We start from the raw sequence: 55,996 nt of genomic DNA on the forward strand, positions 1-55,996 counted from the left end.
TGGTGCCGGCTCTCCGAGGCCCGGCGCACCTTCCGCCTCGACCGGGTCGCCGAGATCCGCCTGCTCGACGAGGCCTCCGCGCCGCCCGAGCTGGAGCTGCGCGACCTGTCCGAGGGGCTCGTCCAGCCGTCCGCCGAGGACCCCGAGGTCGTCGTCGAGGTCGGTCCCGGCGGCCGCTGGGTCGCCGAGTACTACCCGCACGACAGCGCCGAGGAGCTCCCCGACGGCGGCCTGCGGATCACGCTGCGCACGCCCGACCCCGCGTCGCTGCGGCGCCTGGCGCTGCGCCTCGGCCAGGACGGCCGGATCGTCTCGCCGGACGACCTCGCCGAGAGCGCCCGGCGCGCGGCCCGAGAGGCGCTCGCCGGCTACGAGGAACCGCCCGCGCTCGACCACCAGAGCTGAGGAGAATTGCGGAACATGTCGGTATTGCCCGGTATTTCCCGTCCTATGATCCCGGTCCTCTTCAAGGCGGCCTGCCCGGAGTGCCGCGCCCGCTTCGAACTCGGCGCGGCCGCGCTCCGCCTGGCCATCGGCGCCAGCCGCCGCACCACCTTCTACTCCTTCACCTGCCCCGAGTGCGGCTCGGCCGTCCGCAAGCCGGCCGGGGAGCGCATCATCGAACTCCTCACCGGCGGCGGTGTCCGCACTCTCCGCCTCCACTCCACCGTCTAGGGTCCGCATCCATGTTCTGGCCGATGACCGCCATCGCCCTCGGTTTCCTCGGGATCGCCGTGCTCGGCGTCCTCGCGATCAAGGTGTTCGTCGAGGCGCAGCGGCTCGGCCGCCAAGTGGCCGACACCACAAGGAAGATCAACCGTGCCGCCGAGGACCTGGAGCGCGCCGCCGTCGACCTCGCGGGCGCCGGGGAAACGCTGAGGTGACCGGTGCGCTCTGATGTCGCCCGTTTCGGGGCGGTACGCTGCACAACGCGGTCCAGGTAGCGAGGCCCGGTCCGCAAACGGGCGTACGCACGGGGATTGCCCAGCGTTTACCCCTGCGCGTTACGATCGCTGCACGTAAGGCGGTCGGACACCAGTCCGGCTGCCCCCAGCAGCCCCCTATCCTGCAGCCTCGGTGAGAAGGTAAACGCTTATGTTCGGAAGGCTCGGCGCCCCCGAGATCATTCTCATCCTCATCGTCGTCGTCCTGCTGTTCGGCGCGAAGAAGCTCCCGGACATGGCGCGGTCGCTCGGCAAGTCGGCCCGCATCCTCAAGAGCGAGGCCAAGGCCATGAAGTCCGAGGGGCAGCAGCCCGCCCCGGCCGACCCGCCGGCCGAGCAGCCGCCGGCCCAGCGCACGATCCAGTCCGCGCCCGGCGACGTGAGCAGCGCCCGTCCGGTGACCGAGCCGACGGACACGACGCAGCGCTGACACCGGGCCGAAGCAGGCGCTGTTCACCTCTGTGACCAAAGTGACCTGCCGCACGAGATGAGGACGTGGGTTGCTCAAGTCTGCCCGCAAACAACAGAGGGACCCCGAGGGCCGGATGCCGCTCTCGGACCACCTTCGCGAGCTGCGCAACCGGCTCGCGAAGTCGGTGTTGGCGATCCTGGTCTGCGCCATAGTGGCGGCGTTCTACTACAAGGACATCGCCGAGCTGATCACGCGGCCGATCAAGGAGGCCGTGGACTGCACGGTGCCGTTCACCGAGCTCACCAAGAAGGACGGTGGCGCGGAGGTCTGCGGCAACATCACCATGTCCGGCCTCATGGGGCCGTTCACGCTGATGATCAAGGTGTCGATGGTGGCGGGCGTCGTCGCGGCCAGCCCGGTCTGGCTCTACCAGCTGTGGGCGTTCGTCTCGCCCGGCCTGCACAAGCACGAGAAGCGGTACTCGCTGAGCTTCGTGGCGGCGGGCTTCCCGCTCTTCGTCGCGGGCGGCTGGTTCTCGTACAACGTTCTGCCCGCGGCTGCCCGGGTGCTCCTGGACTTCACCCCTGGAGGGGTGGCCAACCTCCTGCCGCTGAACGAGCTCATCGACCTCGTCACCCGCATGATCATCGTCTTCGGCCTCTCCTTCGAGCTGCCGCTGTTCCTCGTCATGCTCAACTTCAGCGGCATTCTCACCGGCCGCCGGATGCTGGGCTGGTGGCGCGGAATGATCATGGGTGTCACGATCTTCGCGGCCTTCGCGACGCCGACCGTCGACCCGGTCTCGATGCTCTCGCTCGCCGCTCCGATCGTCGGTCTCTATTTCATCGCCGTCGGCATTTCGCTGATGAACGACAAGCGCCGCAAGCAGCGCGCCGAGGCCGGACCTGCGGACGACGAGGCCTCCGAACTGGACCTCACCCCCGAGGACGTCGGCACGGTCGAACCCGTGAGCGCGGCCCCGGCCGTGCCCGAGCAGGCCGACGGCGGCCGCTCCAGCAAGCTCAACGGGTACGACGACATCACCTGACCTTGACGTGATCGCCGGACCTTGTATGGTCCGGCGGGTGACCAGCGAGATCACCCTCTTCGTCAATCCCGCCGCGGGACGCGGCCGGGGCGCGCACGCCGCGCAGCCGGCCGCTTCGGCGTTGCGGGCCGCCGGATTCTCCGTACGCACCGTGCTCGGCGAGGACGCCGACGACGCGCTGCGCCGGGCCCGCGAGGCCGTCCAGGGCGGCACCGGGGCGCTCATCACCGTCGGTGGCGACGGCATGGTCAACCTCGCCCTCCAGGCCCTCGCAGGGACCAGGACCCCGCTCGGCGTCGTCGCCGCGGGCACCGGCAACGACTTCGCCCGCGCGCTCGGCCTGCCGATACGCGACCCGGCCCGCGCCGGAGAACTCGCGGCTCAGGCCCTCAAGGGCGCGCACATCAGGGACATCGACCTCGGCCGCGTCGGCGACCGCTGGTTCGCCACCGTCCTCGCCTCCGGCTTCGACTCCAAGGTCAACGACCGCGGCAACCGCATGCGCTGGCCTGGCGGCCGCTTCAAGTACGACCTCGCGATGCTCGCCGAACTGGCCGCCTTCAGGCCGATCCCGTACAAGATCATGCTCGACGACGGCGAGACCCGTGAGATCGAGGCGACCCTGATCGCCGTCGGAAACACGTCCTCCTACGGAGGCGGCATGCGCATCTGCGCCGACGCCGATCCGGCCGACGGGCTCTTCGACGTCACCGTCGTCGGCGACTGCTCACGGGCGACCCTGCTCAAGGTCTTCCCGCAGGTCTACAAGGGCACCCATCTCGGCCACCCCAAGGTCACCACCCACCGCGTCGCCTCGATCACGCTCGTCGCGGACGGCATCACCGGGTACGCCGACGGGGAACGCCTCGGTCCGCTCCCGCTCACCGCGGAGTGTGTACGCGCCGCCGTACGGGTATTGGCACCGGTACCGGCGCCCGGCCGGAAGGCCGTCGGTAGCGGCCTCCAATAAAGATCGCGACCTCTGTCAGAGGCGGCGGGTAGGCTCGAAGACAAGATGACAGAGGACCTCTCACCAGCCGAAGCGTACGCAGCTGCCCGACTCCGCGCCGTCGAGCAGGCCACCGCGCTCGCACCCTTCCGCGACCTGTACGACTTCGATCTGGACCCCTTCCAGATCGAGGCCTGCCAGGCCCTCGAAGCCGGGAAGGGCGTGCTCGTCGCGGCGCCCACCGGCTCCGGCAAGACCATCGTCGGCGAGTTCGCCGTGCACCTGGCCCTGGAGCAGGGCCGCAAATGCTTCTACACCACGCCCATCAAGGCGCTGTCCAACCAGAAGTACGCCGACCTCGTGCGCCGCTACGGCGCCGACAAGGTGGGCCTGCTGACCGGCGACAACAGCGTCAACGCCGATGCGCCGGTGATCGTCATGACCACCGAGGTGCTCCGCAACATGCTGTACGCGGGCTCCCAGGCGCTGCTCGGCCTCGGATACGTGGTGATGGACGAGGTGCACTACCTCTCCGACCGCTTCCGCGGCGCCGTATGGGAAGAGGTGATCATCCACCTCCCGGAGTCCGTCACCCTGGTCTCGCTGTCGGCGACCGTCTCCAACGCCGAGGAGTTCGGCGACTGGCTGGACACCGTCCGCGGCGACACCGAAGTGATCGTCTCCGAGCACCGCCCCGTGCCGCTGTGGCAGCACGTCATGGCCGGCCGGCGGATGTACGACCTCTTCGAGGAGGAGTCCGACCACGGCGGGCGCGGTGTCGCCAGGCGCGAGGTCAACCCCGACCTGCTGCGCATGGCGCGGATGGAGAACCAGAAGACGTACAACCCGCGCGACCGGCGCCGCGGCAAGATGGTCCGCGAGGCCGACCGCGAGCGGGAGCGCCGCTCGCGGTCGCGGATCTGGACGCCCGGCCGCCCCGAAGTCATCGAACGGCTCGACGCCGAAGGCCTGTTGCCGGCCATCACCTTCATCTTCAGCCGCGCCGCCTGCGAGGCGGCCGTCCAGCAGTGCATGTACGCGGGCCTCAGGCTCAACGACGAGGAAGCGCGCCAGAAGGTCCGCGAGATCGTCGAGGAGCGCACCGCCTCCATCCCCGGCGAGGACCTGAACGTCCTCGGCTACTACGAGTGGCTCGAAGGCCTGGAGCGCGGCATCGCCGCCCACCACGCGGGCATGCTGCCCACCTTCAAGGAGGTCGTGGAGGAGCTGTTCGTACGGGGTCTGGTGAAGGCCGTCTTCGCCACTGAGACCCTCGCCCTCGGCATCAACATGCCGGCGCGCTCAGTGGTGTTGGAGAAGCTCGTCAAGTGGAACGGCGAACAGCACGCCGACATCACGCCCGGCGAGTACACCCAGCTCACCGGCCGGGCCGGGCGGCGCGGCATCGACGTCGAGGGCCACGCCGTGGTCCTGTGGCAGCGCGGCATGGACCCGGGCGCGCTCGCGGGCCTGGCGGGCACGCGCACCTACCCGCTGCGCTCCAGCTTCAAGCCCTCGTACAACATGGCCGTCAACCTGGTCCAGCAGTTCGGCAGGCACCGCTCGCGCGAGCTGCTCGAAACCTCCTTCGCGCAGTTCCAGGCCGACAAGTCCGTCGTCGGCATCTCGCGCCAGGTCCAGCGCAACGAGGAGGGCCTGGAGGGCTACCGGGAGGGCATGCACTGCCACCTCGGGGACTTCGAGGAGTACGCGCGGATGCGGCGCGACCTCAAGGACCGCGAGACCGAGCTCGCCAAGCACGGCGCGGCCCAGCGCCGGGCGGCCGCCGCGGCGTCCCTGGAGAAGCTCAAGCCGGGTGACGTCATCCACGTACCGACCGGCAAGTTCGCCGGCCTCGCGCTCGTCCTCGACCCCGGGATCCCCGCCGGGCGCACCAACGGCCACCGAGGCTTCGAGCAGCACGACGGGCCCCGCCCGCTCGTGCTGACCGCCGAACGGCAGGTCAAGCGGCTCGCCTCGATCGACTTCCCGGTGCCCGTGGAGGCCCTGGAGCGGATGCGGGTCCCGAAGTCGTTCAACGCGCGCTCGCCCCAGTCCCGCCGGGACCTGGCGTCCGCGCTGCGCACCAAGGCCGGGCACATCGTCCCCGAGCGGCACCGCAAGGCCCGCTCGGAGGCGGCCGACGACCGCGAGATCACCCGGCTGCGGGCCGCCCTGCGCGCCCACCCCTGCCACGGCTGCGACGAGCGCGAGGACCACGCCCGCTGGGCCGAGCGCTACCACCGCCTCCAGCGCGACACCCGGCAGCTGGAGAAGCGCATCGAGGGGCGCACCAACACCATTGCGCGCACCTTCGACCGCATCGTGGCGCTGCTCACCGAGCTCGACTACCTGCGCGACGACGAGGTCACCGAGCACGGCAAGCGCCTGGCCCGCCTGTACGGCGAGCTCGACCTGCTGGCCAGCGAATGCCTGCGCGCGGGCGTCTGGGAAGGCCTGAGTCCGGCCGAACTCGCCGCCTGCGTATCGGCGTTGGTGTACGAGGCGCGGCAGTCCGACGACGCCGTGGCGCCCAAGACGCCTTCCGGCAAGGCCAAGGCCGCGCTCGGCGAGATGGTGCGGATCTGGGGCCGGCTCGACGCCCTCGAAGAGGACCACAAGATCAACCAGGCGGAGGGTGTGGGCCAGCGCGAGCCCGACCTCGGCTTCGCCTGGGCCGCCTACCAGTGGGCCTCCGACAAGGGCCTGGACGAGGTGCTCCGCGAGGCCGACATGCCCGCAGGCGACTTCGTCCGCTGGTGCAAGCAGGTCATCGACGTCCTCGGCCAGATCGCGGCCGCGGCGCCGCGCGAGAACAGCACGGTGGCGAAGAACGCCCGCAAGGCGGTCGACGCGCTGCTACGGGGAGTCGTGGCGTACAGCTCGGTGGGGTGAGCGCTCGGGCGGTACGGGGCTCCGTGCCGCGGGTTGGAGTGGCCCCCGCCGGGGTTGTGGGCGGGGGCTGCTTCGTGTCCGCTTCCGTTGGGTTTGGCCACCCCGTGCCTCGCAAGTCGGGTCGTACGCCGCGACCGTGGGCGGGGGTGGCGGGCCGCTTCCGGAGCGGCCTGGAAACGTCGCCCCCGACCCCCCCTCGGCCGCGTGTGCGACGATCGGGTTCATGAGTGCCACGACGGGGCGAAGGGTCGGGCGGCCGCGGGCAGTGCAGCGGCCGGACAGCGGTCTTGCCGCGCGCGATGAACTGCTGTGCGCGGCCGCCGAGTTGTTCACGCTGCACGGATACGCGGCGACCACGACCCGGGCGGTGGCGGATCGGGTGGGGCTTCGGCAGGCCACGATGTACCACTACTTCTCCGGCAAGGAGGACCTGCTCGCCGAGTTGCTCGAGTCGACGGTCACCCCCTCCCTGGAGCTCGCGCGGCGGCTCCTCGAAGATGCCTCGCGCAGCGCCGAGGACCGGCTGCGCGAGCTGTGCCGCTCGGACGTGAAGCTGCTGTGCGGCGGTCCGTACAACCTGGGGGCGCTCTATCTGCTCCCCGAGGTACGCGCCGAGCGCTTCGCCGTGTTCCACCGCAACCGCGCCGAACTGAAGGCCGCGTACGGGGAACTGCTCGCCGCGACCGAGGCCTGTGCCGATCTGGACGGGGACGCGCTGGCGCTGCGCACGGACCTGGTCTTCGGCCTGATCGAAGGCGTCATCCTGATCCACCGCTCGGCACCGGGCCGCGATGTCGCGGTCTTCGCCGCGGCTACGGCTGATGCCGCGCTGCGGATTGCGGGTGCGGGCTGATCCCGGGCTGATCTCTGCGTGCGGACCGGGCCGGCTCCCGGCCGTCGGTCGCCGCACCCGCCCCCAACTCCCGTGCCAGAACGCTCAGTTCAGCTGCCCCCAGAACCCGGTCGCCGAACCCCGGCAGGGGGACGTGCAGTGGGGTCGTCCAGCGGGCCGGGATGGAGGGGAGTCCGTAACAGGCACCCGCCAGGCCGCCGGTCACCGCCGCGACCGTGTCCGTGTCTCCGCCCAGGTCGATCGCCGTGCCGAGCGCTCGCTCGAACGAGTCGGTGGTGCGCAGGGCCCAGAGGGCGGAGCCGAGGCAGGGCCAGACCGCGCCGTTGAACTCCGTCGCGTCGTCGGGGTGCCAGTCGGGCGCCAGGACCGTCGACCAGCGGACGCGGTGGTCGGGGTGGACGGCGGCCAGCGCGTCCGGCACGGCCGACAGCGGATCGGTGCCGGTCAGCGCTGCCCGTATCAGGTCGTGATAGATCGCCGTACCCTCCCAGGCGGCCCGGTCTCCGTGGGTGAGCGCGGCGATGCGGCGGGCCGCGGCCATCGTCGCCTCGCGCCCCGCGTCCGCGAAGTACACGGCGGCCGTGGTGGCTCGCATCAGCGAACCATTGCCCGCCGCACGCCGGTTGCCCTGGAAGTGGAGTGCGGCCGCGCGGTGCCAGGGCTCGCCGTTCGTCAGGACGTCCTCGGTCTGGAGCCCGATGTCCTTGGGGCCGGAGACCGCCCAGCGCTGGAACCGCCGGAAGATGTCGGCCGGTTCGAGGCCGCCGCATTCCAGCAGCGAGTCGGCGACCAGCACGGCCATCTGCGTGTCGTCGGTGGCTTCGCCCGGATCCCAGCCACCGCCGCCGCACATCGTGCCGACGCCGTCGGGGAACCGCCCCGAGTACACCCCGGGCGGCCCGAACTCGAAGGGCGCCCCCAGCGCATCGCCCACCGCAGATCCGACCACGGCCCCCGCCACTCGGTCCGCCCGGCGCGTGGTCCGGCCCCCGCCGAAGCGGGCCAGGTTCTGGCGATCTTCGATACCCATGCCGGCCACGCTAACGGGCTTGCGCACGGCGTTGCGAACGCAGCTGGTTTTCCTGGATCCCTCGGATGGAAATTCGCGATACATCGCGCTTGACGCAACCCCTCAGTCGCGATATGTTCGGCCACGAGTATTCGGGAACGAGGTGATGGTCATGGCGGCAGGGCGGCGCAAGCTCCGTAATCCCTTGGCGCTGGCCGTTCTGGTGTTGCTCGCCGAGCGGGCTTCGATGCATCCGTACGAGATCGCGTCGACTCTGCGCCAGCGTGGCAAGGAGTACAGCATCAAGATCAATTACGGGTCGCTGTACACCGTCGTCCAGAACCTTCAGAAGCACGGGTTCGTCGAGGTCGCCGATGTTCAGCGGCAGGGCAATCGCCCCGAGCGGACGCTCTATGCCCTCACGGCCGCCGGGCGCGAGGAGATGCTCGACTGGATGGCGGACATCGTCTCGGTGCCCGTGCACGAGTTCCCGATTTTCGAGACCGCGCTCTCCCTCATGGGTGTACTCCCGCCCGACGAGGTCGCCGTGCTGCTCGAACAGCGGGTCAATACGCTGGAAGTGCGGGCCGCGGGGCTGCGAGGAGCGCTGCGGAAGCTGTGCGAGACGCTGCCCCGGGTCTTCCTTGTGGAGAGCGAGTACCAACTCCACATGATCGACGCCGAGGTGGAGTGGGTGCGCGGCTTCCTCAAGGAGATGGCCGACGGCACGCTCAGTGGCGTCGATGCCTGGCGCACCTGGCACTCCACGGGTGAAGTGCCCGAGGAATGGCGGGAGTTGGAGGATCAGGATCTCTCGCGCGGCCGGCCCGGGGAGACCCCCTAGGCCTGCCCACACAGCAAAAAAAGAACCCCGGTACGGGCTGTTGCAGCAGCCCACACCGGGGTTGCGACCCCGGACCCGACCCGCGCGCGGCAGGCCAGGCGATCGAAGGTGCGGCACACCAAGGATAGCCCGGCGCTTCTCACGCGGAACGGTCCGTCATACCGACCACCCCGCTCACCACAGGAGAGCCCCGTCATGAGCACCCGGGCGCCCGCAGTAGAGGCGCGCAATCTGATCAAGACGTACCCCGGTGATGTCACCGCCCTCAACGGCATGGCCGTCACCGTCGAAACCGGCAAGGTCTTCGGACTGCTCGGCCCCAACGGCGCCGGCAAGTCCACCACCGTCAAGATCCTCACCACCCTCGCCCGCCCCGACAGCGGCACCGCGACCGTCGCCGGGCACGATGTGCTGCGCCACCCCGACCGGGTCCGCCGCACGATCGGCGTCGTGGCACAGAAGTCCGGCGCCGACCCCGTCGCCACCGGCCGCGAGAACCTCCAGCTCCAGGGGCGCCTGTACGGGCTCACGGGCGCGGCCCTGGGCCGCCGCGTCGACGAGCTGCTCGAACGGTTCGACCTCGGCCACGCGGCCAAGCGCATCGTCAAGGGCTACTCGGGCGGCATGCAGCGCCGCCTCGACGTCGCGCTCGGCCTGGTGCACCGGCCGGAGGTGCTGTTCCTCGACGAGCCGACCACCGGGCTGGACCCCGAGGCCCGCACCGCGATGTGGGACGAGATCTCCCGCCTCGCCGGCGACGAGGGGCTCACCATCGTGCTCACCACCCACTACCTCGAAGAGGCCGACCGGCTCTGCGAGCGGATCGCGATCGTGGACCGCGGCCGGGTCGTCGTCGAGGGAACCCCGGACGAGCTGAAGGGCGAGCTCCGCGGCGATGCCGTCCATGTGGAGCTGCGCGAGACCGTCACCGAACGCTCCCTGCTGCGCGACGCGCTCTCCGGTCTGCCCGGCGTGCACGAGGTGCTGCTCGACGGCCGCCGGGTCAGCGCCCGCGCCGACGACGGCGCGGCCGCCGTGCCCGTCCTGCTCGCCGCCCTGGAGCGGGCCGGAGCCTTGGTCGCCGCCGCGACCGTGGCCCGTCCCTCCCTCGACGACGTCTACCTCCGCTATGCCGGACGCCGTTACTCCGAGGCCGAGGCGGCAGCCGAAGCCCCCGCCCTCGCCACCGCGGGAGACTCCCGATGAGTATCCAGTCCGTCACTGGTGCGCCCCTGCGCTCCAACGCCCTCGCCCAGACCTGGTACATGACGCAGCGTCAGCTGATGGCGATCTTCCGGCAGCCCGCCTATCTCCTGATCACCCTCGTCCAGCCGGTGATCTGGCTCTTCCTCTTCGGCAACCTGTTCAAGAAGGTCGTCGAGCTCGGCGGCTTCGGCACCACCTCCTACCTGGACTACCTCGTCCCGGGCATCGTGGTGATGAGCGCACTCGGCTCCAGCATGTGGGCCGGCATGGGCACCCTGGAGGAGATCGAGCGCGGCACGCTCAACCGCTTCCTCACCACACCGGTCAGCCGCGGCGCCCTGATGAACGCCAACGTCGTGCAGAACGGCATCAGCATCGCCGTCCAGACGGTGATCATCCTGCTGCTCGGCAAGCTCGGCGGCGCCCACTACCCGGGTGGCTTCGGCGGTCTGGTCATCCTCGCCGTCGCCGCGATCCTGCTCGGCACGGTCTTCGGCGCCTTCTCCAACGCGCTCGGCATGCTGGTCCGCCAGCGCGAGTCGATCATCGGCATCAACACCTTCCTGCTGCTGCCGCTGACCTTCCTGTCCTCGGCCTTCATGGCGCCGTCCCAGATGCCCTCCTGGATGCGCCACATCGCCGACTTCAACCCGCTCAACTGGGCCATGGTGGCCGGCCGTTCGGCCGTGTCGGCCGACCCCGACTGGGGCATCGTCCTCGGCCGCGGCGGCGCGCTCCTCGCCCTCGCGGTCATCGCGGTCTGGCTGTCGACCCGCACGTTCCGCTCGTACCAGAAGTCGGTCTAGCGATACATCCCTGAAGACAGGGAGCCGCCCGGCCCTCCGCAGTCCCGGAGGGCCGGGCTTTCCGTGTGTTTTCCGGTGCCGGTCACGCCACGGGCTGCTTCGGCCTCTCGGGTGTACGGCCATCGGACCGCCCAACCGGCAGGCGCAGGGCGGCAGTTGTGCCCAGTGTGGCCCCGGCCGCGATCAGGCCCGCGGCGGCCAGCATCGCCCCGTCGGGGTGGATCAGGGGCTGGCCGCGCAGGGCCTGCCAGGTCAGCAGGGCGAGCACCGCCGCGTACACCGCACCCATGACCGCGACCAGACGGGCCCGGATCCGCTCGTCGCGGAGCCGGGGAATCCGGACGCCCAGCGCGACGAGGCCCATCAGGGCCAGCGGGATCAGCTGGAGGGCGTGCATGCCCACGAAGTGCGGGATGCGCAGGTCGCCGCCGGTCGTGGACCAGCCGGTCAGCGGCATCGAGGGGCCGCCGTCGGGCACCCCCACGCTGTGCGCGCCGACGATGCCCGACGGGTGGGCCGCCTGCTCGGGCGTCTGCCGCGTCATCAGGAAGCCGACCCCGGCGCCGGCCAGGCCGAGGACCGCGCCGATCCGGATCGCCCGGGCGCCCGCGCGGTCCGCGATCGTGCTGCGGAACAGGAGCACCGCGACGACCAGCGTGCCCAGCCACAGGACGGCGACGGTGAGGCCCATCACGTTGAAGAGCGCCGCGTCGAACGGCGTCTGGTGGTTGAAGTGGCTGCGCTTGCCGCGCATCACCTGGCCGGTGATGATCACCATCTCGATCACCCCGGTCGCCGCGACCACGGTCCCGGCCCACCAGCCCAACTTCCGCCTGCGGGTGAGGAATTGGAGCATCCAGGCGAGCGTCAGGCAGTACGCCACGAACGAGACCGCGAACTTCAGCGGCTTCGCCCAGATCGGCGCGCCGACCAGAACCCGGTCGTCCACGATCAGCCCCACGACCGACACGACGGCTAAGACGGCCATCGCCCCGGAGAACAGCACCAGTGGCCGGTGCCACGAGCGGAGCGGGGTGGGAGGGGAGGAGAAGGACATGGGAGTACCCCCGAGAGAATGGACAGCGGCACTATCCGCTATCCGATAGTGCGACTATCTATGATGGGGCGTTGGGTTGGCAAGGCCGGATGAGGTGAACACGCGATGCGCATCGGTGAGTTGAGCCGCAGGACGGGGGTCGCGATCCCCACGATCAAGTACTACGTCCGGGAGGGGCTGCTCCCGCCCGGCGAGCTGACCAGCCCGAACCAGGCGAGCTACGACGACTCCCACGAGCGCAGGCTGCGCCTGGTGCGCGCGCTGATCGATGTGGGCGGGCTCTCGGTGCAGGCGGTCGGCGAGGTGCTCGGCGCCGTCGACGATCCGGACCGGCCCGTGCATGCGGTGCTCGGCGCCGCGGCCAAGCGCATCGTGCCCCGGTACGGCGATGGTGCCGACCCGGAACTGGAGGCCGCGCGCGAGGAAGTGGCGGCGCTGATCGAGCGCCGGGGCTGGCGCGTCCGCCCCGGGAGTCCGGCCGCGGAAGCCCTGGCGGGCGCGCTCGCGGCGATGGAACGGGTCGGCCACGGCGACTTCGCCGCCGAGGTCCTCGACGAGTACGCGCAGGCGGCCGAGGGGGTGGCCGCGGCCGATCTCGGCTATGTCGGCCGCCAGGCGAGCCGTGAGGATCTGGTCGAGACCGTGGTCATCGGGACCGTCCTCGGCGAGGCGGTCTTCTCCGCCGCCCGCCGCATGGCCCACCAGGACGCGTCGGCCCGCATGTACGGCAAGGAGGGCGACGGGGGCCGTCTGCAGGGGGTGGAGGAGCCCTGAGTGATGCCGAAACCCCCGGCAGGGCGGGTGCCGGGGGTTTCGAGGCTGGAGGGGGAGGAGGTCAGGCCGCCGGGGCCTCCTGCTCGCGCTCCACCTGCTCGTTCCAGTCGCGCTTCATCGCGCGCCAGCCGTCGTCGTCCTGGCCCAGGCGCCAGTAGCCCGAGATGGAAAGCCGCTCGCGCGGTACGTTCCGCTCGACCCGGAGCAGTCGGCGCAGCTCCTTCACGAAGCCCGCCTCGCCGTGCACAAAGGCGTGCACATCGCCGGCCGGGAACTCCAAGTCCCTCACCGCGCCGAGCAGTTCGGATCCCACCGCGGCCTCGCCCCGGTGCAGCCAGGTCACCGAGACGCCGTCCGGAGTGCTGATCTTCTGCTCCTCCTCGGGGTCGGTCACCTCGACGAACGCGCGCACCACGGCGCCGGCCGGCATGCGCTCCATGGCCGCCGCGATCGCGGGCAGCGCGCTCTCGTCGCCGACGAGCAGGTGCCAGTCGGCCGCCGCGTCCGGGGCGTACCCGCCGCCCGGGCCCAGGAAGCGCACCGTCTCGCCCACCTGGACGCGGGCGGCCCACGGGCCCGCGAGGCCCTCGTCGCCGTGCACCACGAAGTCGACGGTCAGCTCGCCGGCCGCCGCGTCCCAGTTGCGCACCGTGTAGGCGCGGGTGCTCGGCCACTGCTCGCGCGGGAACTCGGCGCGGATCCGCTCCATGTCGAAGGGCTCCGGGTAGCTCACGCCCTCGACCGGGAACAGGATCTTGACGTAGTGGTCGGTGTGCTCGCCGGTGCCGAACCCGGCCAGCGACTCACCGCCGAGCACGAGGCGCACCATGTGCGGGGTGAGCCGCTCGGTGCGCACCACCTGGGCCTCATTGATCTTCGGTGCCTTGCGGGACGGGCGTTCTGCCACAGTGTGCTCCCCTGATCCAGCCTGATCCACTGTTGGTTAGGATTACCTAAGTTAGCACCTTGGGGACGAAAAGTGGCGCCTCATTGAGCGGCGCCTCGCCGGTGAGGCGAGTGGCACCTCACCGGCGAAGGGTGGTCAGCAGCCGGCCCGTCGCCCCGGCCAGGCCCCACTGGGCCACCAGCTCCTCCAGGGTGGCCGGGTCGAGCGGCTCCGAGGGCAGCGTGGGGTCGAACTCCGGCAGTTCCACGTCCATCGCGACCCGCACCACCTTCGGCGCGACGTCCAGATAGTCCGCCGCCTCCAGGATTCCCCGGCGCTTGGCCGGGGTCAGCCGGGAGAAGCGGTCGGCGGCGGCCGCGCGCACGCCCGCCAGGTCGCCGTACTCGTTGATCAGCTGGGCCGCCGTCTTCTCGCCGATGCCCTTCACTCCGGGCAGCCCGTCGCTGGTGTCGCCGCGCAGCGCCGCGAAGTCCGCGTACTGATCGGGCCGCACCCCGTACTTCGTGCGGATCAGCTCGTCGTCGACCAGGTCGCAGTCGCCCACGCCCTTGCGCGGGTACAGAACCCGCACCCCGCGCTTGTCGTCGACCAGCTGGAACAGGTCGCGGTCGCCGGTGACGATGTCGACCGGCCCTGCCGAGAGGCCGGACAGGGTGCCGATCACGTCGTCCGCCTCGTACCCCGCGACGCTGACTCGGGCGATGCCCAGCGCGTCCAGGACGTCGTCGATCACCGGAACCTGGGGGGCCAGCGTGTCCGGCGTCTCCTCCTCGTCGGGCTGCCCGGCCGGGGTCTCCTCGGCCACCCGGTGCGCCTTGTAGGAGGGGATCAGATCGACCCGCCACTGCGGCCGCCAGTCCGCGTCCATGCAGGCCACGAGGTCGTCCGGGCGGTGGTCGTGGACGAGGCGGGAGATGAAGTCGAGCAGGCCGCGCACGGCGTTGACCGGCGTGCCGTCCGGCGCCCTGACCGTGTCGGGCACCCCGAAGTAGGCGCGGTAGTAGAGGGACGAGGTGTCGAGGAGCATCAGGCGTCGCGTCACACCCCGATGATGCCGCACCCCACTGACACCCACCTCGCCGCCGCTAGTGAATGCGTGAACTGGGTCACTGTTGTGTTTGCTCCGGGCAAAGGGGGGCAGGCGCGACGCCGGAGCGGACCCAGGTATGGATTTCAACCATTTCTCGGGCTGCGGACCGAATCCGCGCCGCTCCACGGCCCGCCCGCGGGGGAGTCGGGCCGTTTTTGAGTTCTACCCGTGAGGTGTATGTGTCCAGGCTGCAAGCCGAGCAGCTCTACAAGGTGTTCGGCAGACGACCCGACGAAGCCGTCCGCAAGCTCGAAGGCGGCGCCGACCGCGACGAGCTGCGGGCGGACGGGACGACCGCGGCGGTGATCGACGCCTCGTTCACGGTGGACCCCGGCCAGATCTTCGTTGTCATGGGTCTCTCCGGATCCGGCAAATCGACCCTGCTGCGCATGCTCAACGGGCTCCTGGAGCCCACCGCGGGCCGCGTGCTCTTCGACGGCCAGGACCTGACCAGCCTGTCCGCGCGTGAGATGCGTACGGTTCGCTCCAGCAAGATCAGCATGGTCTTCCAGCACTTCGCGCTGTTCCCGCACCGCAGCGTGCTCGAGAACGCCGCGTACGGCCTCGAAGTCCAGGGCGTCCCCCGTGCCGAGCGCGAGAAGCGCGCCGCCGAGGCCCTGGAGCTGACCGGCCTCGCGGGCTGGGGCGACTCCTGGCCCGACGAGCTCTCCGGCGGCATGCAGCAGCGCGTGGGCCTGGCCCGCGCCCTGGCCACCGACGCCGACCTGCTCCTGATGGACGAGTCGTTCAGTGCCCTCGACCCGCTGATCCGGCGCGACATGCAGGACCAGCTCCTCGAACTGCAGAAGCGCCTCAAGAAGACGATCGTCTTCATCACGCACGACCTCAACGAGGCCATGCGGCTCGGCGACAAGATCGCCGTGATGCGCGACGGGCGGATCGTCCAGCTCGGCACCGCCGAGGACATCCTGCTCACCCCGGCCAACGACTACGTCGCCTCCTTCATCCAGGACGTCGACCGCTCCCGGGTGCTCACCGCGCTGTCCGTGATGACGACCCCGCACCGCCCCGACGCCGGGGACTGCGCATGCGAATCCGTCCTGCCCGGCACGCCCGTCGCCGACGTGTGCACCGTGGCCGCCCGGGTCCCGCACCCGGTCGCGGTGAAGGACATCGACGGTTCGCTGCTCGGCGTCGTGCCGCAGGAGCGGCTCATCGCCTTCCTCGGGGACGACAAGCAGGGCCCGGTCGTCTGCTCGATGAAGGAGGTGGCCACGCATGCCTAGGCTCCACCTCGGCGACTGGGTCGACAGCGCGGTCGACTTCCTCCAGCGCCACCTCTCCTGGCTGTTCGACGCCATCACGCAGGTCGTCAACGGCATGTACGACGGCATCAACACGGTGCTCGACGCACCGCAGCCGCTGCTGTTCGCGGGCATCCTCGCCGTCGTCGCCTGGTGGCTGCGCGGCCTGTCCGCGGGTGTTCTGACCTTCGCCGGTTTCGCGCTGATCGACTCGATCCAGCTGTGGGACGACACCATGTCGACGCTCTCGCTGGTGCTCGTCGCGGCGATCGTCACGCTGGTCGTCGCGATCCCGCTCGGCATCTGGGCCGCGCGCTCCAAGACGGTCAGCGCCGTCCTGCGGCCGGTCCTCGACTTCATGCAGACCATGCCGGCGATGGTCTACCTGATCCCCGGCATCATCTTCTTCGGCGTCGGCGTCGTCCCCGGCATCATCGCCACCATCGTCTTCTCGCTGCCCCCGGGCGTCCGCATGACGGAGCTCGGCATCCGCCAGGTCGACGGTGAACTCGTCGAGGCGGCCGAGGCGTTCGGCACCACGCCGCGCAGCACCCTGGTGCGCGTGCAGCTCCCGCTCGCCCTGCCGACGATCATGGCGGGCATCAACCAGGTGATCATGCTCAGCCTGTCCATGGTGGTCATCGCGGGCATGGCGGGCGGCGGCGGCCTCGGCGGCGCCGTCTACCGCGCGATCGGCAATGTCGACATCGGCCTCGGCTTCGAGGCCGGCATCTCCATCGTCGTCCTGGCCATGTACCTGGACCGGATGACCGGGGCGCTGAGCCGCCAGGTCTCGCCGCTCGGCCGGCGCGCGCTCGCCAAGGCGAAGGCCGCCACCGGCGGTCTCAGGATCTGGAACTACCGTCCGCAGCCCGCCGTCGCGGTCGTCGGCGTGGTCGTCCTCGCGCTCGTCGCGGGCGGCATGAACATGTTCGGCTCCTCGGACGAGGCCACCGCCAGTGGCGCCAAGGACGTCGGCAAGGGCAAGAAGATCTCGCTCGGCTACATTCCGTGGGACGAGGGCGTCGCCTCCACCTTCCTGTGGAAGGAGCTCCTGGAGCGCCGCGGTTTCACCGTGGACGCCCGCCAGTACGAGGCCGGCGCGCTCTACACCGGCATGGCCGGCGGCCAGATCGACTTCGAGACCGACTCCTGGCTGCCCACCACGCACGCCCAGTACTGGGCGAAGTACCAGAACAAGCTGGAGGACATGGGCTCCTGGTACGGGCCCACCTCCCTGGAGCTCTCGGTGCCGTCCTACGTCAAGGACGTCAACTCCCTCGAAGACCTCAAGGGCAAGGGCGCCGAGTTCCAGAACCGCATCGTCGGCATCGAGCCGAGCGCCGGTGAGACCGGGATCCTGAAGGACAAGATCCTCAAGGAGTACGGCCTGGACGGCGAGTACAAGGTCGTCGACGGCTCCACCCCCGGCATGCTGGCCGAGCTGAAGCGGGCGTACGCCAAGAAGGAGCCCATCGTGGTTCCGCTCTGGTCGCCGCACTGGGCGTACAACACCTACGACCTGAAGAAGCTCAAGGACCCCAAGGGTGTCTGGGGCAAGGGCGACGGTGTGCACACCCTGGCCCGCAAGGGCTTCGCCTCCGACAACGCCGAGGTCGGCAAGTGGCTCAAGAACTTCAAGATGGACGAGAAGCAGCTCACCAGCCTTGAAGCCAAGATCCAGTCCACCGGCAAGGGCAAGGAGCAGGACGCCGTGCGCGCCTGGCTCAAGGAGAACCCGGGTCTGGCCGACAAGTGGACTCCGGTCTCGTCGTAGCCGCCCGGCGAGGGGAACCCCCTCCTGCCTCCCGTTTCCGCAGCCGCGGCCGGTCCTCCGGCCGCGGCTGCGGAACGTCGGGATCCGGCCTGATCTCCTACGGAACCCTTGGCGATCTTGGCGGGACGGTCCCCTCGGGGCCCGAAGCTGCGTAGGGTGACGTGAACGCAGCCGGTGCGAACGCGGACCGAGTGACAGGGAGGGAGCCCGGGAGATGGACGACAAGGAAACTCTTCGGGTGGGCGTGGCGGTACGGCGGCTGCGCCGCAGTCTCGGTCTCACCCTGGCCGTGGTCGCCGAGCGCAGCGGCCTTTCGGTGCCGTTCCTCAGCCAGGTCGAGAACGAGCGTGCCCGCCCCAGCGCCCGCTCCCTCCAGCGCGTGGCGGACGCCCTGAACACCACGGTCGGCGAGCTGTACGACGCCGCCGACTGCACCCGCACCGTCGACGTCGTGCGGGCAGAGCCCGAGGGCGAAGAAGGATCCGGCGTGCGCGCCCTGCTGCGCGGGCACCACCAGCTGCACGCGATGGAGTTCACCGGCGAGCAGGACACCGGGCGCGAATTCCAGCACCGCAACGACGAGTTGATGTACGTGGCCGAAGGGGCCGCGGAGGTCGAGGCCGAGGGCCGCGCCTATCGCCTGGAGCGCGGCGACACGCTGTGCCTGTCCGGCGGGGTGCGCCACCGCTGGCGGGCGGCGCTGCCCGGCACCCGCATCCTGGTCGTGGCGGTCGCCGACCACATCGAGGCCATCGAGGAGACCCGCCACTGAGGAGGGTGGTCTCCCTCGTCCCGTCCCTGACGGAGGCGGTCGCGGTCAGCGCCCCCGGGCTCCTGGTGGGCGTGACCGACTGGTGCAGCCACCCGGCCGGGCTCGACGCCGTGCGCATCGGAGGCACCAAGAATCCGGACGTGGCGCGGATCATCGCGCTCGCCCCGGATCTGGTCGTCGCCAACGAGGAGGAGAACCGGGCCGCCGATCTCGCGGCCCTCACCGCCGCCGGGCTCGACGTCCTGGTCACCGAGGTCCGCTCGCTCCCGCAGGCGTTCACCGAGCTGGAGCGGGTCCTGGTCGACGGCTGCGGTCTCTCGCGGCCGGGCTGGCTGGACGCGGCCGAGCGGGCGTGGGCCGGGGTGCGTCCCGGCCCGAAACGGATGGCGGTCGTGCCGATCTGGCGGCGCCCCTGGATGGTGCTGGGCCACGACACCTTCGCGGGCGACCTGCTGGCCCGGTTCGGCGTGCACAACGTCTACGCCACTCACGCCGAGCGCTACCCCCGCATCGGCATCGACGAGCTGAACGCGGCGGGGGCCGACCTGGTGGTCCTGCCCGACGAGCCGTACCGCTTCACGCCCGACGACGGCCCCGAGGCGTTCCCGGCGTGGCCCGCCGCCCTGGTCGACGGCCGCCGGCTCACCTGGTACGGCCCGTCATTGGCCGAAGCGCCGGCCGTACTCGGCGCGGCGCTTCGGGGCAATCGTTGACGCGGGCTACTTCTTCACGGGCGCCGCGAGCAGCTTGCCGTTGACGAGGCCTCGTACGGTGTGGAATCCGGCCACCAGCCAGGCCGTCACGAGCAGCGCGTACAGGGCGACCGACAGCCAGTCGAAGGCGTGCAGGCCGGTGTGGCGGGCGAGGCCCTCGGCGCCGGTGACACAGGTGCCGACGGGGAAGGTGAAGGCCCACCAGGTCATCGCGAAGCCCATCCCGCGCCGGGCCGCCCGGACCGCCATGGCCACCGCGAGCGCCAGCCACATCAGGGCGAAGCCCATCACGGGCACCCCGTACAGGACGGCGAAGGCGCCCATCCCGTTCGCGTAGGTGGCGTCGATCGCACCGGGGGCCACGTCGGCGAGCTTGTTCACGGCGGTGGTGGACTGGCCGAGGGGGCCGAGCACCAGGAACAGGGTGGGAGTCAGGAACAGGGGCAGCGCGCCCCGGTGGATCAGGCGCGAGAACACCACGGGCAGGATGACCAGGGTGGCCAGCAGGCTCATGCCGAACATCGCGTACGAGCCGAGCAGCAGCGCCTCGCGGGCCTGCCCGGCGGGCAGGTGGGGGACGAGCAGCGGGCCGAGGGTCGCCGAGACCATGGGCGCGACCACGGGGAGCAGCCAGACGGGAGAGGCGCTGCCGGGCGCGACGTCGTGCCGGGCGACCATCAGGTACGGCACGGCCACCGCGGCCACCAGGCCGATCAGCGTGCCCACGCCGTAGAGCACCCACGCCAGGGGGACGGCCGCGGCCTCGCCGATCAGGTCGGTGCCCACTGACAGGGAGCCGATGCCGACGGCCAGGAACGCCATCGACAGGCAGCCGTAGAAGGGCGCCACGGTGGGGTCGAGGAGGTGTGCGCGGGCCTGGTCGCGGTGGTGCAGCCAGTGCCCGGCGCGGGCCACCAGCAGCACCACGAGCATGGCAAGCGCCAGCGCCCAGACCACCTGGAGGCCGGGGATGTGGAACGGCAGTCCCGCGCCCGCGTTGGCGATGATGGCGGTGCCCATGACCGCGGCGTACCAGTTCGGGCCGAGGTGGCGCAGGGCCGGACGGCGCCGGACGGCGGCGACGGGGGGTTGGGTGCGGGGGCGCGGTTGTGCGATGGTGGCCATGAATCCAGCTTCGTACCGGTCACGGGCCCCCGCCACGCCTGCTGGGGCTATGAGCCCATAAGCTGGGTTTATGAGCATGAACGGTCCTGAGGACACCGCCCCCCTCGCCCACCGGGTGCCCGACCTGGGCGCGATGGAGTTGCTGATCGCCGTCGCCCGGCACGGCAGCCTCGGGCGGGCCGCCCGCGATCTCGGCATCACCCAGCCCGCCGCGAGCAGCCGCGTCCGCTCGATGGAACGCCTCCTCGGCGTGGCCCTCGTCGACCGGTCCCCGCGCGGCTCCCGGCTCACCGCCGAGGGCGTTCTGGTGACGGACTGGGCGCGGCGGGTCGTGGAGGCGGCCGAGGCGTTCGACGCGGGAGCGCAGGCGCTGCGCGGCCGCCGGGACTCGCGCCTGCGGGTCGCCGCGAGCATGACGATCGCCGAGTATCTGCTGCCGGGCTGGCTGATCGCGCTGCGCGCCGAGCGACCCGGCACCGCGGTCTCGCTCAGCGCCGGGAACTCGGCCGTGGTCGCCGAGCGGCTGCTCTCGGACGAGGCCGACCTCGGCTTCGTCGAAGGGCTCGGCGTGCCCGCGGGCCTGGACTCGGCGGTCATCGGCCACGACCGGCTCGTCGTGGTCGCGGCCCCCTCGCACCCGTGGGCCCGCCGGCGCCACCCGCTGCTGCCCGGGGAACTGGCCGCGACCCCGCTCATCCTGCGCGAACAGGGCTCGGGCACCCGCCAGGTCCTGGACGCGGCGCTCGCCGCGCACGGCGGCCTCGCCGAGCCGCTCATCGAGCTCTCCTCCACCACCGCGGTGAAGGCCTCCGTCGTCAGCGGGGCCGGGCCCTCCGTGCTCAGCGAGCTCGCGCTCGGCGAGGAACTGGCGGCCCGGCGCCTGGTGCAGATCCCGGTCGAGGGCGTACGGCTGCGGCGCGATCTGCGCGCGGTGTGGCGCCAGGGCCCGCTGCCCGCGGGGCCTGCCCGAGACCTGCTCTCGCTGACCCGCCCCACCTGACGAACCGTCAGGCAGGCACCAGGCGGCTTCTGTTGGCGTCCTTGCGGGCTCGGGCCAGGCGCTGCTCGATGGTGTGCCGCACCATGGGCCACTCCTCGTCGAGGACCGAGTAGAACGCCGTGCCCCGTACGAGTCCGTCCAAGCCCCGCGTGTGCACCCGGCGCACCCCCTCGCACACCGCGCCGAGCCGCTCGATCGCGGCCCGGGAGCGGGCGTTGCGGGCGTCGGCGCGCAGCGAGATGCGGCGAAGGCGCCAGGTGTCGAAGGCGTGCTGGAACATCAGGAGCTTGGCCTCGGTGTTGATGCCGGTGCCCTGGGCGTGCGCGGAGAGCCAGGTGGCGCCGATCTCGGCCGCGTCCGGGACCGCGTCGGCGCCGCCGGTCAGCGGCCCGCGCGGCGCGGGCGGCCACACCACGGGCCCGTCCCAGTAGTCGAGTTCGCAGAACCGGGTCGACCCCACGACCAGCCCGTCGGCGGTCCGTACGGTCGCGAACGCCAGGCTCCGCCCGGCCTGCTGGTCGGCCAGCGCGCTCTGGATGTAGGCGTGCGCCGCGTCGAGGCCGTGCGGCACGGGCGTGAAGGCGTACGAGGTCCGGTCGGCGGCCGCCGCGGCGGCCAGGGCCGGGGCGTGGGAGACGGTGAGCGGTTCGAGCCGTACGGAACGGCCCGACAGGATGACGGGTGCGGGCACGGGGCCTTCGGTCCTTCGGAGCGCGGCGGAGCTTCCCCGCCGGTGGGCGGGGAGAGCGGGGACACGGAGGAACACACTGTCAGGATGTGTCCGTGAAATGGCCAGGGAAGGAACGAGTACGCGAAGAGGAACGAGCGGCCAGGTGAAGGCGAGGAGTCTCGGGGAATCCGCCCTGCGAGGGGCGGCGAGAGGAAGATACCCGGATGATCGCCCAATCGTCACCCCCTCGGAAGAGTGAGGGTTGCCGGGCGTGTCGTCCGGCCCCGGACCGCACCGGGTCCGGGGCCGTCGCGACGGGCCTGAGCTGGGGCTTCAGCGCGTGGATGCGGCCCGTACCAGGCCCTCCATGACGCGGGTGTCCCGGCCCATCTCGGGATGCCACTGGACGCCCAGGACCCAGCCGGGGCCGGGCAGTTCCGCCGCCTCGACGGTGCCGTCCTCCGCGTGGGCCGAGGCGATGAGGCCCGAGCCGAGCCGGTCCACGCACTGGTGGTGGTAGGTCGGCACGTCCGCGGCATCGGGGACCAGCCCTGCGTAGAGAGTGCCCGGCACCGGCTTGACGGTGTGCTCGCCGAACACGCCCCGCCCGCCGGTGTGCCCCTCCAGGTGCTGGACCAGGGTGCCGCCGAGCGCGACGTTGAGGAGCTGGAGACCCCGGCAGATGCCGAGCAGGGGAGTGCCCGAGGCCAGCGCCGCGTCGATCAGGGCGAGTTCCCAGGCGTCCCGCTCGCGGGCGGGGGGTCCGGTACGGGGCGACGGCTCGGCCCCGTACCGGACCGGCTCCACGTCCGCCCCGCCCGCGACGACCAGGCCGTCAAGCCGTGCCACGACCTCGGCCGCGGCGGCCGGGCCGTCGTCGGGCGGCAGCATCGCGGCGAGCCCGCCGGCCGCGCGGACCAGCCGGGGATATCCGGCGGGCAGCAGGGCGGCGGGCAGGTCCCACACGCCCCACTTGGCGGGCTCCAGGTACGTACTGATGCCGATGAGCGGCTTGGACACGGTGGCGGTCTCCGTTCGTCGAGCGGGTCAGTCCCGGGCGAGCTCGGCCTCGGCCGCGGCCAGGGCGGCGAACTCCTCCTCGGGCGCGTGGGCGACCAGACGGTGGCGACTGTAGAAGGCGAAATAGGCCAGTGCGATCGCATAGACGCCGAGCGCGATGAAGGCCGCGTCCTTGTCGACCAGGAACGTCGCCACGAGCGCGAACAGGGCGAGCACGAACGCGACGGACGAGGTCAGGACGCCGCCGGGGGTGCGGTAGGGGCGATCGAGGCCCGGTTCGCGGCGGCGGAGCACCAGATGCGAGAGCGCCATCAGGGCATAGGAGATGGTGGCGCCGAACACCGCGACGTTCAGCATCCGGCCGCCGTTGCCGCTCCAGGCCGCCAGGGCGAAACCGATCGCGCCCGGGATGAGGAGGCCCAGGTAGGGGGACTTGCGGCGGCTGGTCAGGGACAGGAAGCGGGGCAGGTAGCCGGCCCTGGAGAGGGCGAAGAGCTGGCGCGAGCCCGCGAAGATCAGCGAGAAGAACGACGCGACCAGGCCCGCCAGGCCCGCGTAGTTGACGAAGCGGCTGAGAGCCGTGGGGCCGTCGTCGCCCTGGAGCGCCACGACCAGCGGGTTGCCCGCGTCCTTGATGGCGGCCGAGCCGTGCGCCCCGGTCGCGGCGAAGAAGGTCACCACGGCGAGCAGCACCAGGATCGACAGGGAGATGGCGAGCGCGCGCGGCATGGACCGCACCGGGTCCTTGGCCTCCTCGGCGGCGAGGGGCACCCCCTCGACGCCTAGGAAGAACCACATGCCGAACGGGAACGCGGCCCAGATGCCGAGCACGCCGAACGGCAGCCACGAGTTTGAGCCGAGAGCCGACGCGTCGACCGGAATGTCGTTGAGGCGGGACGCGTCGAAGTCCGTGAAGGCGCCGATGGCGAAGACCAACAGGGCGGCGACCGCGATCGCGGTGACCACGAGGCTGAAGCGCAGCGCCTCGCCGACGCCCCACAGATGGATCCCGATGAAGATCGCGAAGCAGGCGAGGTAGACCGGCCAGCCGGAGGTCAGGCCGAACAGGCCGAGCGATTCGACGTAGTCGCCGATGAACAGCGAGATCGCGGCGGGCGCCAGGATGTACTCGATGAGGATCGCGGTGCCGGTCAGGAAGCCGCCCCAGGTGCCGAGCGCCCGGCGCGCGAAGCCGTAACCGCCGCCCGCGGTGGGCAGGATGGCGGAGAGCTCGGCCAGCGAGAACACGAGACAGGCGTACATGATGCCCATCAGGACGGTGGCCGCGGCGAGGCCGCCGAAGCCGCCCTTGGAGAGGCCGATGTTCCAGCCGGAGAAGTCGCCCGAGACCACATAGGCGACGCCGAGCCCGGTGAGCAGCAGCCAGCCGGCGCTGCCGCGGCGCAGGGTGCGCCGGTGCAGGTAGTCGTCCTGGGTGGACGTGGACGGTGCGGTGCGCAGATCGGTGTCGGTGCCCTCGGCCATGAGCCGCTCCAGGTGATCGTCAAGGGAGATCAGGTCAATGGTTCGGCTGCATACCTTTGCTGGAGGGCAGGGTGGAGCGCAAGAGGTGTACGTAAAACCGCGGTTACGGAAATCGCCGGGGCCGGGCGGGCCGGTCGGGCAGGGCGGGCTCAAGCCGGCTTCGGCGGGCCCGGGTCGGCCCGGGCCGGGGACCCCTCAGGTCAGGAAGCCGCGCAGCAGCGCCGCCGTGCCCCCGCAGTGCTCCCGCATCACTTCGCGCGCCCCGTCCGCGTCGCCGTCGAGCACCGCCTCGACCAGCGCGGTGTGCTGGTGCTGCGAGTGCTCCAGGTTGCGGACCAGGAGCGGGATGCAGTCCAGGAGGTCGTTCACGGTGGCCCGGACCGCCGCGTACTGGGCGGTGAGCGTGGGTGATCCGGAGAGCTCGGCGAGCGTGAGGTGGAGCAGGGTGTCCTGGCGGCGGTAGTCGGTGAGCTCGGCGTCGTGGGTCGCGGCGAGCGCGGCCCGCAGCCGCTCGGCGCCCTCCTCGGTCAGCCCGTGCGCCGCGCAAAGGCCGGCCGCGCCGACCTCCAGGACCTCCCGGAAGCGCAGGATGTCCTCGACGTCGACCGACGCGATCCGGCGGCGCAGCTCGTCCTCGCCGCCCTCGGCCGCCCGGGGCAGCACGAACGTGCCGCCGTAGCGGCCGCGCCGGCTCTCCACCAGGCCCTGGTCCTGGAGCACCTTGAGGACTTCGCGCAGGGTGACCCGGCTGATCCCCATCCGCTCGGCCAACTCCCGCTCGGAGGGCAGCCGTTCACCGGGCGGTACGAGGCCCAGGCGCAGGAGCTGGAGAATCTGCTCCAGTGCTTCCTCGAAGCCGTTCCCGGCCCGTACGGTCCGCAGTACGGGGACGAGCGTGTCCGGCGTCCGGCCGTCCGTGCGGTCCGCCGAGTCGATCTTCTTCGCCACGTCGCGGATTCCCCTTCCCAATCAATGGTCTTACCCCATACCTTATGGCTCTCGGCTGACCCAAGGAGGAGCTTCCCGTGGCAGACCGCACACCCCCGCTCTCGATCGAGGAGCTGCGCGCCCTCGTCGCGAGCGGTGAGATCGACACTGTCGTCCTCGCCTTCCCCGATATGCAAGGGCGACTGCAGGGCAAGCGCTTCGCGGCCGGATTCTTCCTCGACGAGGTCCTGGCGCACGGCACCGAAGGCTGCAACTACCTGCTCGCCGTCGACACCGAGATGAACACCGTCGAGGGCTACGCGATGTCCTCCTGGGAGCGCGGCTACGGCGACTTCGCCATGCACGCGGACCCGGCGACGCTGCGCCGCGTCCCGTGGAACGAGGGCACCGCGCTGCTCATCGCGGACCTCGGCTGGAACGACGGCTCGCCGGTCGTCGCCGCCCCCCGCCAGATCCTGCGCCGCCAGCTGGAGCGGCTCGCCGAGCTCGGCTACACCGCCCAGGTCGGCACCGAACTCGAATTCATCGTGTTCAGGGACAGCTACGAGCAGGCCTGGGACGCCGGATACCAGGGCCTCACCCCGGCGAACCAGTACAACATCGACTACTCGGTGCTCGGCACCGGCCGCATCGAGCCGCTGCTTCGCCGCATCCGCAACGAGATGCAGGCCGCCGGCCTGACCGTCGAGTCGGCCAAGGGCGAGTGCAACCCCGGCCAGCACGAGATCGTCTTCCGCTACGACGAGGCCCTGGTCACCTGCGACCAGCACGCCATCTACAAGACGGGCGCCAAGGAGATCGCGGCCCAGGAGGGCGTCTCGCTCACCTTCATGGCCAAGTACGACCAGCGCGAGGGCAACTCCTGTCACATCCACCTCTCGCTCACCGACGAGGACGGCCGCAACGTGATGGCGGGCGACGGGCCCGACGGGATGTCGCCCGTGATGCGCCACTTCCTGGCCGGACAGCTCGCCGCGCTGCGCGACTTCTCCCTCCTGTACGCGCCGAACATCAACTCCTACAAGCGCTTCCAGCCGGGCTCCTTCGCGCCCACCGCGGTCGCCTGGGGCCACGACAACCGGACCTGCGCGCTGCGCGTCGTCGGCCACGGCGCCGGCACCCGCTTCGAGAACCGGCTCCCGGGCGGCGACGTCAACCCGCACCTCGCCGTCGCCGGACTCGTCGCGGCCGGCCTCTACGGCATCGAGAACCAGCTGGAACTGCCCGAGGCCTGCACCTCGAACGCCTACGTCGGCGACTACGCCCATGTCCCCACCACCCTGCGCGAGGCCGCCGAGCTGTGGGAGAACAGTCCCATCGCCAAGGCCGCCTTCGGGGACGAAGTCGTCGCGCACTACCGCAACATGGCGCGGGTCGAGCTCGACGCGTTCGACGCCGCGGTGACCGACTGGGAGCTCCGCCGCTCCTTCGAACGCCTGTGAGGAACGACTTGTCCACTGCGTACGAACTTCAGGTGCTCAACCCGGCCACCGAGGAAGTGATCGCGACCGTCCGGGGTGCCACCGCCGCCGATGTGGACGCGGCGGTCGTACGGGCCCGCTCCGCCCAGCACGGCTGGGCGGCCGCGGCCCCCGCCGACCGGGCCCGCCTCCTTCGCCGTTTCGCCGCCGTCGTCGACGAACACATCGAGGAACTGGCCCAGTTGGAGGTCGCCGAGGCCGGGCACACCGTCGGCAATGCCCGCTGGGAGGCGGGCAACGTCCGCGATCTGCTCGACTTCTCGGCCGGGGGAGTGGAGCGCCTGAGTGGGCGTCAGATCCCGGTCGCGGGCGGTCTCGACATCACCCTGCTCGAACCGCTCGGCGTGATCGGCGTCATCGCCCCCTGGAACTTCCCCATGCCGATCGCCGCCTGGGGCACCGCCCCCGCGCTCGCGGCCGGCAACGCGGTGATCCTCAAGCCCGCCGAGACGACCCCGCTCACGGCGCTGCGCCTGGCCGAACTCGCCCTGGAGGCAGGGCTTCCCGAAGGCCTCTTCCAGGTGCTCCCGGGTGCGGGCGCGGTCGCGGGTGATGCGCTCGTCGAGCACCCCGGCGTCGCGAAGATCGTCTTCACCGGGTCGACCCGGGTCGGCAAGCAGATTATGGCCAAGTGCGCCGACCGGGTGAAGCGGGTCACCCTCGAACTCGGCGGCAAGAGCCCCAACATCGTGTTCGCGGACGCGGACATCGAGGCAGCGGCCCTCGCCACCCCGATGTCGTTCCTCGACAACTCCGGCCAGGACTGCTGCGCCCGCACCCGCGTCCTGGTCCAGCGCAGCGCGTACGACCGCTTCATGGAACTGCTGGCCCCCGCGATCGAGGGGGTCGTGGTCGGCGACCCGGCCGACGAGAAGACCCAGATGGGCCCGCTGATCTCGCGCGTACAGTTGGACCGCGTCCGCTCCTACGTCGCCGACGACGCACCCGGCCTGCGCGGCAGCGCGCCCGACGGGCCCGGATTCTGGTTCCCGCCCACCGTCCTGACCGGACTGGACGAGGACGCGCCCGCCGCCGTCGAGGAGGTCTTCGGGCCCGTCGCCGTCGTCCTGCCCTTCGAGGACGAAGCGGACGCGGTACGGCTCGCCAACGCCACCGAGTACGGGCTGTCCGGGTCGATCTGGACCCGGGACGTGGGCCGCGCGCTGCGCGTCTCGCGGGCCGTCGCGGCGGGCAACCTCTCGGTCAACTCCCATTCCAGCGTGCGCTATTCGACCCCGTTCGGCGGCTACAAGCAGTCCGGCCTCGGCCGCGAGCTCGGCCCCGACGCCCTCACCGCTTTCACCGAGACCAAGAACGTCTTCATCAGCACGGAGGCCTGAGCACACATGACCGACGACATCATTTGCCGCCGCCTGGTCGGCCGCACCGCCGTCATCACCGGGGCCGGCAGCGGCATCGGCCTCGCCACCGCCAGGCGGCTCGCCGCCGAGGGTGCCAATGTGGTGTGCGGCGACATCGACGAGAGCGCCGGAAAGGCCGCCGCCGAAGCGGTCGGCGGCACCTTCGTCAAGGTCGACGTGACCGACCAGGAGCAGGTCGAGGCGCTCTTCAAGGCGGCCTTCGACACCTACGGCAGCGTCGACATCGCGTTCAACAACGCGGGCATCTCGCCGCCCGACGACGACTCCATCCTCACCACCGGACTCGACGCCTGGCGCCGCGTCCAGGAGGTCAACCTCACCTCCGTCTACCTGTGCTGCAAGGCCGCGCTGCCCTACATGCAGCGCCAGGGCCGGGGCTCCATCATCAACACCGCCTCGTTCGTGGCCATCATGGGCGCCGCGACCTCGCAGATCTCGTACACCGCGTCCAAGGGCGGCGTGCTCGCCATGTCGCGCGAGCTCGGCGTGCAGTTCGCCCGCGAGGGCATCCGCGTCAACGCGCTCTGCCCGGGGCCGGTCAACACCCCGCTCCTGCAAGAGCTGTTCGCCAAGGACCCGGAGCGGGCCGCGCGCCGCCTGGTGCACATTCCGGCGGGCCGGTTCGCCGAGGCCGACGAGATCGCCGCCGCGGTCGCCTTCCTCGCCAGCGACGACTCGTCCTTCATCAACGCCACCGACTTCCTGGTAGACGGCGGCATCTCGGGGGCGTACGTCACCCCCCTCTAAATCCCGCCAACCCCCGTTGTTCACCCGGGGGCCACGCATACGGCAGCCGGGCGTCGCACGACGCCCGGCTGTGCTGTCTAACGTCCACGACGATCTTCCCGACGACAGGAGTCCCCCAGCGTGTCCAAGTTCCCCGCCGCCCGCCGGCTGCCGGTCCTCGCCGCGGCGCTCTCCATAGCCGCCGGCGGCCTCGTCGCCGCCCAGCCCGCCGAGGCGCGGACGCCGCACTGCCCCCGACTGACCGTCTCCGACGGGTGGTACGGGGACAACCAGGCCCGGATCCAGGACCTGATCGACACGTACGGAAGGTGCGGAGCGGGCGCGGGCCACGGCAAGAAGCCGGTCGCCGTCTTCGACTGGGACAACACCGTCGTCAAGAACGACGTCGGCGACGCCACGATGTACTGGCTGCTTCGCAACTCCAGGATCCAGCGCCCGGCGCGCGGCGACTGGCACACCACCAGCCGCTATCTGACCGACGACGCCGCGAAGTCCCTCGCCGCGGCCTGCCCGGCCGGCCCCTCCAAGACCCTCCCGACCGGCACCGACGCCAAGTGCACCGACGAGATCCTCGCGGTCTACGGTGACGGCAGGACCGGCAAGGGCGCCCCCGCCTTCGCCGGATACGACCGCCGCACCATCGAGCCCTCGTACGCCTGGCTCGCCCAGCTCCTGCACGGCTGGACCCCGGCCCAGGTCAAGTCCTTCGCGAGCGCGGCCCGCACCGAGAACCTGAACGCGCCGGCCGACGCCGTCCAGACCGTCGGCAGCAACACCAAGGCGACGGCCTGGGTGCGCTACTACGACCAGCAGCGCGACCTGATCCGTACGCTGAAGAAGGCGGGCTTCGACGTCTGGATCACCTCGGCCTCGCCCGAGCCCGTCGTGGACGTGTGGGCGCGCGGCGCGGGCGTCGACCCCGACCACGCCATCGGCATCCGCTCCACCACCGAGCACGGCCGCATCACCTCGCACCTCCAGGGCTGCGGCTCGGCCAAGGACGGGGACGACTCGGTGATCACGTACATCGACGGCAAGCGCTGCTGGATCAACCAGGAGATCTTCGGCGTGCGGGGCGCGGCGGCCGAGAAGGTCCAGCCCGCGGCCAGGCGCCAGGTGTTCGCGGCCGGTGACTCCGACACCGACGTGTCCTTCCTGCGGGACGCCACCGGCCTGCGGCTCGTCCTGAACCGCAACAAGAACGAGCTGATGTGCCGGGCGTACGACGACAGCGACGGCCGCTGGATCGTGAACCCGATGTTCATCGAGCCGAAGGGCCAGAAGACGGCGCCCTACCCCTGCGCGACCACCGGCTACACCGACCACGACGGCACCCCGGCTCCCGTGCGGCGCGCGGACGGGTCGGTCGTCCCGGATCAGCGGGACTCGGTGTACGGGGGCTGAACCCGGGTTCTAGGGTGTGCGCATGAGCATGACGACCCCGCCCGGCTGGTACCCGGATCCGGGCGTGCCCGGCACCGAGCGCTGGTGGGACGGCACCGCGTGGACCGGCCACACCAGAGCGCCGGGCGGGCAGGCGTTCGGCCTGCCCGAGCCCGTCACCGCGGTGGCCGCGCCCGTCGTCCGGCGGCGCGGCCCGCTGCTCGCCATCGGCGCGACCGCCGTGGTCCTGGTGGCCGCGATCGCCGTCGGGGTCGCGGTCCTGGGCAAGGGCGACGACACTCCGCACATGACGAGCGCGAGCAAGAGCGCCACGGCGCCGGTGGTCGTCAACTCCCCGTCCCCGAAGCAGAGTTCGGGCCCGTCCGACGATCCGCACACCCTCGTCGACCAGCTCAACGGCATCACGCTGCCGATCCCGGACGGCTGGGAGAAGACCGACGACGCGGTGACGGGCCTGGTCACCATGGCGACCAAGGACACCTACAACTGCCCCGGCGACTCCGGGTTCTGCCACCACGGCAAGGTCACCACGTCGACGGCCACCATGACCGACCTCAAGACCGCCGAGGCGATCGCCAAGAACGACATCGCCGACGCCGCCAACGACGCCTACGACCACGACCCGGTCGGCGCCCGCCTCTACAACGGCATCACCTCGCACCGCGAGGTGAAATCCGGCTCCGTGGTGGTCGACGGGCGCACCGGATACCTGGTGCGCTGGGAGGTCAGGACCGGTGCGGGGCCCGGCGGCTACGTCGAGTCGCTCGCCTTCCCCTCGACGCTGGGCAGCGAAGCGATGGTCATCGCACGGTTCGCCTTCGACGCGGGCAAGGACGGCCCGCCGCTCGCCCTCATGGACACCGTCACCCAGGGCATCGCCCCCATCAGCGGCAACCAGAACGGCGGGGTGGGCAGCAGCCTGCCCCCGCCGTCGCTGTGAGCAGTGCGAGCGGGCTGTGAGCTACAGGAACGTGCGGCCCTCGCCCCGGTACGTCGGCACGGTCGCCGTCACCCGGTCGCCCTCGACGAGCTGCAACTCCTCGAAGCGCTCGCACAGTTCGCCCGCCTTGGCGTGCCGGAACCACACCTTGTCGCCGATCAGGAGATCGTCCGCGGCGGAGCCGAGCAGCGGCGTCTGCACCTCGCCCGCACCCTCCTGCGGGTCGTAGCGCAGTCCCTCCGGCAGATACGGCGCCGGCAGCCGGTCCGCGCCGGGCGCGCCCGAGGCCGGGTATCCGCCGCCGAGCACCGTCACCACGCCGACGCCAGGGCGGCGCACCACCGGCTGGGCGAACAGCGCCGCCGGACGCCCGCTGAACGACGTGTAGTTGTCGAAGAGCCGCGGCACATAGAGCCCCGACCCCGCCGCGATCTCGGTCACCGCCGCCTCGGCCGCCGTGTGCTGCACACTGCCGGTGCCGCCGCCGTTGACGAACTCCAGGTCCGGCACGACCGCCCGCACCGTGCGCACCACCTCGGCCCGCCGCGCGGCCAGCTCCCGGCGGGCCGCGGCCTGCATCAGCCGGATCGCGCGCGAGCGCAGCGGACTGCCCGCCACCGCGTCGCCGACCCCGGCCACATGACCCTCGTACGCCATGAGCCCGACGAGGCGGAACCCGGGCCGCCGGGCCACCGACCGGGCCAGTTCCGCGAGTTGGGCGGGGGAGCGCAGCGGGGAGCGGCGGGCGCCGACGCGGACCCGGCCGCCGAACAGCTGGAGCGAGGTGTCCAGTTCCAGACAGACCCGTACCTCCAGGCCGTCGCGTTCGCGCGCCCGGTCCACGAGGTCGAGCTGCGCCGGGTCGTCGACCATCACGGTGATCGCCCCGGCCAGCTTGGGATCGGAGGTCAGCTCGGCGAACCCCGCCCGGTCCGCGGACGGATAAGCCAGCAGGACGTCCTCGAACCCGGCCCGCGCGAGCCACACCGACTCGGCGAGCGTGAACGACATCAGGCCGGCGAACCCGGGGCGGGCGAGCACCCGGTCGAGCAGCGCGCGGCACCGCACCGACTTGCTGGCGACCCGGATCGGCTTCCCGGCCGCTCGGCGGACCAGATCGTCCGCATTGGCGTCGAACGCCTCCAGATCGACGATCGCGACGGGCGCATCGAGATGAGCGGTCGCCCGGTCGTACCGGGCGCGGTCAGCGGCGCGGGGAGTCATGGCGGAAGCCTGCCAGAACCGGTTACCACAAGGTAGGGGAGGACCGGCGCGGATGTGGAGGCCGGACGGCCGGTCTGCGCCCGCACAGGATCAGCCCGTAGAGTGACGCCCGAGCGGCAACGGGCTGAGCTGGACGGCAAGAGGGGCAAGAGGGGGGCGGATGACCACCGACGCACGACCCCCGGGCACCCCTCAACTGCCGCCGCCCGCACCGGAGTCCGAGCCTTGTGAGGCTCCCGCGCCGACCCCGCCGCCCGCGCCCGAGGCGCCCGCGAGCCGGCTCCGCTCGGCCCTCGACCTGATGGATCCGGGACCGGTCCTCCCGAACACCCCCATACCGCCCAGATCTTCGACCCCGCCGCCCCCCGAGATACCCCCGCTGCCAGTCGCCCCGATACCCCCGCTGCCGGTCGCCCCGCCGAAGCCGCTGCTCCCCCCGGAACCGCTGTCCGACGAGCCGGGCCCGCTGCGGCCGGTGCCGGCCCGCAGGCCCGGGCGCGTGGCAGCCGCCGCCGTCTGCGTGGTCCTCGGCGCCGGACTGCTCGGCGGAGCGGCCGCGGGCACCTGGCTCGACGCCGACTCCGACGGGCCCGCGGCCCGCAGCAACTACACCGCCGCCCGCGACCTGTGGCACAGCGTGCCCGTCGACACCCTCTTCCCGCGCACCATCCGGGGCACCGGTGCCGGCCCGGGCGGCGCCGACCGCGAATGGACCCGTATCGGGGTCGCCCCGGACGGCGACTGCGCGGACGCGCTCGATCCCCTGCTCCTCAAGGTCCTCGAACCGGTCGGCTGCGCCCGCATGGTGCGCGCCACCTATACGGACGCGACCGCCACCAGCGTGACCACCGTCGGCCTGGTCTTCACCCAGGCCGAGCCCGCCGCGATGATCGCCCTGGCGAACCGGTTCGCCAACGAGAAACTGGGCGACCGGCCGGATCTGATGCCGCGCACCTACCCCGTCAAGGGCGGCGTGGCCGCCGCGTTCGGCGACAAGCAGCGCGCGAGCTGGACCGTGCGGGTCCTCACCGATGCCCCCGTGGTCGTCACCGCCGTCTCCGGCTTCGCCGACGGCCGCGCGATGACGACCCCCCAGTCCGCCGAACAGGCCACGGCCGACGGCGCGAGCGGCCCCGTGGCCGAGGCGGGCCTGGGCCACGACGCCAAGGGCATCGCCGACAACGTCGAACGCGGCCTGCGCAAGAAGGCCGCCGCAAGCCCGGAGCCCGCCCCGTGACCCAGCCGCCCGAGCCCCTGCCGTCCCGTCGGCTGCGCCGCACCGGCGCCCTCGCCACGGCCGCCGCCCTCACCCTGCTGCTCTCCGCCGCCCCGGCCCACGCCGACGGCATCCGCGACCGCCAGTGGGAACTCACCGCCATGCACACGCAGCAGGCGTGGCGTACGAGCAAGGGCAAGGGCATCACGGTCGCGGTCCTGGACACCGGCGTCGACGGCAGCCACCCCGACCTCGCCGGACAGGTCCTGCCGGGCAACGACCTCGTCGGCTTCGGGGCCGGACAGGGCAGCCGCGACTGGGCCCGGCACGGCACCGCCATGGCCGGCATCATCGCGGGCCACGGGCACGGCGCCGGAAACGAGTCCGGGGTGCTCGGCATCGCCCCCGAAGCCAGGATCCTGCCGGTCCGGGTCATCCTGGAATCCACCGACCCGGCCCGCAAACAGGCCCGCGAGACCAAGGGCGGCGCGCTCGCCGACGGCATCCGCTGGGCCGCCGACAACGGCGCGGGCGTCATCAACCTCTCGCTCGGCGACGACAGCGCCTCCGCCCACCCCGAACCCGCCGAGGACGCCGCGATCCAGTACGCGCTCGGCAAGGGCGCGGTGGTGGTGGCCTCCGCGGGCAACGGCGGCGACCAGGGCGACCACATCTCCTACCCGGCGGCCTACCCCGGTGTCATAGCGGTGGCCGCCGTCGACAAGAACGGCACCCACGCCTCCTTCTCCACCCGCCGCTGGTACGCCACCGTCAGCGCCCCCGGCGTGGACGTCGTCATAGCCGACCCGGACCGCAAGTACTACGAGGGCTGGGGCACCAGCGCCGCCTCCGCGTTCGTCTCCGGCGCCGTCGCCCTCATACGCTCCGTGAACCCCGGCCTCAGCCCGGCCCAGATCAAGAAGCTCCTTGAGGACACCGCCCGCAACGCCCCCGAGGGCGGCCGCGACGACGCCCGGGGCCACGGCATGATCGACCCGGCCGCGGCCCTCGCCGCCGCCGCCAAGCTGAAGCCCGCCGGACTGCGCTCCGAGTCCGCCGCGTACGGCACGACGTACTTCGGCGGCGGCCCCGACGCACCCGTCGCCTCCGACGACCCGGTGAACTGGCTGGCCCCGGTCTCCGCGGGCGGCGGCCTCCTGCTGCTCGCGACCGGCGCGGTGCTCTGGCGCTCGACCCGGGTCAGGACCCCGCCCGAGTGGCTGTGAGGGCGGGCACGAAGGCCGCGGCGGGCCCGGCTAGGCTCGTGACGTGGCGCTCAAGAACATCCCGGATTCCGGCTTCTCCGACGACGACGGCACTGCCGCCCCCGAACTGACCGAGGCGCTGGCCGCCTGGGCCAAGGACAGAGCGGCCGAACCGCGGGTGCTGGCCGCGCTGCGCACGGCACGGCTGCTCGTCCCCGTCGTCGCGATGCTCGGCGAGAGCGAGATCGACGAAAACGGCCTCAAGCGCGAGAAGACCAGCGACATGGCCGTCCCCACCCTGAAGGCCGGCGACCGCACGGCGCTGCCCGCGTTCACCTCCATCGAGGCGCTGGCCCTGTGGGACCCCGAGGCCCGGCCGGTGGCCGTGCCGCTGCACCAGGCGCTTGCGGCCGCCGTGCACGAGAAGGCCGACACCGTGGTCATCGACCTCGCGGGCCCGGTCGCGTACGAGCTGAAGGGTGCGGCCCTGCTCGCCCTGGCGGAGGGCCGCACCAGCGCGGACCCGCTCCAGGACCCGTCCGTGATCGAAGCGGTGCGCACGGCGGTGGCCGCCGTTCCCACGGTCCTTCGCGCTCACCTCGGCCCCGGCGGCGCGGACGGCACGCTCGCCCTGGTCCTCGCCGACGGCGCGGCGCCCGCCGACGCGGCTCGCCGGGTGGCCGAGCTGATCGCCGCGGACGAGACCCTGCGGGCCCGCCTCGTACGCGGCCTCGACCTCGCGCTGCTGCCGACGGGGGCCCCACAGCCGAACGAGCCGCTCTTCACCCGCTGAGGGGTGAGGAGCGGCTCGGCTCTGTACGTGAACGTCGTAAAGAAGGGGCTCAGCCGAAGACGGCGCCCGTGTACTTCTCGCCCGGGCCCTGGCCCGGCTCGTCCGGCACGATCGACGCCTCGCGGAACGCGAGCTGGAGCGACTTGAGGCCGTCGCGCAGCGGGGCGGCGTGGAACGACGAGATCTCGGTGGCCCCCGCGTCAAGGAGACCGGCCAGGGCGTGCACCAGCTTGCGGGCCTCGTCGAGGTCCTTGTGCTGGTCGCCCTCCTCGGTCAGACCGAGCTTCACGGCGGCGGCGCTCATCAGGTTCACGGCGACCGTCACGATCACCTCGACCGCCGGAACCTCCGCGATGTCGCGGGCCATGGTGTCGAAGTCTGCGGGCTCATGGGGGGGCGTCTCACTCATGCCCACACGATATGCGGTGCGCGCCGCTCCTCATTCCCGCGCACTCGATTAGCCCCTCTGTCCGGTTCCTGCTAACCTTGTGTAACGACCGGCCAGGCACGTGTGCCCGGCCCACAAGTGGAGGCTCCGATCTCCCACCCGACCACCCTCACGGGCGGCGGGTCATCCGGTCAGGTGGCCACCATCGTTCCGTACGGACGATGGAGCCGCCCGATGTGCGCCCCGCGGTAGACCGCGGCGGTGTTCCGGTTTTCTTGGAGCCCCGCCTGTGTCCGTCCGGGGCATTTTTTGTGCCTCGCGGCGGTTGGTCACGTCAATACAGACGTACGCGGCTGTCTGCCAGACAGTCGTGTGGTGCTACCGAGGAGGATCCATCAGCGCCGAGCCCCGCATCAACGACCGGATTCGCGTTCCCGAGGTGCGACTTGTCGGCCCCAGCGGCGAGCAGGTCGGAATTGTTCCGCTTGCCAAGGCCCTGGAGCTCGCCCAGGAGTATGACCTCGACCTGGTCGAGGTCGCGGCGACCGCCCGTCCGCCCGTGTGCAAGCTCATGGACTACGGGAAGTTCAAGTACGAGTCGGCCATGAAGGCCCGTGAGGCGCGCAAGAACCAGGCGCACACGGTCATCAAGGAGATGAAGCTCCGGCCGAAGATCGACCCGCACGACTACGACACCAAAAAGGGTCACGTCGTCCGGTTCCTCAAGCAGGGCGACAAGGTCAAGATCACGATCATGTTCCGTGGTCGTGAGCAGTCCCGGCCGGAACTCGGCTACCGACTGCTCCAGCGCCTCGCTTCGGACGTGGAGGAGCTCGGCTTCGTCGAGTCCAGCCCGAAGCAGGACGGCCGAAACATGATCATGGTTCTCGGTCCGCACAAGAAGAAGACCGAGGCGATGGCCGAAGCCCGCGAGGCCCAGGCGGCCCGTAAGGCGGAGCGCCAGGGTCAGTCGGCCCAGACGGAGGAGTCCGCCGAGGACGAGACCGTCGCAGAGGCGCCCGTCGCCGAAGCCGTGGCCGAGGAGCACCCCGCCGAGGCCTGATTCCGGGACAGCCCGTTCCGGATATCAACCGATACATATGACGCTCCCGAGCGCCGGTCCCCGGACCGGCTGGGAGCGCCACTGACGAGGAGATAACGGCGCTATGCCGAAGAACAAGTCGCACAGCGGTGCCAGCAAGCGCTTCAAGATCACCGGCTCCGGCAAGGTGCTCCGTGAGCGCGCCGGCAAGCGCCACCTGCTCGAGCACAAGTCGTCCAAGAAGACCCGCTCGCTGACGGGCACGGTCGTCCTGGCTCCGGCCGACGCCAAGAAGGTCAAGAAGCTTCTCGGCAAGTGACGTTCCTCCGCCTCCGGTCTCCGGAGGCGGAACGTCGAGACCGGGACCTATTCGATTTCGGGTCGTGTGAGTCCAACCACGGCCCCGCTACAAGGAGTTAACAAGTGGCACGCGTCAAGCGGGCAGTAAACGCCCACAAGAAGCGCCGGGCAATCCTCGAGGCGGCCTCCGGCTACCGCGGTCAGCGTTCGCGCCTGTACCGCAAGGCCAAGGAGCAGGTCACCCACTCGCTGGTCTACAACTACAACGACCGCAAGAAGCGCAAGGGCGACTTCCGTCAGCTGTGGATCCAGCGCATCAACGCCGCTGCCCGCCAGAACGGCATGACGTACAACCGCCTCATCCAGGGTCTGAAGGCCGCCAACATCGAGGTGGACCGCAAGATCCTGGCCGAGCTCGCGGTCAACGACGCCAACGCGTTCGCCGCGCTCGTCGAGGTGGCCCAGAAGGCCCTCCCGAGCGACGTCAACGCCCCGAAGGCCGCGTAAGCGCCTGACGGCTTGTTGAGCCGGACCGGACCCGCAGGCCGATGGCCTGCGGGTCCGTGCGTTCCGGAGACCCCTGGCGGGGCTGCCCCCGCCCCCTCGTAGAGAGACCGCGAGTACATGCCCACCCCCGAGCTGATCTCCCCGCGCTCCCCCCGTGTCGCCGCCGCCCGGCGGCTCGCCCGGCGCAACTTCCGGGGCAAGGAACGCCGGTTCATCGCCGAGGGGCCGCAGGCCGTGCGCGAGGCCGTCGAGCACCGCAGCGACGGCGAGCCCACCCTCGTCGAGCTGTTCACCACCGTCGAGGCCGCCGAGCGGTACGCCGACATCGTGGCCGCCGCCCTGCACGCGGGCGCCCGCGTGCACTACGCCGACGACGAGGTGCTCGCCGAGGTCTCCCAGACCGTCACCCCGCAGGGCCTGGTCGGCGTCTGCCGGTTCCTGGACTCCCCGTTCGAGGAGATCCTCAAGGCCGAGCCGAAGCTGGTCGCCGTGCTCGCGCACGTCCGCGACCCCGGGAACGCCGGCACCGTACTGCGCTGCGCCGACGCGGCCGGCGCCGACGCGGTCGTCCTCACCGACGCCTCCGTCGACCTCTACAACCCCAAGTCCGTGCGCGCGTCGGTCGGTTCGCTCTTCCACCTGCCGGTCGCCGTGGGTGTCCCCGTCGAGCAGGCCGTCCAGGGCCTGCTTGACGCGGGCGTACGCATCCTCGCGGCCGACGGCGCCGGCGAGGAAGACCTCGACGCGGAGCTCGACGCCGGGACCATGGGCGGGCCCACCGCGTGGATCTTCGGCAACGAGGCCTGGGGCCTGCCCGAGGAGACCCGCGCACTCGCGGACGCCGTGGTGCGCGTGCCCATCCACGGCAAGGCCGAAAGCCTCAACCTCGCCACCGCCGCCGCCGTGTGCCTCTACGCCTCCGCTCGTGCGCAGCGTGCTGCCGGAGGGTGCCGCTCCGTCACCTCGTACTAGTAGTGTTGCGGGCTCGGGGGCCCACTCAGCGCTTCGGAGAGGTGGGATAGGGGGATGGCTGTCGGCATGAGCAGCATCGGCAACAGCACCGCGCTGTGCCCGTCCGGCCGTCCTGACGTCCTCGGCTTCGACCCCGACGACCTGCCCGACGGCATCGTCGTCGCCGACGACAAGGGGCAGGTGATCTGCTTCAACGCCGCCGCCGTCAGGATCACGGCGGTCGCGAAGCACGAGGCGCTCGGCTTCCCGCTGGAGCACGCGCTGCCCCTGGAGGACCTCAAGGGCCGCCGCTGGTGGCAGCTCACCGATCCGTACGGCGGCCTCGCCATCCGGGTCGGCCAGCCCGAACGCAATCTGCTGCTGCCCGGCGGCCGCGAAGTGCTGGTCTCCGCACGCTACGTGCGCGAGCACCCGACCGGGCCCGTGCGCCGGGTCGTGGTCAGCCTGCGCTCCACCGAGGCCCGGCGGCGCACCGAACGCTCGCACGCCGAGCTGATCGCCACCGTCGCCCACGAGCTGCGCTCGCCGCTGACCTCCGTGAAGGGCTTCACCGCGACGCTGCTCGCCAAGTGGGAGCGGTTCACGGACGACCAGAAGCGGCTCATGCTGGAGACCGTCGACGCCGACGCCAACCGCGTCACCCGGCTCATCGCCGAACTCCTCGACATCTCGCGCATCGACTCGGGCCGCCTGGAGGTGCGCCGCCAGCCGGTCGACATCCCGGCCGCCGTCGGCCGCCACCTCCAGGCCCATGTCGCCTCCGGACAGTCCCCGGACCGCTTCCTGGTCCGCATCCAGCGGCCGCTGCCCGATCTGTGGGCGGATCCGGACAAGATCGACCAGGTGCTCGGCAATCTGCTGGAAAACGCGGTGCGCCACGGCGAGGGAACCGTCACCATTGAGGTGGCACCAGCGCCCGTCCGTATCGACGAGCACGACGAGAAGGGAACGGCCGTCACCGTGAGCGACGAAGGCCCCGGCATCCCCGAGGAGTCGATGGGCCGTGTCTTCACCCGCTTCTGGCGGGGGAGCAAGCGTGGCGGGACCGGGCTCGGCCTGTACATCGTCAAGGGCATCGTCGAGGCGCACGGCGGCACCATCACGGTGGGCCGCGGCCCCGGCGGCGGCGCTCAGTTCCGATTTATCCTGCCCGTCGCGGCTCCGGCGTATCTCCAGTAGACCGCCCCCGAGCCGCCCACGGGCGCAACCGCATTCCACCACCCCGTTAGACTCGACCTTTGGCGCGTTTGTGTCCGCGCGCTATCGCGGTATCGCTGTCGCGGTCGCGGGGACCCCCGGCCTGGGGGCACCTCCCAGCGTTAGCTGGGGGCCAATCGGAAGCACGGGAAGAGATGTCGGCACCCAATAAGTCGTACGACCCTGTTGAGGTCGAGGCACTGAAACCGGAAGAGATCGAGCGCATGCGGGACGAGGCGCTCGCCGCCTTCGCGGCCGCCGGCGACCTCGACGCGCTCGCCCAGGCGAAGACCGCGCACACCGGTGGTACCTCGCCCCTCTCGCTCGCCAACCGCGAGATCGGCGCGCTGCCGCCGCAGGCCAAGGCCGCGGCCGGCAAGCTCGTGGGCATGGCCCGCGGCGCCGTGAACAAGGCCCTGGCCGCGCGCCAGGCCGAGCTGGAGGACGAGCGGGACGCCCGGGTCCTGGTCGAGGAGGCCGTGGACGTCACGCTGCCCCACGACCGCGTACCGGCCGGCGCCCGCCACCCGCTGACGACGCTCTCCGAGCGCATCGAGGACGTCTTCGTGGCCATGGGCTACGAGGTCGCCGAGGGCCCGCAGGCCGAGGCCGAGTGGTTCACCTTCGACGCGCTCAACATCGGCCCGGACCACCCGGCCCGCACCGAGCACGACACGTTCTTCGTGCAGGGCCCGGACGGATCCGCCAACTCCGGTGTCGTGCTGCGCACCCACACCTCGCCCGTGCAGATCCGCTCGATGCTCGACCGCGAGCCTCCGGTGTACGTGATCTGCCCCGGCCGGGTGTACCGCACCGACGAGCTGGACGCCACGCACAGCCCGGTCTTCCACCAGGTCGAGCTGCTCGCCGTGGACGAGGGCCTCACCATGGCCGACCTCAAGGGCACCCTCGACCACATGGTCAAGGCACTGTTCGGCGAGGACATGAAGACGCGCCTTCGGCCGAACTTCTTCCCCTTCACCGAGCCGTCCGCCGAGATGGACATGGTCTGCTACGTCTGCCGCGGCGAGTCCGTCGGCAACCCGGACCGGCCCTGCCGCACCTGCTCCAGCGAGGGCTGGATCGAGCTCGGCGGCTGCGGCATGGTCAACCCGAAGGTGCTCGCCGCCTGCGGTGTGGACCCCGAGAAGTACAGCGGATTCGCCTTCGGCTTCGGCATCGAACGAATGCTGATGTTCCGCCACAACGTCGAAGACATGCGAGACATGGTCGAGGGTGACGTCCGGTTCACCCGGCCGTTCGGGATGGAGATCTGATGCGGGTCCCGCTTTCCTGGCTGCGGGAGTACGTCGACCTCCCCGCCACCGAGACCGGCCGCGATGTGCAGGCCAAGCTCGTCGACGGCGGCCTTGAGGTCGAGACCGTCGAGCAGCTCGGCGCAGGGCTCAAGGGCCCGCTCGTCGTCGGCAAGGTCCTCACCATCGAGGAGCTGGAGGGCTTCAAGAAGCCCATCCGCTTCTGCACCGTCGACGTCGGCCAGGCCAACGGCACCGGTGAGCCCCAGGAGATCGTCTGCGGCGCCCGCAACTTCGCGGTCGGCGACAAGGTCGTCGTGGTGCTGCCCGGCGCCGTGCTGCCCGGCGACTTCGCGATCGCCGCGCGCAAGACGTACGGCAGGACCTCGCACGGCATGATCTGCTCCAGTGACGAGCTCGGCATGGGCCCGGACACCACCGGCGGCATCATCGTGCTGCCGCCGGAGCACGAGGTCGGCACCGACGCCATCGCGCTGCTCGAACTCGTCGACGAGGTCCTCGACATCGCGGTCACCGCCAACCGCGGCGACTGCCTGTCGATGCGCGGCGTCGCCCGCGAGACCGCCATCGCCTACGGCCTGCCGCTGCGCGACCCGGCGCTCCTCGACGTGCCCGCGCCCAACTCGTACGGCTACCCGGTGAAGGTCGCCGACCCGATCGGCTGCGACCGCTTCACCGCGCGCACCGTGACCGGCCTCGACCCCGAGGCCCGCTCCCCGATCTGGCTGCAGCGCCGCCTGCAGAAGGCCGGGATGCGCCCGATCTCGCTCGCCGTCGACATCACCAACTACGTGATGATCGAGCTCGGCCAGCCGCTGCACGCCTACGACCGCTCCCTGGTCGACGGCCCCGTCGGCGTGCGCCGCGCCGAGCCGGGCGAGCTCCTCACCACCCTCGACGGCACCAGGCGCAAGCTGGACGCCGCCGACCTCGTGATCACCGACAACCGGGGCCCCATCGGCCTCGCCGGGGTGATGGGCGGAGCCAACACCGAGATCGCCGACTCCGTCACGGACCCCGAGACCGGCGAGGTCAAGGGCACCACCGAGGTCGTCATCGAGGCCGCGCACTTCGACGCGGTCGCCATCGCCCGCACCGCGCGCCGCCACAAGCTGTCCTCCGAGGCGTCCAAGCGCTTCGAGCGCGGCGTCGACCCGCAGGCCGCGGCGGCCGCCGCCCAGCGGACCGTCGACCTGCTCGTGCTGCTCGCGGGCGGCACGGCCGAGGCCGGCGTCACCGAGATCGTCTCGCCGTCCGCGCCCCGCACCATCTCCATGCGCGCGGACCACCCGGACCGCGTCGCGGGCATCGAGTACGGCCGCGAGACCGTCGTACGCCGCCTCCAGGAGGTCGGCTGCGACGCGTACGGGCAGGACGAGCTCGTCGTGACCGTGCCGTCCTGGCGCCCCGACCTCACCGAGCCGAACGACCTGGCCGAAGAGGTCATCCGCCTGGAGGGCTACGCCAACCTGCCCTCCACGCTGCCCAAGCCGCCCGCCGGGCGCGGTCTGACGGAGCGTCAGCGCCTGCACCGCAGGGTCGGCCGCGCGCTCGCCGGGGCCGGGTTCACCGAGGCGCCGAGCTACCCGTTCGTCGCCGAGTCGGTCTTCGACCAGCTGGGTCTGGACGCCGGGGACGCGAACCGCAGCGTCGTGAAGCTGGTCAACCCGCTCAGCGACGAGGAGCCGGCGCTGCGCACCACGCTGCTTCCGGGCCTCCTCGCCACGCTGCGCCGCAACGACGGCCGTGGCAGCCACGACCTGGCGCTGTTCGAGACGGGCCTGGTCTTCCACCCGTCGGCGACCCCGGGCGTCGCGGCCCGGCTGCCCGTCGACCGCCGTCCCACCGACGACGAGATCGCCGCCCTCAACGCCGTGCTGCCCGTGCAGCCGCGCCATGTGGGCGCCGTCATCGCCGGTGCGCGCGAGCAGGCCGGCTGGTGGGGCAAGGGCCGCCCGGCCGACTGGGCCGACGCGATCGAGGCCGCCCGGACCGTGGCCCGCGAGGCGGGGCTCGAACTCGCGGTGGAGCAGGGCCAGTACGGCCCCTGGCACCCGGGCCGCTGCGCCGAACTGTACGTGTTCGTCGAGGGCGTGAAGACCCTCGCCGGGTACGCCGGTGAGCTGCACCCGCGCGTCGTCAAGGCGTTCGGGCTGCCCGCCCGCAGCTGCGCGATGGAGCTCGACCTCGACGTCATCGAGCGGGCCTCGGAAGGCACCGTGCAGGCGCCGAGCATCTCCACCTTCCCGGTGGCCACCCAGGACGTGGCGCTCGTCGTCGACGCCCAGGTCCCGGCCGCCGCCGTGGAGAACGCGCTGAGCGCCGGCGCCGGTGAACTCCTCGAGTCCATCCGGCTGTTCGACGTCTACAGCGGCGAGCAGGTCGGCGAGGGCAAGAAGTCGCTGGCCTACGCGCTGCGGTTCCGCGCGGCCGACCGCACCCTGACCGTCGAGGAGGCCACGGCCGCCCGCGACGCGGCGGTGGCCCGCGCGGCCGAGGCCACGGGCGCGGTGCTGCGCGGCGCCTAGCCCGCACGAGCACGCACCGAGAGGGGCGCACCGGGATTCCCGGTGCGCCCCTCTCGTCGTCCAGGAACGAGCCGTTGCCGCCTCACTCGTTCGGGTGGAAGTCCGGTCGGTCTTCGTAAAAGGGTGCGGGCGATCGACAGAATCAATCCGGCCGTGCAGGCCGGTGCGGCTTTCCGACCCTTGCGGGCCGGTGCAATGCAGCGCGCAAAGGCCAGGGGGGCCGACGGCATGATCCGTACACCGGGATGGACCTCGGCCTGCGCGGCCGCACTCCGCTCCCGCCGGGCGCTCGGCGTCGCCCTCGTCCTGCCGTCCTGCTGGCTCCTCCTGGTCATCGCCTGGCAGCTGGCCTGCCCGCTGGCCCGCTCCGACCGCATGGGCCTGCGGATCGCGACGTGCCTCGCCTTCCTGATCGCCGTCGTGTGGCTGGCCAACGGCGTACGGGCCACGGCGGAACGGGAGTTGCGGCGGATCCGGCACATCGCCGAGGTCGCCCAGCGGGTTCTCCTGAGGCCCTTGCCTTCGCGGCTCGACGGCATCGCGCTCGCCGCCGGCCAGCTCTCCGTGAGCCGCGGCGCGTCGATCGGCGGCGACCTCTACGAGGCGATGTCGACCCCGTACGGGGTGCGTGTCGTGATCGGCGACGTACGCGGCCACGGGCTCGGCGCGATCGGCGCGGTCGCCGCCGTCCTCGGCAGCTTCCGCGAGGCCGCCTACGACGAGCCCCAACTGGTCGGCGTACTGCGGAGGTTGGACCGGGCACTCGCCCGGCACCTGCGCGAGCGCTGCCGCGCCGAGCACCCCGCGACCGGTGGCGGCGAGCCGGACAGCCCGCTCGCCGAGGAGTTCGTCACCGTACTGCTCCTGGAGATCCGGCCGGGCGGCGAGGTGTACGCCCTCAACTGCGGTCACCCGTGGCCCCACCGGCTCTGCCGCGGCGCCGAGCCGCTCACGCCCGGCGACCCGCTGCCGCCGCTCGGGCCCTTCCCGCTCCCGGCCGAACTGGCCCCGATGCGCTGCACCCGGCTGCTGCCCGGCGAAGCGCTGTGCCTGCACACCGACGGTGCCGAGGACGCGCGGGACGGGGCAGGACGGTTCTTCGCGCTGCGCGAGGCCCTCGCCCATGCGGCCCGCACCTCGCCGGTGTCCCCGGCGGACGTCGTCGAGCAGGTCCAGCGCGCGCTCCTGCGCCACACCCGCGGACGGCTCTCGGACGACGTGGCCCTCCTGGTGCTGCGCAACGACCGGGTCCGGGTGCCCGCCCAGCCGGCCGGCAGCGAGGCGGCGGGTGTTCACCGCTGACGGTGGGGCGCCGCCACCCTGCCGGGAGTGCCGGGCAGCGCGGACAGGGCGGACGGCGCCGGGAGCGGGCCGCCGCACTGTTCGAGGGGGAGCCGGCGGCCCGGTCGCCTCAGGGAGAGGCGATTTAGAGTCAACCGACTGGGGACTCTCCTGGGCAGAGAGCGCGGCGCATAAATGCGGGTACTCGCTTCACACCCCGTGTGAACCGGGCTCGTCTACGCTGACCTCACCGAGCCAACGGAGGGCCCCATGCAGCCCAATACCCTGCTCGACGCCCTGGTGGACGAGGCGGGGATCTCACACGCCGGGCTGGCCGCCCGGGTGAACCAGGCGGGCCGGGCCAGAGGCCTCGCACTCAGATACGAACACACCGCCGTGGCGCGGTGGTTGAAGGGCCAGCGGCCGCGCGGCCAGGTGCCCGATCTGATCTGCGAGGTGCTCGCGGGCCGGCTGCGCCGCCGGGTCACCCTCGACGACATCGGCCTCGGGGTGCCGGGCGAACCGGTCCCCGCGCACGGCTCGCCGCTCGCCGGTTTCGTCGAGCGGGCCACCGCCCTGTGGCGCTCGGACGAACAGCAGCGCACGCACATACTCGACGCCCCGGCGGTCACCGGCACCCCGGCGGTCATGCCCGTATGGGAGTGGGAGAACCCGCCGGAGGACACCGATGTGTCCCGCAACGGGCAGACCGCGGTGGGCGAGTCGGACATCGAGATGCTGCGCTCGGCGCGCGAGCACTACGAGCTGATGTACCGCAAGGCGGGCGGCATCGCGACCCGCTCGCGCATCGTCGGCTTCCTCAACGCGGAGACCGCCCCCTTACTGCGCGGCGGCTACACGGACGCCACCGGGCGCCAACTGCACCGCGCCACCGGCGGGTTGGTGGCCATCGCCGGAATCTGCGCGTACGACTCCAACGCCCAGGGTCTCGCCCAGCGCTACTTCCACCAGGCGCTGCGGCTCGCGAAGGCCAGTGGGGACAGGGGACTTGGCGCCTACGTCATCGCGCTCCTTGTCAACCAGTCGCTGTTCATGCGGGACTACCGCCAGTCGGTCGCCTTCGCGGAGGCGGCCCTGCGGGCGGCGGGCGGCCGGCTGAGCCCCGCACTCGCGGCCGATCTGCACGCCATGCAGGCCAAGGCGTACGCGCATCTGGGCGACGGGCAGAGCGCGCTGTCCTCGATCATGAGCGCCGAGTCGGCGGCCGGGCGGATCAGGCCGGGCCAGGAGCCGGCCGAGACCGGCTACGTCCAGCCGGGCCTGGTCAATGTCCAGGTGGCCGAGGCCCTGCTCAGCCTCGGCGATCTGACGGCCGCGCGTGAACAGGCCGCCCTCGCGGCCGACGAGCCCTGCCACGACAGGGGCAGAGTGCACCGCCTTGCGATGCTCGCGCAGATCGAGCTGCGGCAGGGCGACGCTGACCGGGCCGTGGCCACCGCGGTCGAAATGGCGGAGCGGGCCCGGGGGATGGAGTCGCAGCGATTGCGTGACCGGCTGCGCGTGGTGCGTGAGCACCTGGTCGAGAGCGGTTGCGCCGGCGCCGACGAAGCCGCCGAGCTGATCGACGGGGCACTTCGCGTTCCCCTGTGACCGTCAGCCTGCTGCGATATTGCCATCTACTTGTCGGAAGGTGGCAGAAACGTGCAGTGGACGAACCTGAGCGAACAAACTGTGTATGAGAATCGCTGGTTTCGGGTCAACCTCGCGGACGTAGAGCTTCCCGACGGGCGACACCTGGACCACTTCCTGATCAGGCTGCGGCCGGTCGCCGTCGCGACCGTCGTCAACGCCGCCAACGAGGTGCTGCTGCTGTGGCGGCACCGCTTCATCACCGACAGCTGGGGCTGGGAACTGGCCGCCGGGGTCGTCGAGGACGGAGAGGACATCGAGGCCGCGGCCGCCCGCGAAATGGAGGAGGAGACCGGCTGGCGGCCAGGTCCGCTCAAACCCCTGCTCACCGTCGAGCCCGCCAACGGGCTGATCGACGCCCGGCACCATCTGTTCTGGTCCGAGTCGGCCGAGTACATCGGCCACCCCGAGGACGACTTCGAGTCGTCCCGCCGCGAGTGGATCCCCCTCAAGCTGGTGCCCGACATGGTCGCCCGGGGGGAGGTCCCGGCCGCCAACATGGCGGCCGGACTCCTGCTCCTGCACCACATGCGGCTCGCCGACGGCTAGCCGCCGCAGCGTCTAGTGACCGAGGGCCTGCCACACGGCGAGCGAGAGTGCGCCGACGGCGGTCAGCACGGTGAGGGCGGGGAGCGGCCACCTCAGATGTTCGAGGGCCGCCACCCGTCCCACCACGTCGGTCAGTTCGCGCTCCGTCTGCTCGCCCCGCTGGGCGAGCAGCGCGAGCTGGCCGTCCAGGCGGGTCATGCCGACGTCCAGGCGGAGTCGTAACTCCGCCAGTTCGTCGACGGTGGTCGAATGTCCCGGGTCGGTGGACACGGCGTGGCTCCTTAGTCCTGTTCCGGACGTGCCATTGATGTGTTGGCTCAGAGTCAACTCGCCGTGTTCCAGGGACGGGAGCGTGTGCGATGGGCATATGCGGGCTCGTTCCGCACACCCGGTGTGCGCGGTACGAGCCCGGCTCATGCCTTTCAGACGTACACCCGCGTATACAGACGTACGCCGTTTTACTCAGGCGTACGAGTAGAAACCGGACCCGGTCTTGCGGCCGAGGCGGCCGGCGTCGACCATCCGCTGGAGCAGCGGGGGAGCGGCGTACAGCGGCTCCTTGAACTCGTCGTACATCGAGTCCGCGACCGAGGCGACCGTGTCCAGGCCGATCAGGTCGGAGAGCTTGAGAGGGCCCATCGGGTGGGCGCAGCCGAGCTCCATGCCGTTGTCGATGTCCTCACGGCTCGCGATGCCCGACTCGAACATCCGGATCGCCGAGAGCAGATACGGGATGAGCAGCGCGTTGACCACGAAGCCCGAGCGGTCCTGGGCACGGATGGCGTGCTTGCCGAGCACCTTCTCGACCAGCACCTGGGCCCGGCTGATCGTGCCCTCGGAGGTGGTGAGCGCGGGAATCAGCTCGACCAGCTTCTGCACCGGGGCCGGGTTGAAGAAGTGGATGCCGATGACCTGGTCGGGGCGCGAGGTGGCGACCGCGAGCTTCACCAGCGGGATGGAGGAGGTGTTGGAGGCCAAGATCGCGTCCGGGCGGGTCACCACCTGGTCGAGGACCTGGAAGATCTCGGTCTTGACCTGCTCGTTCTCCACGACGGCCTCGATCACGAGGTCGCGGTCGGCGAACTCGCCGAGGTCGGTGGTGAAGCTGAGCCGGGCGAGCGTCGCGTCGCGCTCCTCCTCGGTGATCTTGCCGCGCTCGGCTGCCTTCGAGAGGGAGTTGTGCAGCCGGGTGCGGCCGATCTCCAGGGCCTCGCCGGTGGTCTCGGCGACCTTGACGTCCAGGCCGCTGCGGGCGCACACCTCCGCGATGCCCGCGCCCATCTGGCCACAGCCCACAATTCCGACGCGTTCGATGTCGGTCACATCGTGCCTTTCGCTCTACTGCAGTCCCCGGCAGGTCCCCCGTGTGATTCCGGCGCCCGCCTTAAGCCCCTGACGTTACTCCGGACGCGCGCGTGCATGAGGGGCCGGGGCGGGCATGCTCTCCGGTACACCTGGGCCGAGGGACCAATGTGAGGGGTGCGACGTGGGACGAATCACGCGGCGGGGCTTCGTGGCGGGCACGGCCGGAGCGCTGAGCGGGCTGATCACGGCGGGCGGCGCGGTGGCCGCGGACCGGGACGGAACACTGGAACGGGCGGTGCGGACGGTGGCGGCCAGGGGCCGCGGCCGGGACTTCCGCGGGGTGTGGATGGCGTCCGTGGCCAACCGGGACTGGCCCTCCAGACCCGGCCTGACCGCCGCCGCCCAGCGCGCCGAGCTCCTCGCCCATCTGGACAAGGCGGTCGAGCGGCGGCTGAACGCGGTGGTCCTCCAGGTCCGCCCGACCGCCGACGCGCTCTGGCCGTCCCCGTACGAGCCCTGGTCCGAGTGGCTCACCGGGGTCCAGGGCCAGGACCCCGGCTGGGATCCGCTGGGCACCGCCGTGCACGAGGCGCACCGGCGCGGCCTCGAACTGCACGCCTGGTTCAACCCGTACCGGATCGCCAACCACACCGACCTCTCGCGCCTCGTCCCGACGCATCCGGCACGCGTCCACCCCGACTGGGCCGTCCCGTACGGCGGAAAGCTCTACTACAACCCGGGCCTGCCCGAGGTCCGCCGGTTCGTCGAGGACGCCATGCTGGACGCGGTGCGCCGCTACGACATCGACGGCGTGCACTGGGACGACTACTTCTACCCCTACCCCGTGGCGGACCAGACCTTCGACGACGACGAGGCCTACGAGCGGTACGGCGACGGTTTCCCGGACCGGGATGCCTGGCGGCGGAACAACATCGACCTCCTGGTGCGCGAGACGGCCGCCCGGATCAAGAAGATCAACCGCCGACTGGCCTTCGGCATCAGCCCGTTCGCGGTGTGGCGCAACGCGGCGAGCGACGAGCGCGGGTCGGCGACCACGGCCGGCGTCCAGACCTACGACGACCTGTACGCCGACACCCGCACATGGGTGCGCGAGGGCTGGCTCGACTACATCTGCCCGCAGGTGTACTGGAACATCGGATTCGCCGCCGCCGACTACGCCGTCCTGGTGCCCTGGTGGGACGAGGTCGCCCGGGGCACCGGCGTCGACCTGTACATCGGCGAGGCCCTGTACAAGGCGGGCGACCCGGTGCAGCCCGCCGCCTGGCAGGACCCGGCGGAGCTGTCCCGCCATCTGACCCTGGCCGACCGGTACGCCTCGGTGCGTGGCCACTGCTTCTTCGCCGCGAAGGAGGTCACCGAGGACCGCATCGGGGCCATGGCCCGCGTCGTCGCCGACCACTACCGGCGCCGGGCCCGCTGAAGGTTCTCGGCTACTCGTCCTCGGTGATGTGCTGCACCACCGTGTCGGGGCCCGGTGACATCAGGGTTTCGTGCCCGTCCTCGAAGCGCACCCGGAACGGGGGAGTGCCGTCGGGTCCCAGAATTTCGATGACCTCGGCCTGCCGGTCCTGCTGCCCGACTGTCCTGCCGTGTACGAGGAGTCGGTCGCCCACCATTGCTCGCATGCGGCCAGTCTAGGACGGCACGGGCAAGTTGGCAGGGCTCAGGACCGGGCCCGCTGGGTCACCGCGATGCACACCAGAACGCCCACCGCGGCCAGCGGGGCCGCCGGGGACAGGTGCTCACCGAGCAGCAGCACCGACCACAGCAGCGTGAGCAGCGGCTGGGCCAACTGGAGCTGGCTGGCCTTGGGCACGCCGATCGCGGCGAGGCCCCGGTACCAGACGTAGAGCCCGAAGAAGTTGGACCCCGCGGCCAGCCAGAGCAGCCCGGCCACCCCGTGCGCGGTGAGCCGCCAGGGCTCGTACGACAGCGCCACCGCGGCCCCCACTAGGGCGAACGGCAGACACAGCAGCAGCGCCCAGCCGACCACGTGCCAGCCCGGCATGACCGAGGCGAGCCGGCCGCCCTCCACGTACGCCGCCGCGCACACGAGCAGCGCCGCGAACAGGTACACATCCCCGGCGGACAGCGCCCCGCCGCTCTGCTGCACGGTGAACGCGGCCACCACCGCGGCCCCGGCCAGCGCGGCCGCCCAGAACGCGCGCGAGGGCCGCCGCCCGGTGCGCACCGCGCCGAGCGCCGCCGTGGCCAGCGGAAGCAGCCCGATCACCACGGCGGCGTGCGAGGTCGTCGAGGTCTGCAGGGCGATCGTGGTGAGCAGCGGGAACCCGATCAGAGAGCCGCCCGCGACCACCGCGAGCCCCGGCCAGTGCGCCCGGTCGGGGAACGGCACCCGCTGCCCGAGCAGCAGAGCACCCGCGATCAGCGCGGACAGTGCGATGCGCAGCGACACGAGCGTCCAGGGGCCGAAGCTTTCCAGGCCCCAGGCCGTGCCCGGGAAGGTGAGCGAGAAGGAGACCACGCCGAGCGCGGCGAGCATCGCCCCGCGCGGCAGGAGGGAGCCGGAGACGGAACCGGGCCTGTCGTCCGCGTCGACCGCTATCGTCGTCCGGGCAGTAGCGCTATCCTGTGCTGTCATGCATGAGCGTAGCAGTGTGGTCGATCTGGCGAACTCTCTTCGTAATGAGCTGAACCGCTACTCCGTGGGTGGAAAGCTGCCGTCGAGCCGGGCGCTGGTCGAGCGCTACCGGGTCTCCCCGGTCACGGTCTCCCGCGCGCTCGCCCAGCTCGTGGCCGAGGGCCTGGTCGTCACCCGGCCCGGCGCGGGCGCCTACCGCGCCGAGCCGCGCACGGTCACCGCCCGCACCGGCGACACCTCCTGGCAGGAGGTCGCGCTCAGCGCCGACGGCGCCACCGACCCGGCTCCGCGTGCGGTCGACGCCACCGGCGTGCTGGCCACCCTCAACGTTCCGCCGACCGGCGTCATCGACCTCAGCGGCGGCTACCTCGACCCCGGTCTGCGGCCCGAGCGGGCCATGGCCGCCGCCCTCGGCCGGGCCGGCCGGCGCCCCGGCGTCTGGGGCCGCCCGCCCGTCGACGGGCTCACCGAGCTGCGCGAATGGTTCGCCCGGGAGATCGGCGGCACCGTCACCGCCGCCGACGTCCTGGTCACCGCGGGCGGCCAGACCGCCCTGACCACCACCCTGCGCGCGCTCGCCGCGCCCGGCGCACCCGTCCTCGTCGAGTCACCCACCTATCCCGGTCTGCTGGCCATCGCCCGCGCCTCGGGCCTGCGCCCCGTCCCGGTCCCCGTCGACCCGGACGGCATCCGCCCCGAACTCCTCTCCCGCGCCTTCGAAGCCACCGGCGCGCGCGTCGTCATCTGCCAGCCCCTCTTCCAGAACCCGACCGGCGCGCTCCTCTCCCCGGACCGCGGCCGCGAAGTGGTCCGCATCGCCCACTCCTTCGGCGCGTTCGTCGTCGAGGACGACTTCGCCCGCCGGCTCGCCCACCAGGACGCGGGCCCGCTGCCCGCCCCGCTCGCAGCCGACGACCCCGACGGCGTCGTCGTCCATGTCTCATCGCTCACCAAGGCGACCTCGCCGAGCCTCAGGGTCGGTGCGCTCGCCGCCCGCGGGCCCGTACTGGAACGGCTGCGCGCCATCCAGGTCGTCGACTCGTTCTTCGTGCCGCGCCCCCTGCAGGAGACCGCCCTCGAACTCGTCGGCTCCCCGGCCTGGAGCCGCCATCTGCGCGCCGTATCAGCCGAGTTGACCGCGCGCCGGGAAACCCTGGCCGCCGCCGTCCTGCACCACCTCCCCGAACTCTCCCTGCCTCACATCCCCTCCGGCGGCTACCACCTCTGGCTCCGCCTGCCCGATGGCGCCCCGGAGAGCGCCGTCCAGTCCGCGGCCCTGCGCGCGGGTGTCGCCGTCGCCCCCGGCCGCCCCTACTTCAGCGCCGAACCCCCGGCCGGCCACATCCGCCTCGGCTTCGCGGGCGTGACGGGCCGCGCGGAGATCACCGAAGCGGTACGGAGGCTGCGCACGGCCCTGGACGAGGTGCTGAATTAGCGGGCGGCCGGCGCGCCGGTCCCTCGTATCTCTCTCATGGCAACCAGCGTGGCATCCGCCACTGACAATCGGCCCGCCGCCTGCGAGGCTCCCCGCATGAGTGATGCGATCTTCCGCGAGTACGCGATCTTCAGCGACCCGGCGCGCATCGATGCCGCCCGCGTCCACCACTGGCTCTCCACGGACGCGTACTGGGCGCTCGGGCGCAGCCGGGAAAAGCAGGACGCCGCCATCGCCGGATCCCTCAACTTCGGGGTGTATGAAGCGAGTTCGGGCGAGCAGGTGGCCTATGCGCGGGTCGTCACCGACCACGCCACCTTCGCCTGGCTCTGCGATGTGTACGTCGATCCCGCCGTCCGCGGCAAGGGCCTCGGCACCGCGCTTGTGGCCGCCGTGCGGGACCACCTGGAGCCGCACGGCCTGCGCCGCATCCTGCTGGCCACGGCGGACCGCGGACGACGGCGGCTCGATCCTGGCGGTCGCCGAACCCGCCGTCGTCCGGGCAGCGTTGGTCTACGCCCTGAAGGCGCCGCCCGCCGCGTACTGGAACGTCGAGGTCCGCCCGCTGTCGACGGTCACCCTGACCGGAACAGCCCGGCGCTGGCACCTGTGTCTGGAGGCGGGGGCCTGGGCCGGCCCGGCGGCTGCCTGACGCAGAGTTCGGCTCAAGCCGGCCCAGGTCCGGTCAGGTCAGGTCGCGCACGACCCGGGCCGGGTTGCCGACCGCGAGCACGTTCGGCGGCAGGTCCTTGGTGACGACGGCGCCCGCGCCCACCACCGTGTTCGCACCGATTGCCACCCCGGGGCACACGATCACGCCGCCGCCCAGCCACACGTTGTCCCCGATGGTCACGGGCAGCGCCTTCTCCCAGCCCGCCCGCCGCCGCTCGGCGTCCAACTCGTGGGTGGGGGTGAGGAGTTGGACGTTCGGACCGATCTGGACATCGGCGCCGACGGTGATCTGGCCGGTGTCGAGGAAGATCGCGCCGAAGTTCACGAACGTACCGGCGCCGATGGTGATGTTATAGCCGAAGTCGCACTGGAACGGCGCCCTGATGCGTACGGATGCGCCGACCCGGCCGAGCAGCTCCGTGAGGATCTCGTGCCGGTCGGCGGACGGGAGCGTGGTGGCCGCGTTGTAGGCGGCGCACAGCTCGACGCGGCGCTCGGTGTCGGCGCGGAGTTCGGGGTCGTCGGGGATGTACCACTCGCCGGCCAGCATCAGCCGCTTGTTCTCACCCACGGGGTGTCCTCCCTGCTCGGTTGCCGGACACCGTACGGGCCGAGGGCCGGGCGCGCGGAACCCGTGTCACATTCGCCCGGCCCCCGGTGTCAGAGCGGCAGATCCACCCAACCGGGCGGAACGCGGCGGGGGCCCGGCCCTCGCACCGGACAAGCTGGAGCAGCCATGACATCGACGTCCCCCATCCTCGTCACCGGCGGCACGGGCACGCTGGGCGGCCACGTCGTCCCGCTGCTGCGGGCGGCGGGCCGCGACGTACGGGTCCTCACCCGGCAGGAGCGCCCGTCCGCGGACGGCATCGAGTACGTGACCGCCGACCTGCTCAAGGACGAGGGCATCGGGGCGGCGCTCGACGGGGTCGAGACGGTCCTGCACCTCGCGGGCGGCGCCAAGGGCGACGACGAGGCGACCCGCAACCTCGTACGCGCGGCGAAGCGGGCCGGGGTGCGGTACCTGGTCTACATCTCCGTCATCGGTACGGACACGATGCCGTTGGCCTACTTCAGGTCCAAGCTCGGCGCCGAGCGGGCCATCGCCGAATCCGGCATCCCGTACACCACGCTGCGCGCCGCCCAGTTCCACGACCTGACCCTGACGGTCGTGTCGAAGATGGCGAAGCTGCCGGTGGTGCCCTGCCCGGGCGGCCTCCGCTTCCAGCCGGTCGACTCGCGCGAAGTGGCAAGCAGGCTGGTCGAGTTGGCGCTGGGGGACCCGGCCGGGCTTGTGCCGGACCTGGCCGGCCCGAAGGTGTACGCGATGGCCGACCTGGCCCGCGGCTACCTGGCGGCACGCGGCAGCCGCCGCCCGATGCTGCCGATCCGTCTCCCGGGAAAGACGGGCCGCGCGTACCGGGCGGGCGAGAACCTGTCCCTGGACCGGGCGACGGTGGGCAGCCGCACGTGGGAGGCGTTCCTGTCGGAGCGGGTCGGATAGGGCGGGGCGGAATGGGCGCCCCGCCCTTCCGGACGGCCGGTCGCGGTCAGGCCGGCGCCTTGACCGCCGGGTCCACCCCGGCCGGCTCGCGCACCACGACGGGGCGGCGCCGGGCCGGCATCCCGAGCAGCGGGTTGGCGACGCCCCAGGCCGCGCCCTTGCAGACCAGCTCCTTGTAGAGCGCGGCGAACCGCCCCGTCAGGGCCGCCCGGACGGCGCGGTCGTCGGCGGTGACGTACTGGATCAGGCCCTCCTTGCGGCCCAGCGAGATGCACTGGTTGAAGTAGCGCAGCGGCACGCTCGGGAGCTTTCCGCCGGTCAGGTGGGCCGCGATGGCGTCGGCGGCCTGCCACGCCATGGGGGTGCCCGAGGCGCACGACATCCGCAGCGGCTTGTCGCCGGGGCCCATCGCCATGGCCGCGTCACCGATGGCGTACACGTCCGGGTGCGAGACCGACCGCATGGTCCCGTCGACCACGATCTGGCCGGTGTCGGTGACATCGAGCGTGGTGGCTCGCGCGATCGGGTGGACGGCGAAGCCGGTGGTCCACACCGTGACCGAGGCCGGGATGAACGTGCCGTCGGCGATGACCACCTGGCCGTCCTCGACGCCGGTGACATCGACGTTCTCGTACGCGGTGACGCCGAGCCTGCCGAAGACGTCCCGCACGTGACGGCGGCCCTTGGGCGAGAGCCAGTCGCCGAGGCCGCCCCGGGCGGCGAGGGCGACATCGAGGTCCGGGCGCGCCTCGGCGATCTCGGTCGCGGCCTCCAGGCCGGTGAGTCCGCCGCCGACCACGACCAC

At 71.8% G+C, this 55,996-nt stretch carries 55 protein-coding genes and 2 pseudogenes (2 of these 57 only partly in view); 40 read left to right on the plus strand and 17 right to left on the minus strand.

What is annotated here, in order from left to right:
* From ACSHXC_RS31095 to ACSHXC_RS31130, 8 genes are all read left to right on the plus strand, one after another.
* On the plus strand, positions 1-405 hold the end of the coding sequence (locus ACSHXC_RS31095) for a helix-turn-helix transcriptional regulator (protein WP_053723512.1). Its footprint begins 570 nt before the window's first position; 405 of the gene's 975 nt are visible here — the last part of the coding sequence; its start codon lies off the left edge, out of view; the stop codon is at positions 403-405.
* Positions 406-420: 15 nt separating this feature from the next.
* Complete coding sequence (locus ACSHXC_RS31100; protein ID WP_438294731.1) at positions 421-675, plus strand: hypothetical protein; 255 nt, start codon at positions 421-423, stop codon at positions 673-675.
* Positions 676-686: 11 nt separating this feature from the next.
* Complete coding sequence (locus ACSHXC_RS31105) at positions 687-884, plus strand: hypothetical protein (protein WP_114037925.1); 198 nt, start codon at positions 687-689, stop codon at positions 882-884.
* 211 nt (positions 885-1,095) lie between these two features.
* A complete protein-coding gene (gene tatA / locus ACSHXC_RS31110; protein WP_053723515.1) occupies positions 1,096-1,374 on the plus strand; it encodes a Sec-independent protein translocase subunit TatA in 279 nt (92 codons plus the stop codon).
* Positions 1,375-1,444: 70 nt separating this feature from the next.
* Complete coding sequence (gene tatC / locus ACSHXC_RS31115) at positions 1,445-2,404, plus strand: twin-arginine translocase subunit TatC (protein ID WP_438294732.1); 960 nt, start codon at positions 1,445-1,447, stop codon at positions 2,402-2,404.
* Positions 2,405-2,441: 37 nt separating this feature from the next.
* The gene (locus ACSHXC_RS31120) at positions 2,442-3,374 is read left to right on the plus strand and encodes a diacylglycerol kinase (RefSeq protein ID WP_438294733.1); all 933 of its coding nucleotides are present in this window, start codon (positions 2,442-2,444) and stop codon (positions 3,372-3,374) included.
* A gap of 45 nt (positions 3,375-3,419) precedes the next feature.
* On the plus strand, positions 3,420-6,248 hold the full coding sequence (locus ACSHXC_RS31125) for a DEAD/DEAH box helicase (protein ID WP_438294734.1): 2,829 nt from the start codon (positions 3,420-3,422) through the stop codon (positions 6,246-6,248).
* A 223-nt stretch (positions 6,249-6,471) separates the two neighbouring features.
* The gene (locus tag ACSHXC_RS31130; protein WP_438294735.1) at positions 6,472-7,101 is read left to right on the plus strand and encodes a TetR/AcrR family transcriptional regulator; all 630 of its coding nucleotides are present in this window, start codon (positions 6,472-6,474) and stop codon (positions 7,099-7,101) included.
* Here ACSHXC_RS31130 and ACSHXC_RS31135 read toward each other — a convergent pair.
* Positions 7,061-8,131: an ADP-ribosylglycohydrolase family protein gene (locus tag ACSHXC_RS31135; RefSeq protein WP_438294736.1), complete on the minus strand. Its 1,071-nt coding sequence runs from the start codon at positions 8,129-8,131 to the stop codon at positions 7,061-7,063. The two genes, ACSHXC_RS31130 and ACSHXC_RS31135, sit on opposite strands and share 41 nt — an antisense overlap.
* Positions 8,132-8,282: 151 nt before the next feature.
* On the opposite strand from ACSHXC_RS31135, the gene ACSHXC_RS31140 reads away from it, so the two are divergent.
* From ACSHXC_RS31140 to ACSHXC_RS31150, 3 genes are all read left to right on the plus strand, one after another.
* Positions 8,283-8,954 carry a PadR family transcriptional regulator gene (locus ACSHXC_RS31140; RefSeq protein WP_438294737.1) on the plus strand — a complete coding sequence of 224 codons (672 nt, stop codon included), beginning with the start codon at positions 8,283-8,285 and terminating at the stop codon, positions 8,952-8,954.
* 195 nt (positions 8,955-9,149) lie between these two features.
* Complete coding sequence (locus ACSHXC_RS31145; protein WP_438294738.1) at positions 9,150-10,160, plus strand: ATP-binding cassette domain-containing protein; 1,011 nt, start codon at positions 9,150-9,152, stop codon at positions 10,158-10,160.
* Positions 10,157-10,966 (plus strand): ABC transporter permease, encoded by an 810-nt coding sequence (locus ACSHXC_RS31150; RefSeq protein ID WP_438294739.1) that lies wholly within the window; start codon positions 10,157-10,159, stop codon positions 10,964-10,966. Before ACSHXC_RS31145 ends, ACSHXC_RS31150 begins: the two co-directional genes overlap by 4 nt.
* Positions 10,967-11,048: 82 nt before the next feature.
* Here ACSHXC_RS31150 and ACSHXC_RS31155 read toward each other — a convergent pair whose 3' ends face one another.
* A complete protein-coding gene (locus ACSHXC_RS31155) occupies positions 11,049-11,954 on the minus strand; it encodes a hypothetical protein (protein ID WP_438296921.1) in 906 nt (301 codons plus the stop codon).
* A gap of 174 nt (positions 11,955-12,128) precedes the next feature.
* Between ACSHXC_RS31155 and ACSHXC_RS31160 the strand changes: the two genes are divergently transcribed.
* A complete protein-coding gene (locus ACSHXC_RS31160) occupies positions 12,129-12,797 on the plus strand; it encodes a MerR family transcriptional regulator (RefSeq protein ID WP_438294740.1) in 669 nt (222 codons plus the stop codon).
* Positions 12,798-12,858: 61 nt separating this feature from the next.
* Here the strand turns inward: ACSHXC_RS31160 and ACSHXC_RS31165 are convergent, their stop codons facing one another.
* Positions 12,859-13,704: a siderophore-interacting protein gene (locus ACSHXC_RS31165; RefSeq protein WP_438294741.1), complete on the minus strand. Its 846-nt coding sequence runs from the start codon at positions 13,702-13,704 to the stop codon at positions 12,859-12,861.
* A gap of 118 nt (positions 13,705-13,822) precedes the next feature.
* Entirely contained in the window at positions 13,823-14,731 is a 909-nt protein-coding gene (locus ACSHXC_RS31170; protein ID WP_438296922.1) for a 5'-3' exonuclease, read from the minus strand.
* 242 nt (positions 14,732-14,973) lie between these two features.
* Between ACSHXC_RS31170 and ACSHXC_RS31175 the strand changes: the two genes are divergently transcribed.
* The 4 genes from ACSHXC_RS31175 to ACSHXC_RS31190 all read left to right on the plus strand — a co-directional run bounded on the left by ACSHXC_RS31175 (position 14,974) and on the right by ACSHXC_RS31190 (position 19,321).
* Positions 14,974-16,041 (plus strand): quaternary amine ABC transporter ATP-binding protein, encoded by a 1,068-nt coding sequence (locus tag ACSHXC_RS31175; RefSeq protein WP_438296923.1) that lies wholly within the window; start codon positions 14,974-14,976, stop codon positions 16,039-16,041.
* Positions 16,034-17,836, plus strand: a complete 1,803-nt coding sequence (locus ACSHXC_RS31180; RefSeq protein WP_438294742.1) for an ABC transporter permease/substrate binding protein — start codon at positions 16,034-16,036, stop codon at positions 17,834-17,836. The genes ACSHXC_RS31175 and ACSHXC_RS31180 overlap by 8 nt, the downstream gene beginning before the upstream one ends.
* Positions 17,837-18,050: 214 nt before the next feature.
* A complete protein-coding gene (locus ACSHXC_RS31185) occupies positions 18,051-18,608 on the plus strand; it encodes a helix-turn-helix domain-containing protein (RefSeq protein ID WP_438294743.1) in 558 nt (185 codons plus the stop codon).
* Positions 18,605-19,321 carry a helical backbone metal receptor gene (locus ACSHXC_RS31190; RefSeq protein WP_438296925.1) on the plus strand — a complete coding sequence of 239 codons (717 nt, stop codon included), beginning with the start codon at positions 18,605-18,607 and terminating at the stop codon, positions 19,319-19,321. The genes ACSHXC_RS31185 and ACSHXC_RS31190 overlap by 4 nt, the downstream gene beginning before the upstream one ends.
* 6 nt (positions 19,322-19,327) lie before the next feature.
* On the opposite strand, the gene ACSHXC_RS31195 is transcribed toward ACSHXC_RS31190, so the two are convergent.
* A complete protein-coding gene (locus ACSHXC_RS31195) occupies positions 19,328-20,446 on the minus strand; it encodes a TDT family transporter (protein ID WP_438294744.1) in 1,119 nt (372 codons plus the stop codon).
* Between the two features lie 76 nt (positions 20,447-20,522).
* On the opposite strand from ACSHXC_RS31195, the gene ACSHXC_RS31200 reads away from it, so the two are divergent.
* Positions 20,523-21,446 (plus strand): LysR family transcriptional regulator, encoded by a 924-nt coding sequence (locus tag ACSHXC_RS31200; RefSeq protein WP_438296927.1) that lies wholly within the window; start codon positions 20,523-20,525, stop codon positions 21,444-21,446.
* Positions 21,447-21,453: 7 nt separating this feature from the next.
* Here ACSHXC_RS31200 and ACSHXC_RS31205 read toward each other — a convergent pair whose 3' ends face one another.
* The 4 genes from ACSHXC_RS31205 to ACSHXC_RS31220 form a co-directional block, all read right to left on the minus strand.
* Positions 21,454-22,137, minus strand: a complete 684-nt coding sequence (locus ACSHXC_RS31205) for a GNAT family N-acetyltransferase (protein WP_438294745.1) — start codon at positions 22,135-22,137, stop codon at positions 21,454-21,456.
* A gap of 312 nt (positions 22,138-22,449) precedes the next feature.
* Positions 22,450-23,136 (minus strand): gamma-glutamyl-gamma-aminobutyrate hydrolase family protein, encoded by a 687-nt coding sequence (locus tag ACSHXC_RS31210; RefSeq protein ID WP_438294746.1) that lies wholly within the window; start codon positions 23,134-23,136, stop codon positions 22,450-22,452.
* A 27-nt stretch (positions 23,137-23,163) separates the two neighbouring features.
* Positions 23,164-24,621, minus strand: a complete 1,458-nt coding sequence (gene eat / locus ACSHXC_RS31215) for an ethanolamine permease (RefSeq protein WP_438294747.1) — start codon at positions 24,619-24,621, stop codon at positions 23,164-23,166.
* Positions 24,622-24,816: 195 nt separating this feature from the next.
* Entirely contained in the window at positions 24,817-25,569 is a 753-nt protein-coding gene (locus ACSHXC_RS31220) for a FadR/GntR family transcriptional regulator (protein WP_438294748.1), read from the minus strand.
* A gap of 77 nt (positions 25,570-25,646) precedes the next feature.
* Here ACSHXC_RS31220 and ACSHXC_RS31225 point away from each other — a divergent pair, with 77 nt between their 5' ends.
* The 5 genes from ACSHXC_RS31225 to ACSHXC_RS31245 all read left to right on the plus strand — a co-directional run bounded on the left by ACSHXC_RS31225 (position 25,647) and on the right by ACSHXC_RS31245 (position 31,523).
* Positions 25,647-27,011, plus strand: a complete 1,365-nt coding sequence (locus ACSHXC_RS31225; protein ID WP_438294749.1) for a glutamine synthetase family protein — start codon at positions 25,647-25,649, stop codon at positions 27,009-27,011.
* Positions 27,012-27,019: 8 nt separating this feature from the next.
* On the plus strand, positions 27,020-28,390 hold the full coding sequence (locus ACSHXC_RS31230; RefSeq protein ID WP_438294750.1) for an aldehyde dehydrogenase family protein: 1,371 nt from the start codon (positions 27,020-27,022) through the stop codon (positions 28,388-28,390).
* A 6-nt stretch (positions 28,391-28,396) separates the two neighbouring features.
* Positions 28,397-29,179, plus strand: a complete 783-nt coding sequence (locus ACSHXC_RS31235) for a 3-oxoacyl-ACP reductase (protein WP_438294751.1) — start codon at positions 28,397-28,399, stop codon at positions 29,177-29,179.
* Between the two features lie 120 nt (positions 29,180-29,299).
* Positions 29,300-30,583 carry a haloacid dehalogenase-like hydrolase gene (locus ACSHXC_RS31240; protein ID WP_438294752.1) on the plus strand — a complete coding sequence of 428 codons (1,284 nt, stop codon included), beginning with the start codon at positions 29,300-29,302 and terminating at the stop codon, positions 30,581-30,583.
* Positions 30,584-30,605: 22 nt separating this feature from the next.
* Positions 30,606-31,523, plus strand: a complete 918-nt coding sequence (locus ACSHXC_RS31245) for a DUF2510 domain-containing protein (RefSeq protein WP_438294753.1) — start codon at positions 30,606-30,608, stop codon at positions 31,521-31,523.
* 21 nt (positions 31,524-31,544) lie between these two features.
* Here ACSHXC_RS31245 and ACSHXC_RS31250 read toward each other — a convergent pair whose 3' ends face one another.
* Positions 31,545-32,747 (minus strand): amino acid deaminase/aldolase, encoded by a 1,203-nt coding sequence (locus tag ACSHXC_RS31250; protein ID WP_438294754.1) that lies wholly within the window; start codon positions 32,745-32,747, stop codon positions 31,545-31,547.
* A gap of 160 nt (positions 32,748-32,907) precedes the next feature.
* On the opposite strand from ACSHXC_RS31250, the gene ACSHXC_RS31255 reads away from it, so the two are divergent.
* Genes ACSHXC_RS31255 through ACSHXC_RS31265 form a run of 3 tightly spaced genes read left to right on the plus strand, consistent with a single transcriptional unit; the run spans position 32,908 to position 35,961 of the window.
* On the plus strand, positions 32,908-33,984 hold the full coding sequence (locus ACSHXC_RS31255) for a hypothetical protein (RefSeq protein ID WP_438294755.1): 1,077 nt from the start codon (positions 32,908-32,910) through the stop codon (positions 33,982-33,984).
* Complete coding sequence (gene mycP, locus ACSHXC_RS31260) at positions 33,981-35,189, plus strand: type VII secretion-associated serine protease mycosin (RefSeq protein ID WP_438294756.1); 1,209 nt, start codon at positions 33,981-33,983, stop codon at positions 35,187-35,189. The genes ACSHXC_RS31255 and mycP overlap by 4 nt, the downstream gene beginning before the upstream one ends.
* Positions 35,190-35,232: 43 nt before the next feature.
* Complete coding sequence (locus ACSHXC_RS31265; RefSeq protein WP_438294757.1) at positions 35,233-35,961, plus strand: SseB family protein; 729 nt, start codon at positions 35,233-35,235, stop codon at positions 35,959-35,961.
* A gap of 49 nt (positions 35,962-36,010) precedes the next feature.
* On the opposite strand, the gene ACSHXC_RS31270 is transcribed toward ACSHXC_RS31265, so the two are convergent.
* Positions 36,011-36,370 carry a DUF1844 domain-containing protein gene (locus ACSHXC_RS31270; protein WP_438294758.1) on the minus strand — a complete coding sequence of 120 codons (360 nt, stop codon included), beginning with the start codon at positions 36,368-36,370 and terminating at the stop codon, positions 36,011-36,013.
* A gap of 349 nt (positions 36,371-36,719) precedes the next feature.
* Between ACSHXC_RS31270 and infC the strand changes: the two genes are divergently transcribed.
* The 10 genes from infC to ACSHXC_RS31320 all read left to right on the plus strand — a co-directional run bounded on the left by infC (position 36,720) and on the right by ACSHXC_RS31320 (position 47,652).
* A complete protein-coding gene (infC, locus tag ACSHXC_RS31275; protein WP_438296929.1) occupies positions 36,720-37,412 on the plus strand; it encodes a translation initiation factor IF-3 in 693 nt (230 codons plus the stop codon).
* Positions 37,413-37,515: 103 nt separating this feature from the next.
* Positions 37,516-37,710, plus strand: coding sequence for a 50S ribosomal protein L35 (gene rpmI, locus ACSHXC_RS31280; protein WP_053723558.1), 195 nt, complete (start codon positions 37,516-37,518; stop codon positions 37,708-37,710).
* A gap of 104 nt (positions 37,711-37,814) precedes the next feature.
* Positions 37,815-38,198: a 50S ribosomal protein L20 gene (rplT, locus tag ACSHXC_RS31285; RefSeq protein WP_003970214.1), complete on the plus strand. Its 384-nt coding sequence runs from the start codon at positions 37,815-37,817 to the stop codon at positions 38,196-38,198.
* Between the two features lie 117 nt (positions 38,199-38,315).
* Positions 38,316-39,170, plus strand: coding sequence for a TrmH family RNA methyltransferase (locus ACSHXC_RS31290; RefSeq protein ID WP_438294759.1), 855 nt, complete (start codon positions 38,316-38,318; stop codon positions 39,168-39,170).
* A 66-nt stretch (positions 39,171-39,236) separates the two neighbouring features.
* On the plus strand, positions 39,237-40,349 hold the full coding sequence (locus tag ACSHXC_RS31295; protein ID WP_053723664.1) for a sensor histidine kinase: 1,113 nt from the start codon (positions 39,237-39,239) through the stop codon (positions 40,347-40,349).
* 173 nt (positions 40,350-40,522) lie between these two features.
* Complete coding sequence (gene pheS, locus ACSHXC_RS31300; protein WP_344375926.1) at positions 40,523-41,644, plus strand: phenylalanine--tRNA ligase subunit alpha; 1,122 nt, start codon at positions 40,523-40,525, stop codon at positions 41,642-41,644.
* On the plus strand, positions 41,644-44,172 hold the full coding sequence (pheT, locus tag ACSHXC_RS31305; RefSeq protein ID WP_438294760.1) for a phenylalanine--tRNA ligase subunit beta: 2,529 nt from the start codon (positions 41,644-41,646) through the stop codon (positions 44,170-44,172). The genes pheS and pheT overlap by 1 nt, the downstream gene beginning before the upstream one ends.
* Before the next feature lie 228 nt (positions 44,173-44,400).
* Entirely contained in the window at positions 44,401-45,474 is a 1,074-nt protein-coding gene (locus ACSHXC_RS31310) for a PP2C family protein-serine/threonine phosphatase (protein WP_438294761.1), read from the plus strand.
* Positions 45,475-45,723: 249 nt separating this feature from the next.
* A complete protein-coding gene (locus ACSHXC_RS31315) occupies positions 45,724-47,064 on the plus strand; it encodes a transcriptional regulator (protein WP_438294762.1) in 1,341 nt (446 codons plus the stop codon).
* Between the two features lie 51 nt (positions 47,065-47,115).
* The gene (locus ACSHXC_RS31320; protein WP_189962128.1) at positions 47,116-47,652 is read left to right on the plus strand and encodes an NUDIX domain-containing protein; all 537 of its coding nucleotides are present in this window, start codon (positions 47,116-47,118) and stop codon (positions 47,650-47,652) included.
* Between the two features lie 12 nt (positions 47,653-47,664).
* Here the strand turns inward: ACSHXC_RS31320 and ACSHXC_RS31325 are convergent, their stop codons facing one another.
* Positions 47,665-47,922, minus strand: a complete 258-nt coding sequence (locus tag ACSHXC_RS31325) for a hypothetical protein (RefSeq protein WP_438294763.1) — start codon at positions 47,920-47,922, stop codon at positions 47,665-47,667.
* A 192-nt stretch (positions 47,923-48,114) separates the two neighbouring features.
* On the minus strand, positions 48,115-48,975 hold the full coding sequence (locus tag ACSHXC_RS31330) for a 3-hydroxybutyryl-CoA dehydrogenase (protein WP_438294764.1): 861 nt from the start codon (positions 48,973-48,975) through the stop codon (positions 48,115-48,117).
* 163 nt (positions 48,976-49,138) lie between these two features.
* On the opposite strand from ACSHXC_RS31330, the gene ACSHXC_RS31335 reads away from it, so the two are divergent.
* Positions 49,139-50,398 (plus strand): glycoside hydrolase family 10 protein, encoded by a 1,260-nt coding sequence (locus ACSHXC_RS31335; RefSeq protein WP_438294765.1) that lies wholly within the window; start codon positions 49,139-49,141, stop codon positions 50,396-50,398.
* A 10-nt stretch (positions 50,399-50,408) separates the two neighbouring features.
* Here the strand turns inward: ACSHXC_RS31335 and ACSHXC_RS31340 are convergent, their stop codons facing one another.
* Both ACSHXC_RS31340 and ACSHXC_RS31345 read right to left on the minus strand, forming a co-directional pair.
* Positions 50,409-50,603: a DUF1918 domain-containing protein gene (locus ACSHXC_RS31340; protein ID WP_438294766.1), complete on the minus strand. Its 195-nt coding sequence runs from the start codon at positions 50,601-50,603 to the stop codon at positions 50,409-50,411.
* A gap of 38 nt (positions 50,604-50,641) precedes the next feature.
* The gene (locus ACSHXC_RS31345; RefSeq protein WP_438294767.1) at positions 50,642-51,580 is read right to left on the minus strand and encodes a DMT family transporter; all 939 of its coding nucleotides are present in this window, start codon (positions 51,578-51,580) and stop codon (positions 50,642-50,644) included.
* On the opposite strand from ACSHXC_RS31345, the gene ACSHXC_RS31350 reads away from it, so the two are divergent.
* The 3 genes and pseudogenes from ACSHXC_RS31350 to ACSHXC_RS31360 form a co-directional block, all read left to right on the plus strand.
* Positions 51,579-53,015 (plus strand): PLP-dependent aminotransferase family protein, encoded by a 1,437-nt coding sequence (locus ACSHXC_RS31350; RefSeq protein ID WP_438294768.1) that lies wholly within the window; start codon positions 51,579-51,581, stop codon positions 53,013-53,015. The two genes, ACSHXC_RS31345 and ACSHXC_RS31350, sit on opposite strands and share 2 nt — an antisense overlap.
* Before the next feature lie 96 nt (positions 53,016-53,111).
* Positions 53,112-53,465, plus strand: a pseudogene (locus ACSHXC_RS31355) (GNAT family N-acetyltransferase); the annotation flags it as partial.
* A pseudogene (locus ACSHXC_RS31360) lies at positions 53,461-53,667 on the plus strand (histidine phosphatase family protein); the annotation flags it as partial. The pseudogenes ACSHXC_RS31355 and ACSHXC_RS31360, both read left to right, overlap by 5 nt.
* Positions 53,668-53,700: 33 nt before the next feature.
* Here ACSHXC_RS31360 and ACSHXC_RS31365 read toward each other — a convergent pair.
* The gene (locus tag ACSHXC_RS31365) at positions 53,701-54,258 is read right to left on the minus strand and encodes a sugar O-acetyltransferase (protein ID WP_438294769.1); all 558 of its coding nucleotides are present in this window, start codon (positions 54,256-54,258) and stop codon (positions 53,701-53,703) included.
* Between the two features lie 165 nt (positions 54,259-54,423).
* Between ACSHXC_RS31365 and ACSHXC_RS31370 the strand changes: the two genes are divergently transcribed.
* Positions 54,424-55,191 (plus strand): SDR family oxidoreductase, encoded by a 768-nt coding sequence (locus tag ACSHXC_RS31370; protein WP_438294770.1) that lies wholly within the window; start codon positions 54,424-54,426, stop codon positions 55,189-55,191.
* A 46-nt stretch (positions 55,192-55,237) separates the two neighbouring features.
* Here the strand turns inward: ACSHXC_RS31370 and ACSHXC_RS31375 are convergent, their stop codons facing one another.
* Positions 55,238-55,996 carry the 3' portion of an NAD(P)/FAD-dependent oxidoreductase gene (locus ACSHXC_RS31375; protein WP_438294771.1) on the minus strand. The gene runs 444 nt beyond the window's last position, so 759 of the gene's 1,203 nt are visible here — the last part of the coding sequence; its start codon lies beyond the right edge, outside the window; its stop codon occupies positions 55,238-55,240.

It is taken from the genome of Streptomyces sp. HUAS TT7 (assembly GCF_051550175.1).
Classification (GTDB): Bacteria; Actinomycetota; Actinomycetes; order Streptomycetales; family Streptomycetaceae; genus Streptomyces.

Coding starts and splice junctions, on each gene's coding strand:
- ACSHXC_RS31100 (WP_438294731.1), top strand. CDS start 421: ATGTCGGTATTGCCCGGTATTTCCCGTCCTATGATCCCGGTCCTCTTC.
- ACSHXC_RS31105 (WP_114037925.1), top strand. CDS start 687: ATGTTCTGGCCGATGACCGCCATCGCCCTCGGTTTCCTCGGGATCGCC.
- tatA (WP_053723515.1), top strand. CDS start 1,096: ATGTTCGGAAGGCTCGGCGCCCCCGAGATCATTCTCATCCTCATCGTC.
- ACSHXC_RS31125 (WP_438294734.1), top strand. CDS start 3,420: ATGACAGAGGACCTCTCACCAGCCGAAGCGTACGCAGCTGCCCGACTC.
- ACSHXC_RS31130 (WP_438294735.1), top strand. CDS start 6,472: ATGAGTGCCACGACGGGGCGAAGGGTCGGGCGGCCGCGGGCAGTGCAG.
- ACSHXC_RS31135 (WP_438294736.1), bottom strand. CDS start 8,131: ATGGGTATCGAAGATCGCCAGAACCTGGCCCGCTTCGGCGGGGGCCGG.
- ACSHXC_RS31140 (WP_438294737.1), top strand. CDS start 8,283: ATGGCGGCAGGGCGGCGCAAGCTCCGTAATCCCTTGGCGCTGGCCGTT.
- ACSHXC_RS31145 (WP_438294738.1), top strand. CDS start 9,150: ATGAGCACCCGGGCGCCCGCAGTAGAGGCGCGCAATCTGATCAAGACG.
- ACSHXC_RS31150 (WP_438294739.1), top strand. CDS start 10,157: ATGAGTATCCAGTCCGTCACTGGTGCGCCCCTGCGCTCCAACGCCCTC.
- ACSHXC_RS31155 (WP_438296921.1), bottom strand. CDS start 11,954: ATGGCCGTCTTAGCCGTCGTGTCGGTCGTGGGGCTGATCGTGGACGAC.
- ACSHXC_RS31160 (WP_438294740.1), top strand. CDS start 12,129: ATGCGCATCGGTGAGTTGAGCCGCAGGACGGGGGTCGCGATCCCCACG.
- ACSHXC_RS31170 (WP_438296922.1), bottom strand. CDS start 14,731: ATGCTCCTCGACACCTCGTCCCTCTACTACCGCGCCTACTTCGGGGTG.
- ACSHXC_RS31180 (WP_438294742.1), top strand. CDS start 16,034: ATGCCTAGGCTCCACCTCGGCGACTGGGTCGACAGCGCGGTCGACTTC.
- ACSHXC_RS31185 (WP_438294743.1), top strand. CDS start 18,051: ATGGACGACAAGGAAACTCTTCGGGTGGGCGTGGCGGTACGGCGGCTG.
- ACSHXC_RS31195 (WP_438294744.1), bottom strand. CDS start 20,446: ATGGCCACCATCGCACAACCGCGCCCCCGCACCCAACCCCCCGTCGCC.
- ACSHXC_RS31200 (WP_438296927.1), top strand. CDS start 20,523: ATGAACGGTCCTGAGGACACCGCCCCCCTCGCCCACCGGGTGCCCGAC.
- eat (WP_438294747.1), bottom strand. CDS start 24,621: ATGGCCGAGGGCACCGACACCGATCTGCGCACCGCACCGTCCACGTCC.
- ACSHXC_RS31235 (WP_438294751.1), top strand. CDS start 28,397: ATGACCGACGACATCATTTGCCGCCGCCTGGTCGGCCGCACCGCCGTC.
- ACSHXC_RS31245 (WP_438294753.1), top strand. CDS start 30,606: ATGAGCATGACGACCCCGCCCGGCTGGTACCCGGATCCGGGCGTGCCC.
- ACSHXC_RS31250 (WP_438294754.1), bottom strand. CDS start 32,747: ATGACTCCCCGCGCCGCTGACCGCGCCCGGTACGACCGGGCGACCGCT.
- ACSHXC_RS31255 (WP_438294755.1), top strand. CDS start 32,908: ATGACCACCGACGCACGACCCCCGGGCACCCCTCAACTGCCGCCGCCC.
- ACSHXC_RS31270 (WP_438294758.1), bottom strand. CDS start 36,370: ATGAGTGAGACGCCCCCCCATGAGCCCGCAGACTTCGACACCATGGCC.
- rpmI (WP_053723558.1), top strand. CDS start 37,516: ATGCCGAAGAACAAGTCGCACAGCGGTGCCAGCAAGCGCTTCAAGATC.
- ACSHXC_RS31290 (WP_438294759.1), top strand. CDS start 38,316: ATGCCCACCCCCGAGCTGATCTCCCCGCGCTCCCCCCGTGTCGCCGCC.
- ACSHXC_RS31295 (WP_053723664.1), top strand. CDS start 39,237: ATGAGCAGCATCGGCAACAGCACCGCGCTGTGCCCGTCCGGCCGTCCT.
- pheS (WP_344375926.1), top strand. CDS start 40,523: ATGTCGGCACCCAATAAGTCGTACGACCCTGTTGAGGTCGAGGCACTG.
- pheT (WP_438294760.1), top strand. CDS start 41,644: ATGCGGGTCCCGCTTTCCTGGCTGCGGGAGTACGTCGACCTCCCCGCC.
- ACSHXC_RS31310 (WP_438294761.1), top strand. CDS start 44,401: ATGATCCGTACACCGGGATGGACCTCGGCCTGCGCGGCCGCACTCCGC.
- ACSHXC_RS31315 (WP_438294762.1), top strand. CDS start 45,724: ATGCAGCCCAATACCCTGCTCGACGCCCTGGTGGACGAGGCGGGGATC.
- ACSHXC_RS31340 (WP_438294766.1), bottom strand. CDS start 50,603: ATGCGAGCAATGGTGGGCGACCGACTCCTCGTACACGGCAGGACAGTC.
- ACSHXC_RS31350 (WP_438294768.1), top strand. CDS start 51,579: ATGCATGAGCGTAGCAGTGTGGTCGATCTGGCGAACTCTCTTCGTAAT.
- ACSHXC_RS31345 (WP_438294767.1), bottom strand. CDS start 51,580: ATGACAGCACAGGATAGCGCTACTGCCCGGACGACGATAGCGGTCGAC.
- ACSHXC_RS31370 (WP_438294770.1), top strand. CDS start 54,424: ATGACATCGACGTCCCCCATCCTCGTCACCGGCGGCACGGGCACGCTG.